A 57,671-nucleotide genomic window follows, 5' to 3' on the forward strand; every position below is an offset into this window, starting at 1 on the left:
GGTGCAAATCGAGTGTGCGATTACGAGCACGAGTCGTCATGACCAGCGTTCTCCCGGAGATTATGAAAACTTGAGCAGTGCGCTTTCAGCGCGCGGTGATAGGGGCGTAGACATTCTCCAGGGGCGATGCCCCTGGCTAGGGTTGCGTTGCGCCTTCGGCGCGCGGGACGAATTGTGCGTTGCCGCAACAGTCGTCATGGCCTTATCGGGGCACCCGGAAACCATGAAAATGCGATTTCAGATTTGAAATCTCATATTTCAAAGCAACACGAGCGTGATGCCTTACAGGTCTGCTTTCGGAACAGTCGTCATGCACTTTCGGGCACCCGGAAACGATGAAAATGCAATTTCAGATTTGAAATCTCAGAGTTCAAAGCAATACGAGCAGGATGCTTTACAGGTCTGCTCTCGGAACAGTCGTCATGCCCCCTTCGGGGCACCCAGGAACCATGAAAATGCAATTTCAGATTTGAAATCTCATATTTCAAAGCAACACGAGCGTGATGCCTTACAGGTCTGCTTTCGGAACAGTCGTCATGCCCCTTTCGGGCACCCGGAAACCATGAAAATGCAATTTCAGATTTGAAATCTCATATTCCAAAGCAACACGAGCGGGATGCCTTACAGGTCTGCTTTCGGAACAGTCGTCATGCGCTTTCGGGCACCCGTAAACGATGAAAATGCAATTTCAGATTTGAAGTGTCATGTTTCAAAGCAACACGAGCGGGATGTCTTAAAGGTCTATTCTCGGAGCAGCACGAGCACGAGGCACGAAAATGCGGCTGGGTAATATCTTAAACCGCTCTTGCGCGTGTTGCGCGCGCCGGTGTACGGAATCGTTATCGAGGGGTTATTGTAATTCCTGCCCGATTGTGCGAGTGTAAAGGGATCCCGAAGTTCGCAAGGCATCCGAATTCCACCTGAGGGTTGCACCATGCGGCTGTCGAGTCTTTGCCCTGCAGTTGCAGTATTGGTCCTCGCCGGCGCGTCAGTCTCGTCCTTCGCGCAAAGCGTCGTACTGAATGGCGTAGACATCAAGTCCAACGCCAACAGGCAATCGGCGGGTCCCATGAACAAGAACGCAGACGCCGATTCGTCGCAGTTGGTCGTCGTTCAATTCAAAGGGCCAACGCTCCCGGATTGGCTGCGACGGCTCGAATCCACGGGCGCGACCGTGCACCACTACATCGCGGACTACGCGTATTTCGTGACGATGAACGTCAACGCGCCGGACGCCGCGAAGCGAGCACCGGAGGTGGCGTGGATAGGAGCGATTCCCGCCTCCGCAAAAATCAATGGCGCACTTGCCGCAAAGATTTCCGCTGGTGCGGCCAAACAAGCATCCGGGTCGAATGTGGAAGTGATCGTTTTGAGCTACGGAGACGCGGCGGCAAGAGCACTCGAGGCGTCCGGCATTCCAATCGAGTCGTTTCGCGAAACTCCGATGGGCTGGCACGAGACTCGCGTCACCGTGCCACTGTCGAAGACCCTTGATATCGCACAGATAGAAAGCGTCTTCACGATAGAAGAAGTTTCGGCGGAAATACGCGGCGGCGAACGCGCCGCGCAGGCGGCAGCGGGACAATATGAAGAGGGAGCAACCGCGCCGTTCGGGCCGGGGTACACGGCGTGGCTTGGCGCTGAAGGATTGAGCGGCGGCGACAACATCATCGTGCACGTGGCGGATGGCGGTCTCGATCAAGGTATTGCTACGAACCTCCCGGGCACCGCCCACGCCGATATCCTTGGACGAATCGCCGGCATCTACAATGCAACCGCCGATCCCGATGGCGCGAGCAGAGAAGGCCACGGACAATTGGCTGCATCGGTCATTATGGGGAACGCCACCGTTGGCACGGTCGACAAGGGCGGGTTTTTGCTGGGGCAGGGCCTGGCGCCGTTCGCGTCGGTATACGCCACGAAGATATTTCGTGACGAGGGTGAAACCATCGAGATTGGGTCGCACACACACACCGACTTGGCGCAATTGGCCCAAGACGCCGGCGCGCTCTTCACAAATAATTCATGGGGCGCCGCGATTAATGGCGGGTACAATGCAGGCGCCGCCGAATTCGACGCCCTGGCTCGGGATTCCGATCCCGATGAGTCGGGCAATCAGCAGATGGTGTATTTCTTCTGCGCGGGTAACAACGGCCCCGATGCCGGCACGACGTGGTCGCCCGCCAACGCGAAGAATGTCATCTCTGTTGGCGCTCACGAAAACAGCGACGCCGACGGGGTGGACGGCAGCGGGTTTCTTGCGACACACGCGGACAACATTCGAGATCTGTCGCCGGGTACAAGTCGCGGCCCTACAGCGGACGGACGTCTCGGCGTAACTGTCGTTGCAACCGGAACGCATGTGCAGGGCGCGGCCTCGACAGCCGATGGATACACCGGCGCGCATGTCTCCGACAAGTTCTGGCCGACGAATCAAACGGACTATTGCCGATCTTCGGGCACGAGCTTCTCCTGTCCGACGGCGTGCGGCGCGGGCATCGTCGTGTACGAGATGTTTCGCGATCAGTTGGATGCATTCGGGCATACGGATTCGCCCAGCCCCGCACTGATACGCGCCGTCCTCACCAACACCGCGACCGATCTCGCCGGTGGCAGCGATGGGAATGGAGGCGTGCTCGCAAACATTCCCAATGTGCATCAAGGGTGGGGCGCGGTGAATCTGGAAACACTCGCGAGCATGAAGACGTCGCTTTACTCACTCGATCAGACCGAAGTGTTCACCGCGTCCGGCCAGGATTTCGAGGTGACGCTGTCGCCCATGATCGCGGGCTACCCATTGAAAGTTACGTTGGCGTGGACGGACGTCCCCGGCGTTCCCGGAGCGGCCACGGAACTGGTAAACGATCTCGATCTGCGCGTCATTCAGGACGGACAAACTTTCAAGGGAAACGTGTTCAGCGGCGGTTTCTCCGTTACCGGAGGGAACGTGGACCGGAAAAACACGCTCGAAGCGGTCTTCATCGAAAACCCGACGGGCGGTCCAGTGACCGTGCGCGTGACCGGATTCAACATTGCGGGAGACGGCGTGCCGAACTCGGGAGGCGCGCTCGATCAGGATTTTGCCTTGTTCGCGTGGAACGCGGGCATGCCCGATTCGACCGGTGACATTCGAATCTTTCCCCCGGACATCAATTGCGACACGACGGTTACGTTCAATCTCCGCGATCAGGACTTGGCCGGCGACGGGACTGCGACAATATCGGTATCGAGTTCGACCGGCGACACGGAATCCGTAACGCTCGATGAGACCAACGCGTCCACCGGATTGTTCACGGGATCGATTATGACGGCCTCCGGCGCGATCGCGGCCGATGGTGTGCTTCAAGTCGTTCACGATGGGTCGATCACGGCGACATACAACGATGCAAGCAATGCAAACAGTCAGCCGGCCGTGGATGAGGATACTGCGCTGGTTGACTGTGACCCGCCCATCGTTAGCAACGTTCAGGTGTCGAATATCACGAGCACGTCCGCGCTGATTTCCTATTCGACCAACGGGCCGTGCGATTCGAAAGTGCGATTCGGCATGACCTGCGGGGCGCTGACACAGTTCCGCGGCGGTGGCCTGCATTCCGTAGAGCACAAGGCCCATTTGACCGGGTTGACCGCGACGACGACGTATCGATTCAAGATCGAGGCTACCGACTCGGCCGGCAACACGACCACCGCCGATGACGCGGGATCGTGTTTCACGTTCATGACGACGGCCATTCCGGACTATTTTTCCGAGCTGTATTTCCCGGGGCTTAATGACAACGATCTATCGAACCAGACCTTGTTGTTCACCCCCAATGGGTCCTTGAGTTACTACGAAGCATGCAGGACAACGACGACGACATACCCGACCGATCCCGTCAAGCACACCAATTTGTCGTCGACCGTGGGATTGAAAGGCGACAGTTCCTACGAGGTCTCGCTGACGGACGGGAAAGAATTCTCGTTCTTCGGCATGAGCTACGCGGCATTCTTCATCAACGCCAACGGCAACATCACCTTTGGCGTTTCAGACGATTCGGCAATCGAGACACTTCAGCAGCACCAGGCGATACCGCGTGTCTCCGGCCTGTTTGACGATCTTGCGCCCACCAACCAGAAGCCGATTCGTTACATGCAATTGGACGATCGCGCGGTGGTAACGTGGGACGGCGTGCCGGAAAGCGGAATAGGCGGATCGAATTCGTTTCAGATAGAACTGTTTTTCGATGGGCGAGTTCAGCTAACGCACCTGAATATTGACGCGGAAGACGGAGTTGCCGGACTGTCGCGCGGTCTCGGCGTGCAGACCGACTTCGCGCGAAGCAACATGAATGCGTACGCGAGCTGCGGCGAGCAAACCGGTTCGGTGCGCGTGAAGATAAAGCCCAAGGGCGCGCGGCAAGACGGCGCACGCTGGCGCCTGGACGGCGGGGCGTGGAACAAGCACAACAAAGTCGTCACCGGCGTCGCGGTGGGGAATCATACGGTCGAGTTCAAATCGATCGACGGCTGGCAGGAACCCGGCGACAAGCAGGCGAACGTGACTGCCGGAAACGAAACGCTGCTGAACGGAAAGTACACGTCGGCGCGCTAGTGGTTCATGCCGATTGTTTTTTGATGGTGCATCCAGTGCCGCTGGAAGATGAATTTCGAATCTCAGATTTGAAATCTCAAATTGAAGAGAACAGCAGGAGTGAGGCGTCCGGAGTGTGGAATCGGGGAGGCAATCGTGCTAGATGAGGGGGATCGGGAGGAAAAGCACTGCTCCGCCTTGACGGGTGCAAGGTGCGTCGCTTCTCGTGACGCCGCTGTAAGTCGGCGGCGCGCCATTTCGAATGAAATAGACCACCAGGCCGATCCAGCCGGATTCCTGTGGTACAATTCGCTGCGGGAACCAAGGATTGTGCCAGCACCACAAGACCCAAAACTGCCGTTGCGGCTTGCTTATTCTCATCGGGAGAAGGCCGAAGCAGCGATCCGCCAGTGTGATCGTTCCCTGCGGGATGGGGGGGTGGACACCGAGCATCATGCGAAACTGCGGGCGGTCTACGAGCGCGAACTGCAATCGGCCCAACGCACGATTCAACGGCTGCTGGGTGTGGAACAGGCGCGGACGGAGTCCCTCGAGGCGCAGCGGCGCGCCGTTCTGGAAGAGCAACTCCACCTGCCCGAGCGCGTCACCGCCGGGAAGATTTCGGCACGAGACGCCAATGACACCAACCGGCGATTGACGCAGCGCCTTGCGGACCTCGACGCGCAGATCGCGGTCTGCCGATCGAGGCTCGAATCGCGCACGTCGGAGGAACTCGGCGGATTCATCGACCTTTCCTTTTCCGAATACGCGAACGAAGAGATACGGCCGATGGGCCCCTCGCTTCGCGGACTGCCGGCGGGTGGGCCTCGTTTGCGCGACTGGTACTATTCGTCCGGGTTGGCGCTCGTCGCGGCCGTTGCCGTGTTCCTGCCGTGGCTGAGCAAAGGCGGTGTGACAACGTCACTCGCAACGGCGAATGGCGGCCTTTCGCAATTGGCCGCGCAGGCCGGCCTTCACCCCGGTGCGGCGCGCTATGCGTGGATCGTCTTCGCCGTCGTTCCGTTCATTGGCGTGCTAATGACGGCGGGCCGAAACGTCCGCTTGTTTGGCTGGGGATTCCTGTTGCTGGGTCTCATTATGCTCGCGGGTGGCGCGCTGCCCGGACTCGTTTTGGGTGCGAGCGGATCGGGGCAGGCGGGCGTTGTCCAGATGTTGACGTCGTTCCGAGTTGGCGCGGTCCTATATTGTGCGAGCGCGATAGCGTTCATTGTGCTGGGAGCGTTTCGCGTCAGCCCGCCGGGCGACTCGCTGCGCCATGCGATCACGGTATCGCTCGCGCTGCTCGGGGCGGTTGGGGCGATTGGGCTGTTGGCCGCCTTTGCGCTGTTCGGGGTGCAGGGAATGTCTCGCGTCACGTTTCGCGCAGTGTTGGATACCGCGACAAACGATCGCATCGCATTCACAATCGTCAACGAAGGCCGGGAACCGATCGCCTGCTATTTTCAAATGCCCTCGACTTCGGACGGAACCGCTTCGCTCGCGCGCGATTCTCACACGTATGACGTGCGCGTAGCCGTGCGCGAACAAGGCCGGGACGCGTTCAGCACGATACCCGCTTCGTCGCGCGTGTGGAACCTTGTCCAGGGGCCCCTGCCGGAAGACCAGCAAATGTTGGTCAGCGCGGGATCGGAGCTCAAGGGCAGCCTCGATCTTCGTCAACTCAGCGCGCTGGGAGTCGAGCCGGCGTCCGTGCGAATCCAACTCGTTTCACTGGACGGATCGCTTGTATCCGAAGCGGAGGTGGAACTCGAAGACCGGTACCTCTCCGTGCCGGGCCCGATACGCGATCCGCTGATCATCGCCCCACCGCCGCCGCGCCCTACGGCGGCTGCTGCGGCAGCGCCCGCCGTGCCAGCGCCGAGCGGGCAGACACAGCCGGAACCCGGCGAGGCGTTGCGTGTCGAGTTTGTCGGCGCCATTGGCGGCAAGGCGATCGTTCACGTGTTTTCGCCGGATGGCGCGTCGTACGTAGAAGCTGTCGCGGGGCCGGGTGAACCGGTCACCTCAGATTGGGTCGTCGAGTCGTTGGTGCGCCAACCATCGTCCGTGAATATGAAGCATACCAAAACCGGGGCGAGCGCCCAGGTCATTCGCGGAAACGTAGTGGAAATCCGGTCCACGCCGTCGCAGTAGAAACTACGCCTGCGGCACGATCGCGGCGAATCAGGCGCGCCGCTTTCCGAAGAACGGGAAAAGTTTTGCCAACTCGGCGTCCGACGGCTGATGGCCGTACTCGCAAATCTCAAAGCCTTCCGCGAACGCGACGCGTTTCGCCTTTGCTGCGCCGTACCATTTTTTCAACGCGGGACGGGCGAGTTCCGTGAGCTTTCCAAAAAACGGCGCCCACGCCTTCTCGAGCCATACGCGCCGATCTTTCGCACCCGATGGTACGTTGTCGAGTTGTCCGTCAAGCCAGGGCAGCCATTCGTACACCTGAGATTCCATCGCATCCAGCATGTCGAATTTGGCGCCCATAACGTCCGATACGTCCACCGCGACATCGGGGCGGAACGGCGTCGGCTTCGTAAAATGATCGGACATATACATGAACACCGGATTGCGCGCGAGGCGCGGCGCCTCCGGACAGAAGTTTGGGACGGTCACCATGAATGCCGCGTCCTGCACGAGAATCGACGCGTACCGATGATCGGGGTGATAGTCGTTGGGGCGGTGGGTCAGCACGATGTCCGCTTCGTACCGGCGCAGAATGCGGACGACTTCGCGGCGCGCGTCGAGCGTTGCCTCGAGTTCGCCGTCGTGGTAACCCAGCACCAATTCCTGCACGCCGCCGCGTTCGGCGGAACGCCGTGCTTCGATCGCCCGTCGCGCTGCCAACGGTCCGCCGCCCATTGCGTAGTGCCCGGCGTCCCCGTTGGTCATCGAGACGAAAATGACGCGATGGCCAAGCCGCGCCCACTTTACGGCGGTTCCCCCCGCGAAGCATTCGCAATCGTCGGGGTGCGCGCCGACGCAGACGATGTTCATTGCGCGGGCGCTGGGACGGTCGCGTCCTCGGGGTCCGGCTGAGGCACACTCGCGGCGTCCGGCGCGGCGGGTTGCGTTGGTTCTTGCGCGCTCGTCTCCGTGGTGGTTGGGGCGCCGGACTTCACGCAATCGACACGGAACATCGTACCGTACAGCGCCTTCGAGTGAATGTTCGACGTGACCGTTTCGGCATTCACCTGAGTTTCGTCGGTACCCTCCGGAAGCAAGTAGAGGTCGCCGTCGGTTTTGACGAGGAACGAGTCCGGAAGGTTTCCCGCGAAGGGCTTCAGGAGATCGACTTTCACGAGGACGCCATTCTTCATCGCGTTGGATCCCAGGACCACCGAAAAGCTGCCTGCTACGGTGTCATTCACCATGATTTTCGCGCGGAGAACGCCAAATGTGCCGACGAAGTTTCGCGTGCATTTGACTTCAAACTGGGCCCACAAACTCTCGGGATAGGGTTGCGACAGCGTAATGTTGGTGCGAGCGACCCGCTTGAAACGGTCGAGCATGGTGTCGACCACAACGCTGGGGCTGCCCGTTTCGTCGACCAGCCGTCCCTCGACAAACACGCCTTGCTCGAGATCGCCCAAATCGGCGTTGGCCTGGTCCGCACCTGACAGCTTTGTAACGGGTTTCTCCTGCTTGGGGTCTTCAGTGCCGCTTTCCTTGTCGTAGGGTGACCACGGCTTCTGCGGTTTGCAGGACGCCGCCAGGACTATGGCGAGCGCCAAAAAAAAATACAGGGGCTTCATGCTGTGAACTTCCTTGCTTGCGGCGCACAAAAGCGTGCGTACTCCGGCGCGAATCATAGCAAGAACGCGAAACGCGCCGCATCTTGGCGTTAGCCCGGATTTTTCACGCGAACAGCAAAGACGTGCACTATCCGTTGCGTCACATGAAGTTCCATAGGTTCCCGTCTATACAGGCTGTTCGCGTGAAAAATCCTCTCGCCATGCGCTCACGGGCTTACTCGTGAGCATTTCTCACCGCACCGAAGGATTTTGCATCCACTGCGACGTCGTGGGGCGGTGAGAAATGCGGGTTAGCGGGACGGCGGGACCGTTGCCGATTCGATCGCCTCGTGAAAACCGTCCAAGTCCGTGTAGTTTTCGATGATGGCCGTTGCGCCGGCCGCGGTGAGCCGGTCGCGGGAGTACTCGCGGCAAACCCCGACAAAGCGCATCCCGAGTTCCGCGGAAGCCGCGGCGTCCCACGATCCATCGCCAACGTATACGACGTCGGTTGGATTCACGCCGGTTCTTCGCAACGCGGTCCGGGCAATGTCCGCTCGCGATATCGCGTCGTTGGCGAACGCGCCGGGAATTGCGGCGCCATCGACGCCGATTTGCCGCAGTTTGAAGAGTGCGGTACGGCGCATGCCTCCGGTTGCCAGCCCGAATCTTACATCGGTCTTACGGGCAAGCGATTCCAACAGAGCGCGCGCCCCGGGCACTTCGATGAATCCGCCGGGATGCCTGGCGAATGACTTGGCGAGTTCCTGCTCGTAGACTTCTTCAAAGCGCGCGATGGCCTCGGGTGTCGCGGGCGGACGCCCCGTGTCGGCCATGACTTCCTGGATGATGCCCATATCGGTGACGTGCGTGTAGCAATGCCAGTCCGTCGTCGGCAGCGGAAAGCCGAAGCACTTCTCGAAGGCAGTTTCGTAGCAACCGTTGTCCGCGTTGGTCGTTGCGGTCAGGGTCCCGTCGATATCGAAGAGTATTACGCGCATGAAACGTATTGGGGTGTACCGAGGAAACGGGGAGTATAGCGTCATGCGGACGCAAACGAAAACTTCGCGCTACGGGGTGTTGTTGTGCTTTCGCTTTTCGGCTTCTTCGGCCTGTGCCTCGCGGAGCGCCTTGCGAAACGACTCGTCGCCCAATGTGTCGCGGAACAGTTCCCGCTCTTCCATCGCCATGCGCACGCGGATGTAGCGCAGGTCGAGCAACGCACAGTAGATCGCCGCAATCAAGGCGACCAGAAAAACAAGCCAGTACACGAGGAAAGCCGCGCGCGACTCATGCAAAATGGGAAGACGCACGCCGAAGAACGCCATCCCTCCGCTGATAACGATCAAGATCGCGCCTGCAACGCGCCAGCGGAATTGGGTCAGCATGGACCCAATTCCGCCGCCAAATGAATACGGCTATCGAAGGTTAGTGCGCTACCCACACCCGTTCTTCATAGGTTTCGCCCGAGGGCGTGGTGCGTACTCGCGTTTCCCAGTGGCCGCTTGTCGAGGTCTGCCCCGGCGGCGGCGCCTGCGGCGGTGCGTAGACTTGGCTGCGCGAGCGCTTTTCGTCCACATGATCGCCGATGAGCGCTCCGGTCAATGCGCCGAGTCCTGCACCGATCAGGGCGCCTTCGCCCGACTTGCCGTCGACTTGATTTCCGACGATTGCGCCCGCGCCGGCGCCGATGAGGCCGCCGGTCAATGCGCCTTGCTGCGTCGGAGTCGTTTGGCATCCCGCGAGTACGGCGGCTGCAGAGAACGCGCAGATCGTCTTCAGATTCGTGTTGCCAAACATGGTATCGGCTTCCTTTCCCCGGCAAATGCCCGGGCCTTGCTCTCCAATTTTACCACACGGTCTCCTTCGCGGAGCGGGGCCGTGCATACTTATTTGACGATACAGCGAATACGTATATTCATCTTATCGGTAACGCCGAGGCACCGGTTCGGCGCAACGGCCTCCCCGCAACCCTCTCTATCTCGTTAGGCCGGTTTAGGTTCCCCGACATGAGCACAACGTGTAGATTTTGCGGTTGTCGGATTCTTCGCGGTTTCATTGCGCGCAATGACCGGCATGAGGACGCGGAATCGTGACGATGCCGGGCCCTTCAACGTGCTATTGATCGCGTCAGGAGGTTTCCGGTAGCGTGAAGTGGCCTCTCCGGTGGTGGTCTGGGGCCTGGGGGGTGAACTCCTTTCGCTGGTGTGGCCATGGCAGAACTCTCGGAAAGCCAACCGTTCAGCCTTCGGGATGAAGAGACAATCTGCTTTATCCCCGACGATCTGCGCCGCATCGTCCAGCGCCTTCTGCGTGAAGGCGAACCGGTCCAATACATCACGGCGTCACAGGAACTCTATGACCGCGCGGAACGAGACGACCCATACTTTGTCGCATCCGCCGTATACGATTTCCTATGGAAGCGGGTCCCCACCGAGGCGCGGCGTAAGCTTTATCCCGTCGTCGGCGATTTCTTTTTGACGGCGCTCGAGCGCAACCTTGGGACAATCGGCCCGAACAACATGAGCAGCCGCTTCCGCGAACTCATGGAGTGTTATTTCGGCGCGGGCGATCGGCAGCGGATGCTTGAAGGACCACTCTATTGCGCGGACCTGTTCCTGCTGAAGACGACGCAGTTGGTGCTCGCCGCGCGCGACGGGAAGGCGGTAGCCGCGCCGGCGCCCGATGAACCGGGCAACGCCGATTTCTTGCTGGACGAAACGCTGACTCTTGAACAGCAGGTCGATCATAGCTTGCAACTGGCCAGGGACGCGTTGCTCGATACCCAAAAGACGCTCTCGAAAATTGGGCGGCAGGAGAGCGGTCTGGAACCGCGTTACATCGCGTTTCTTCGCACGACGATGGACCGGTTGTCGTTGTCGTGGCAACACTGGAGCGAGATGCACGCTCGCAAAGACATCGGCGCGATGAAGCTTGACGAGTATTTCAAGGAGGGGATTGGCCGCGCGGAGAAGGTGAATTCGCTGGTGCTCGCGGCGCTCCTGCTCGAACAGGTCGGCGAGGAATATCAGGACAAGATGAACCGCGAATTTCTCCATCATCGGTTCAGCAATCGGCCGCCGGACCATCCGCAGCGGGGATGCACGTTCGACGCGGCGGAAATCTACCGCGATCAGGGAATCTCCGAGCGCGACCACGGCGCGTATGTGCTCGGCGAGCGGCGGTTCTCGCGCGCTATCGCGCTCTTCGGACAACTGAACGACCGCACCTCGATCGCGCAGACCTTGGTGGAGCGCGCGCGACTTTACTTGCTTCGCAAAACGGACGCGTGGAAAGCTCGCGCCGATCTGCATCTTGCCGTGCAGAACATTGCGGCCGTTCAGCGCCGCCTCCCGCCGCGCGCGCAGTTGCCGGCCGTTCCGGCCGATCACGTGCTCGGCTTTTACGAAAGCAAAGGCCTTACACGCGAAGCGGAAGCCTACCGTGAGCAGGACGCCATGCTGCGCGATGCGCAGTACTGAGACAACGGACATCCAACGTCTCCGTCCAGCGCCGTGATTTCGTGTTTCGCGCGGCGCAAGAAAATCTCCAACTGCGGGCAGAATGTCCACGTCCGTTGATCGCCCGCGGCACGCATTTGTGCTAAGGTATCCGCCGCAAGGCAACGTTGTCACAACTACGAAATGGGATTCTCCGTCATGGCTGTACTTCGCGTTCTTTCGTATTTTTGTTTGGGATCGATCGCACTTGCCGGCGCCGGCAGCGCGCAGGAAAACTGGCCGCAGTGGCGCGGCCCCGATGGAAACGGCGTAAGCACCGCCACCGGGCTGCCGGTCACGTGGAGCGAAACCGAAAACATTAACTGGAAGACGCCATTGCCGTCATGGAGCGGCAGTACGCCCATCGTGTGGGGCGACAAGGTGTTTGTCGTCTCCCCGTCCGAGACAACAAACAATGCGGAAGCGTCCGGGCGCGGACGCTTTTCGGACCCTGGCGGCGACACGTTGCTGCTGCTCTGCCTCGCGAAGGGCGATGGAAAGATTCTCTGGGAACGCGAACTGGATAAAGGAAACACGATCGGCCGGAAGGGAAACAGCACGTCACCCTCTCCGGTCACCGACGGCACGCACATCTGGGCGGTAACGGGGACCGGATCGGTCACCGCGCTTTCCATGGACGGGACGGTCGTCTGGTCGAAGAACATCCAGAAGGAGTTCGGGCCGTTCGGACTTAACTTCGGTTACGGGTCGTCGCCCGTGCTTCACGACGGAAAACTGTTCGCTCAAGTCCTGCATGGTTACAGGACCGACGATCCGTCGTATGCCGTCGCGTTTGACGCGCTCACCGGAAAACTGCTGTGGCGCGTCGAGCGGCCCACCGACGCGCTGAGCGAGACCCCCGATGCATACAACACGCCGGCGTTGTTGAAGGTCGGCGGAAACACGCAACTCGTTCTATGCGGTGGCGGTTTTGTTTCCGCGCACGATCCGATCGACGGAAAGGAAATCTGGCGGGCGAGCGGACTCGATCCCGACCGCAACGAATACTATCGGACGATTGCGTCCGCCGTCGCTGTCGATGGCATGGTGTATGCCCCGACGCGTCAACGGCCCTTGCTCGCCGTGCGCGGCGACGGTATAGGTGATGTTACGACTAGCCACCTCGCGTGGAAGTGGGACCAACCGTATGGCACCGACGTGCCCACGCCTGCCTGCGACGGAAAGTTCTTCTACATGGTGGATGACAAAGGCGTCGCGACCTGTATCGACGCGAAATCGGGGGCCATCATATGGGGCCCCGAACACACCGTGCGCGGGCCGTTCAGCGCGTCGCCGGTGCTGGCCGACGGCAAGCTGTACGCAACCAACGAAGCGGGCGTTACGGTGGTCTTGTCGGCGGGAAGGGAGTTCAAGATTCTCGCGACCAACACGCTGCCCGGCGAAGACCATACGCTGTCGTCGTTGGCGGTGTCGGGATCGCAGCTTTTCCTGCGTACGCCGTCATACCTCTACTGCATTGGAAAGAACTGACGATAGGGAAAGCCGGGTTTACGTGGCCTGCACGGCGTTCACGCCACGCGACAATCCAACGAGCGTTAGCGTGGCGATAACGTAGAGGCAGAGCGCGAGGTACAGGACGAAGCTGAAACCGTATGCCATCGACAGAATGGTCGTCAGCGTCGAGCCAATCACCGAGAAGAACCCGTTCACGGCCCAGCCCCATGCGATGTACTCATCCTTGTGATCGGTCAACGCGGCGACCGCGCGAAGTCCGAGCGGCATGAACGCGCCGAGCGCGAGCGCGAGCGGCGCCAGCATTGCCGTGCAGAGTCCGATGCGCACCGCCAATGGCCAACCGATCGCTGTGTCCGTTACGCGAGGCAGGCCGAATCGATAGAATGCAACGGACGCCGCAACCACAGTCAATAGCACCGCCGCGAACCGCACAACGCTCCCGTGGAATCGGCTCGAAACAAGGCTGCCGATGCCGGCGAATGTGAGCATCGACGTCAGGGTCACGGTGAGCGAATAGGTCGGGTAACCCAGCAGCAGCGTCAGCTTCTGTATCAGACTGATTTCGATGGCCATGAACCCAAGGCCGAGCATCGAAAAGTAAATCGCGGACATCCCCTTGCGCGGTAGCTTGCGCCACGCCGCCCGGACAAACACGAATGGCAGGAGCAGCGCCGCGAATGCGAACAGCGTGCACAGCGCCAACGTAAACAATAGGACGCGTTCGCCGGCGGCGTACTCGAAATCTTCTTCGACCGAGATTGAAAAATTGTGCCGCATTTGTTCGAGAACATCGCGGAACCGGGCGAAGTGCCAGAAGAAGGGCGCATCGTCGAATACCGGACCGACATCGTACTCGTGCGACGCGTACCACGACGCCAGTTGCTCGTACGGCATCGAAATGATCCGACTGACCGGCCCGTCGTTCGCCGCCCGGCCCCATGCAAACTCGAGCGTCGCGCCATCGAGTTTCGGTACGGCCTCGCCGAGCGTGTCCAGTTCATCCGGAGTATACGAAGACTTCTTGAGCAGTATCACGGAAATTGGCAGCAGGCCCGGGGCGCGCACAACGACGACATGCTTCTCGAAATCGTCAATGCCGATCCGGCGGAACGCCTCGCGCGCCGTAGACACATAACTTGCGGTGCGGTTCGGCCGGCGCGCGTAGTCCCATTCGCCTAGTTCCATGCAGATGATTCCGTCGTTTGCGAGATGCGCCATGCTTTCCACGAGCATTTCAACGGTGTACAGATAACTTTCGCTCAGCACAAACGCGCTCGACGTCGCGGCGTTCGTAGCCGAGTAACTGTCCGGGCTGACGAAGTTGATGATGTCGAACGTTTCGGTGCTGCGGGTGAGGTACGATCGGCCCTCGCCGTTCACGTATCGCACGCTTGGGTACGCGTACAGCCGGCCGGTGTAATCGGCGAACGTGTCCCGCACGAGCGAATACGTTACGGGGTTTATCTCGACGCCGGTTATCGAACCCGCGCCGTAGTACAGCGCGGCGAGAATTTCGTGTCCGCCCGCCGCACCGACGATGAGCTCTTTCGCGTGGGGCGGCGCCAATATAAATGGCAAGCGCCGTGCATCCGTCTCAAAGCGAGAGACGGTCGCAAAGTCGCCATCGAATCGCTGCAACGTCGAGCCGATCAGCGCGTCGTGAAGCAAGACCTTAAACGGAGCGCTCCGATCCGGATTATCGACAACGTCGATCCGGAAGAACGGGCCCCACTCGGAGAATACCGGGGGCGGCGCATCGGGATTGTCCGTGCGAAGATGCTTGGATCCATCGACGACGATCTCCGGGGCCACGCCGGGCAAGAAACCAATTGCCAACCCCAGGACGCACACCAAACCTGATGCGGCCGCGTGCATTCGTCCCTCGCGAAGGGAGGCGCGAAAGCCCGCTGCGGTCAATGCAGAACCGCTCAGCATAATGCTCGATATCGGCCCAAACGCCGCGATGAGGGGAATCGCAACGGCACAACCGAACGCCGCGCCGGTTAGATCGGCGAAGTACAGCGCGTTGACCGAACCGGCGTTGCGCCCCAGCAACGACGATACGACGACACCAACCGCGAAAAAGGCCGAGAACAGCGCGCCGCAGACGAGCGCCAACTTCAACGGTTCCGAGTATGTGTTCGGGAGGTCGAAGGTATTGATCGGAATACGCGCGACGACGGCGTATCCGGCGACGACGCAAAGCCCGCCGAAAAGGCTTGCGCGAGACAAGAGTCGGTCGAGCGAAATACGCCGCAGCGCCGGCAGCAGCGCGACCGCTACCCCCGCCGCGCCGAGACCCAGCAGGGCTATCCCAATCACGAGGTACGTGAAGAAGTAGAAGAACTTGAATGAAAAGACGCGCGTATAGCTGACTTCCAACAGCAGTCCGGCGAAACAAATCAGAAAAATCTCGGCGTAATAACGTCGGTGCTTCAGATCTTTCGTTGGGTCGGAGGACACAGAACGCCCCTGCCAGTTACCGTGACGACTTCATCCGCGTTGACACAGCCGCACAAAAAATCGCACCCACGGGCGTTTACCTGGCCCACAAGTGCGATGAATTGACAAGATGGCGGGAGCGACGAGACTCGAACTCGCGACCTCTGCCGTGACAGAGGTTTCCGAACCGAAAGAAGTTAGCACACAGCGGATTGCGGTGTCAAACGCGCGTCGGCTGATCATTCCGGCACGGACGGCAGACGGCGCGAATTGCGATCGGCTGAAGTGGTCCTACAGTGTAGGCAATGGATGGTCGTACGTCGAATGGCTGTGTTTCGCTTGTCCTATTTGACGACGAACCCGGCGAGTTTTCCGGGCACGAAGATTTCTTTGACGATAGACTTCCCATCGAGGTGCGCGGCGACCTTCGCATCTGCCTTTGCCGCGGCGAAAATATCGTCTTTGGCCGCGTTCGCCGGCACGACGACCACGCCGCGCAACTTGCCGTTCACCTGGACGGGAATCTCGATCGTGTCCTCGACGAGCAGCGATTCGTTATACGCGGGCCACGGTTCGTACGCAATCGACCCCGAGTGTCCGAGCCGCTCCCACAACTCTTCGCACAGGTGCGGCGCAAACGGGGCGAGAATGAGCACGTACTTCTCGATGTCCGCCTTGGATAGAGCGTCCGCCTTCGAGGCGACGTTCAGATACTCCATCATGCGGGAGATCGAAGTATTAAACTGTAGATTGTCGACGTCCTGGGAAACCGCCTTGATCGCGTGGTGCAGCGCCTTTTCCGCGGCGGCGTCACTCGCGCGATCGACGATACGTGGCTGTAACGAGCCGTCCTCCGAGACAATCAGCGCCCACACCCGGCGCAGGAACCGGTTGACGCCGTGAAGGCCCTCTTCCGTCCACGGCTTGTCGCGGTCAAGCGGCCCCATGAACATCTCGTACAGGCGCAGCGAATCCGCCCCTTGTTCGTCAACCACCTTATCGGGGTTCACCACGTTGTACCGCGACTTGCTCATCTTCTCGACTTGTGTCGCGACCGGCGTGTTCGTTTCCTTGACGAACCATTCGCTGCCGCGTTTTTCCACTTGCTCGGGGTAGTAATACTTGCCGTTCTCGTCGCGATACGAAAACGCCTGAATCTTTCCGGGATTGAACAGGCGCAGGAACGGTTCCTTCGTGGAAACGTACCCCGCGTCGTAGAGGACCTTGTGCCAGAAGCGCGAGTAGAGAAGGTGGAGCACGGCGTGTTCGGTGCCGCCGACGTAAAGGTCGACGGGCATCCAATATCGCTCCGCCTCTTTCGACCACGCCTCGGTGTCGTTCTGCGCATCGACGAAGCGCAGGTAGTACCAGCACGAGCCGGCCCATTGCGGCATGGTATTCGTCTCACGCACCGCGGGCTTGCCGGTGATGGGATCGGTCGTATTCACCCAATTCTTTGCGCGCGCAAGCGGCGGTTGGCCGTCGGCGGTGGGCTTGTATTCGTCCAATTCCGGCAATGCAACCGGAAGGTCTTTCATGGGCACCGCGCGCTGCGTGCCGTCTTCGAGGGTAATGATCGGAATCGGCTCACCCCAGTACCGCTGGCGCGAAAACAGCCAATCACGCAGGCGGTAATTCACGGTTGCCTTGCCGACGTTTCGTTTTTCCAGCCAAGCGGAGATTTTTCGCTTCGCATCGGGAACGGCAAGGCCGTTGATGATACCCGAATTCACGAGAACGCCATCGCCAACGTATGCCTCTTTCTTGATATCGCCGCCGCTGACGACTTCGACGATCGGCAGTCCAAACTTCGTCGCAAACTCGTAATCGCGCGTATCGTGCGCGGGCACCGCCATGATCGCGCCATACCCGTATTCGGCGAGCACATAGTCCGCCGTCCAAATAGGAACGCGTTCATTGTCCACCGGATTGATCGCATATGCTCCTGTGAACACGCCCGTCTTCTCGCGCTCCGCCGCCATGCGATCCTGCGCGCTGCGTTTCGATGCGGCGCTCACGTACGCTTCCACCGCCGCACGCTGTTCGGGCGTCGCAATTTCAAGCGTTAACGGATGCTCGGGCGCAAGAACGCAATACGTCGCGCCAAACAACGTGTCCGGGCGCGTCGTGAAGATCATGAACGTCCGGTTCGAGCCGGCCACCTGAAACACGACGTCCGCGCCTTCGCTCTTGCCGATCCATTCCCGCTGCATTGTTTTCACGCTCTCGGGCCAATCGACCTCGTCGAGGTCCGCGATGAGCTGCTCCGCATAGGCCGTGATCTTCAACATCCACTGGCGCATCATGCGTTTCTCGACCGGGTCGCCCGTCTCGACGTACTTGCCGTCCTTGACTTCCTCGTTGGCGAGCACCGTGCCGACCGCCGGGCACCAGTTCACCGGCGCTTCGGTCTGGTATGCGAGACCGCGCTCGAACAGTACTTCAAAAATCCATTGGGTCCACTTGTAGTACTTGGGGTCCGTCGTGTCGATTTCCCGGTCCCAATCGTAGGACAAGCCGAGCAGTTGCAGTTGGCGCCGGAACGTGTCGCAGTTCTTGCGCGTGATTGACGAGGGGTGCTCACCGGTACGCATCGCATGACGCTCGGCGGGAAGGCCGAATGCGTCCCAACCCATCGGGTGCAACACGTTGAAGCCCTTCATGCGCTTCACGCGCGCGATGATGTCCGTGGCCACGTAGCCCAGCGGATGCCCGACGTGGAGGCCGTCGCCGCTCGGATACGGGAACATGTCAAGGATGTAATACTTCGGCTTGGCACGGTCTATCTCGGAGCGGAACGTCTTGTGCTTCGCCCAATACGACTGCCACTTCTGCTCGATGGCCTTGTGGTCATACGAACCGCTCGACATCACGCAACTGCCTCCGAAAAACCAACGGGAAAACAAAAAAACTACTATACCATGCGAGGTGTGTGCCCGGCGACTTTGCCCCAGCGGGTTTTGGAACGATGTGGCTCTCTGCCGTCACGGTAAGAATCGGCGTTTCCGTCACCGCAGGTGATGGACAAACTCGTTGAAATCGTGCGCGGGCCGCTCGCGTAAGACGGCCTCATCACAGCACGCGCAAGAGTAAATGTTGAATCTTCTTGCGGATACTGCGCAAATTGGGCAAAATGGAAGCTCGGGAGTCTTGGGGGGTGCGTGAACGCCGCACCCATACGGTAGCGAGCGGCATGTGTCTGTACTAACGGCCCTAGAACCTGGCGCAGCACTTGGCAAATATGTAATCCTCCGCGAGCTTGGGCGCGGCGGTATGGGTGTGGTGTATCTATCGGAGGACACTACACTTTCGCGTGATGTTGCGCTGAAGGTCCTCTATCCGTCGCTGAGCACCGATACCGTGTTCATTGACCGCTTCAAGTCAGAGGCCCGTATTGTGGCCACCATCCTCCATCCCAACATTGTTCGCATCAACAGCCTTGAGACCATTGACCATAATCTCGCCATCGATATGGAGTTCGTCGCGGGGCCATCCCTCGGCCACACAATGGCTCACGAGGTATTTAGTCCGCTGCTCGCCGTACAGATAGCGCGCGATGTACTTGACGGACTTGCCGTTTGCCACGACCTTGGTGTGGTGCATCGGGATATCAAGCCAAACAACATCCTGCTGAGTCCGCAAGGCCGGGCCAAACTGGCGGACTTCGGGCTGGCGACGGCGTATGCCACCCATCTGGAAACCTCGATTTACCGTCTTACGTCCTCAGAGTTCTTCATGGGGACACCACGATTTGCGCCTCCGGAAGCGTGGGAAGGGGGCCATCCCCAACCGGATTGGGACCTGTATTCACTCGGGCTGGTGCTCTACGAAGGGCTCAGCGGGAAACCGGTGTATGACGGGACAACTCCGCTGGCCATCGTCAAACAGCTAATGTCGACTTCGGTCGCGCCGTTGCGAGACGTTGTGCCAAGCGTTTCCAAAGAACTTGGACAGTTCATCGATCGGCTCATTTCTCGCGATCAGTCGAAGCGATATAAAGACGCAGCCGCGGCGCTCGCGGACCTGCGCGCCGTGCCCGAGTTTTCCCAGACTGCGGGGGACGATGCGCCCACGATTCGTACGGCAGTTCGCAGTGTCCAGCGGAAGACCTCCTTTAAGCGTAGGGTGCGGGTAACGAAGAGGGCGATTGCCTGGACGGCTGGCGCCGTGGCGCTTGCGCTGGTATCGAGCATCGCAACGTGGACATTGCTGGAGCCGCCTGCCTCCCAGGACTCCATGACGGCGACGCCCGGGACTGTTGGGCCGGTCATCACGCAACAGGAAATCTGCCAGACCAGGTTGCCGACCGTCGAGGACATACTGTCGCATCCGAAATCGGCCGCGGGATCGGAATCCCGCGTTTTCAATGCGCGCTACTTTCAGGTTGCCGGCGAAGAGGTTGACGCTGTAGATCGAACGGAGCGTTGGCTCATCGGCGCTGCCGGCGAATCGGGATCGCGGCGAGTCATTGCCTTCTCCGATAAACTCGTGTTGTCGGGGGAACTCAGGGAGTCGGCGCCAGGCAACGTGGCATTTACGGGCAACTGGGCGTCATACCAGTATGATTCAGGAGCAGGGTTCCAAGAGGGGACCGCGGAAGGCCGAGGCGCGTGGATGGCCGCGGGCAATGCGCTGAATATGTCGTTGCGGCTGGATAACCGGCGCCGCCACATCGTCGAAGACTACACGGTTTCCGTAGCGCTTGCGGACGACTGGCGGACGGAATCCGAGTTTACGTACGGCATTGAGAATGCCTCGCTGCTCCAGCCGCTTCTGTTCACCGAACTTGCCCCCAGGCCGGAGTCGTGGGCGGAGACTGTCATCGATCTGCTGCCGAGCGTGTGGAACGCCCGCTGCATGGTGCCCATGCTGGGTAAGAACATGCCCGTCAATGTCGACGGAAAGCTCGACGAGGAAGTTTGGACGCGCTCGTATTTCGACGCCAAGGGCCGCATTGGATCGATACGCGGATTCCCGCTGTCCCTCCCTGCCGAATTTAGCGCGCGCGTCACGGCGGACCACGTGCTCATTGGGATGTCAATCGACCGCCCGGTTTCCCAGCGTTGGGGCGTCCACATCGCGGTGATGCCGGTCCTCCCCAGTCCGCTCGGCAAACAGGAATTTATGAAAGTATTTGCCGCATCGGACGGGAGCCGAAGCGCGAGTTTTTACAGGGAAGGCGTTGAGCGCCCCTGGGAGGGCGAGCCGTGGCAGGTGGAACTGTACTCCGGCGATCGCGGTGTATCGTGTGAGGTGGCGATCAACCTTGGTGGTCTGGCGCCGGGCGTCATACCGGACAAGAATGTCGTGTGGCGAATCAACGCGTGCATCACCGAGGGGGCCGATGACACGCAAGAAAACGTGGTCGCGGCATGGGGCTTTCCGGATATGGAGGCGGTCGAACATGGAGCGCTTCTGCGATTTGAGGAAAATGTCTTATAGCGGTCCACGTAGACGGCTGTTTCGGCCCAATCACCGGCGCGTCATTGGAGGCTGCGTTGCGGTTTCCGCGTTGCTCGCCTGTGCCGCGGCGGCGCAGGAGAACGCGACAATAGCCCCCTCGTCGATGCCCTCGTCGATGACCGTACTTGGCGATAAGATATTCTCTGCGGCCGATGACGGAATCCACGGCGCGGAACTCTGGATTACCGACGGTGAACCTGGAGGCGCGCGCCTGCTAAAGGACATCTGGCCGGGCGTGCGCGGAAGCGAGCCGTCGCAGTTCCATGTGTTTGGGAATCGCCTGCTGTTTGCCGCCAACTCCCCGGAAAACGAAGCGGCGATCAGTGAGAGCGGGTCCGAACTCTGGATTACGGATGGCACGTTGGAAGGAACGCGGCTCGTCAAGGACATCAATTCGGGGGGAGGCGCAAGCGATATCAAGTGGATGGTCAATGCCGGGGGCGTAGCGTACTTTCAAGCGGACGGTGGAGGGAGTGGGGCCGAGTTGTGGCGCACCGACGGGACCAGGGCCGGTACGGTTATGGTAAAGGATATCAACCCGGGGACCATTGGCTCGGATTGTGCAAAAGGGTCCGCAGAGACTCTGCCGAATGGTCAGATCATATTTGTCGCGTATTACGAAGGGATGATCGGACTGTTCGTTTCTGACGGCACCGGCGCCGGCACGCAATTGCTTATGACGGTCAATGACGGTACTCATATCGAGACGGCGCTGGGGGGTCGTGTCTTATTCGTCACTGCTCCGGAGGAATTCGGTTCCGAGTTATGGGAAACGGACGGTACACTCCCAGGGACACGCCTGGTGAAGGATATCTATCCCGGTCCCATCGGCTCCAACCCGGGTAGATTGACGCTGGTTGATGGGGTCTGCTGGTTTGCGGCGCGCGATCCGGATCACGGCGAGGAACTCTGGCGCACGGATGGAACATCCGAAGGAACTCAACTGGTCAATGACCTGGTCCCGGATCTCAGCGATTCGAAACCGTACTCGCTTACACCCGCCGACGGCTACGTGTTCTTCGTTGCGGTCGCGCCGCAATTGGGCAGAGAACTCTGGCGAACCGACGGGACCCCGGAGGGAACTATTCTGCTGAAGGACATCTATCCCGGTCCCGCCGAATCCGAACCATACGCGCTGTGCGCGGCGGGGGACCGTCTGTTTTTCACTGCGAAAGATCCCGAAAATGGCGAAGAACTTTGGCTCTCGGACGGTACGCCGGAGGGCACGCGCCTCGTCAAGGACATCAATCCGGAGTCGCATCAGGGGACCCCGCTCAGCAGTTTTCCCGATAAGACGGTTGCGATCGGCGACAAAGTCTTCTTCCGCGCGACGACGGAACGTGAAGGCTGCGAATTGTGGCGCAGCGACGGCACAGAGGCGGGAACAATCCTCCTCGATGACATCTGGTACAGTTTCGTTGCAAACCCGTCGTCGTCGCCCCATGAGCTCACCGCGATGAACAACGAGCTCTACTTTGTGGCGTCGGATATCGAGCACGGGAACGAACTGTTTCGCACGAAAGGCGCCGGCTCGAGCGCGGAACTGGTCCTGGATATTTTCCCGGGCATAGCCAGTTCGGACCCTCACGATCTTACGCCCGTCGGCAATGTCTTGTACTTTGGCGCGGACGATGGGACCAATGGAGACGAATTGTGGCGCAGCGACGGCACCCCGGGCGGCACTGCCCTTGTGCAGGACTTTGCGCTCGGACGGGCGCACGCACATCCACATGAGATCGTCGCGTTCGGCCGGGGCATTTGCTTCGTTGCCTGGTCGGAGCAGACAGGGTCGGAGTTGTGTTTCAGCGATGGCAAGGGAATTTCGGTGGTCCACGATATTGCCGCGGGCCCTGCCTCTTCGAATCCCAGGGAACTGGTTGTGATTGGATCGCACCTCTACTTTGCCGCAAACGACGGTGTTCACGGAGATGAACTCTGGGTGACCGACGGGACCTTCCCGAACACGCGTATGGTGTATGACCTGTTGCCCAAGGCAAGTTTCGGTTCGATACCATCGAACCTCGCGCCGGTCGAACAAGTACTGTTCTTTTCCGCAAATAACGGGGCAACCGGTACGGAGTTGTGGAGTGTGCAGCCGATCGGAGAAATTCCGCGCCTCGTTGCGGATGTCGCCCGGCCCAGGGCCCTGATACGATCAGTTGCGGGCGGCAAGTCGAAGGAGTATGACCGCAAGTGAGCGTGGACTACGTGCTGCAAATCGCCTCCGGAACAAACGTCGGCAAGACGTGGCGGCTCGACCGTGAGCCCGCGGTCATCGGCCGGAGTGCCGAGTGCACGATCCGAATCGTCGATTCGACCATTTCCCGGCGGCACTGCGAGGTTTGGGTAGACGACGACGGTCCGCACATAAAAGACCTTGGCAGCAGCAATGACACATTGGTGAACGGGGCGCCGGTGTCCGAAACCCTGTTGAGGGATGGCGATGAAATCCAGTTGGGCGCGTATTCCCTTAGGATGGTCGAAGTCAATCAAACGACACCGATGCCGGAAGGAAACGCGTCGGACGTTTCGACGCCCGCTACAGTCGCGCTTTCCGAGGGGTTCTTCATTCAGGACGCGCCGGAAAAGAACCACACGCAATCGGCCACCCCGCAACTTTCCCAGTTCCGGGGTTTGCTCCACAGCCATCGCGAATTCGCGCGGTGCACGAATGTCGCGGACCTGATTGCGTCACTCTCGCGAATTCTCGATCAGCGGTTTCAGCCGGAAGCATGGTGGCTCGTGCGCGTTCTGGGTCCGGATCGAAAACCCGTGCCCCATCCACTCTCGACCGCCACGTCGGCTGACACCTTGCCCGCCGGCGACATCCAGAAAGCCCTGGCCAGTAAGTGCGGCTTCCTCATGCCCCGGCGGCGCATGCTCGGCGGCAAACCGAGTATCGAAACCACGATCATCGCCCCCCTCATAGTGGCCGACGATCAAATCGGCGCGCTCGCGCTTCGCGCGGGCACGCCGCACCGCGTGTACGACGAATCCGACCTCGAGTACTTCCTCGGCCTCGCACACTCGTTTGCCCCGTACCTGTGCGCCGCGGAACAAATGGAACAGCTTCGCCGCGACATGGAGCGGCTGCGTCGTCAGGGAGCGGCGGACACGTCACTCATCGGCGACAGCGCGGCGATGAAGAAGGTGAGGGAACTCGTAGGCCGCGCAGGCAAAATGGACCTCCCCGTCCTTCTCCTGGGCGAGACCGGCACCGGTAAAGAGGCTGCCGCCCGTATGGTCCACGACCTGAGCGGCCGCGCCAATCGCCCGTACGTAATCGTGAACGCCGCCGCCATTCCGCGCGAGTTGTTCGAGAGCGAAATGTTCGGATACGAAAAGGGGGCGTTCACCGGCGCGACCCGCCAAAAGGTGGGCTATTTTGAAGAGGCGCACACCGGCACGCTCTTTCTCGACGAGATTGGCGATCTTGCCGTCGAGCACCAGGCGCGAATACTGCGCGTGATCGAATCCGGAAAGTTCAACCGCGTCGGTGGAACGCGGGAAATTGGCGTTGACGTTCGAATCGTGAGCGCGACCAACCGTGAACTGGCGGGCAAGGAGCACGCTCAAGAATTCCGGCAGGACTTGTACCACCGCTTGAGCGGATTCGTAATATCCATGCCACCGCTTCGCGATAGGAAATCGGACATTCCGGCACTCGTCGAGCACTTCCTGAGGCGTGCCCAACCGGCAGGGCCGGGCGGCAAACTGACCGTCGCACCAAGCGTTCTCGAAAAGCTCGCAACCTACAGTTGGCCGGGTAACGTCCGCGAACTCCGGTCCTGCGTCGAACGTGCAGTCGCCTTGGCGCAAACCGACGTCATCGAACCCGAGGACGTCATGTTGCCAACCGAGGGTAAACGCGACCCCGACTCGTCGTCCCACCTCCTCACGCTAGCCGATGCGGAAAAACACCATATCCAGCGCATTCTGAAGCGTCACAAAGGCAATATACGAAGCGCGGCCCAGGCGCTTAAGATATCGCGGGTGACACTGTATAAGAAGATCAACGACTACGGCATCGACGTCTGACGTCCGGCAGCCGTTCCCGCGAAGCGAGATGAACCCTCTCGCGATCATCGTGTTCAGGAACTTTACATAGACGTGTAAAGTTTCTGAACTTGGCTCTCCGAATTGCCCTGCTCCCGAATTGTTTTGGCGACTTCTATACATTCATAAGTCATTATATGAAAATGAATTACGCGCTGAACACCCATCTCCGCGCAGCTTGGCATATGAAATGCTTATTCTGCGAGTGAAGAGGGGAAGGGGGATGGGTCGATATGTTGAATAGCTTTTCTGAACAAGTGGTCAACTCTGGAGATCGTTTGTCGATGGGTTTGGACAGTTTCCGGCTCGAGTATGCCAGGCGCGTTCTCGCTCTGATGGAGCGGGACTACGAGCGCGCCGCGGTGGCATTGGATATGCCGGACGACGAACTCAAGGCGTTGGTCGGCAGCGGGAGTGCGGAATAGTGCTGTTGCACAGGCGGTCATTCTTTGAGAAGAAGCTGGGGTCGCCGGAGGCTGCAACAGGCCCGGAGGGGCCGGAGTTCGAAGAGACTTTGTTGATGCCTGCTATCGGACGTGCATTTGAGATTGGGACGGACGTTAGCGTTGTGCGAGTCCACGTGAGTGCGGGTGCAACCCCGGGAGGACGGTCATCGACCTCTGCCTTCCTGCGGTCCCGAAACTGAACTTGGGTGGCGTGAGCGGTGAAATGAGGTAAAGGGCCATGACGACTGTAGACAGGCCGTTTCTCGAGCCCGACACGGCGGGACGCTATGCAGGATTCAAGACGAAACCGATCAAGAAGTACCGTTACGTACCGTGGGGAACGATCGCGGTCTGGTGCGGCGCAATCGCCGCCGCCGCAGTGCTCGTTGCATGGATTCTGGTTCGATATTAGCGGTGTCTGCCCGGTCATCTGTCAATCGGCTCCTCAAGCCTGACAGTTACGGCGGCTCGTCAAGGGCTCGGCTTCGGGGAGTTGTCGGGTCCTTGGCGGAGCCGGATTCGGGGTACGCAACGAATTCGAGTTGAATGCAGCATCGCCGGTGAATGGGAACCTGGCCCAAGTGGATGCCGCAGCCGCGGCGCTGAGAGTTGCCAAGCCCGCTCCCCGGGGGGGAGGCCCATTTTGTGGGGTCTCCTCCCTGGGAGCTGACCTTAACGAGCCAAGCAATGGAATGTTTGCTGGAACCGCACGCCACACAGGAATCGTCGCCCACCTGTCGAATGATTCGATGGTTCCGGGCGCAGCATGACGCCGAACGCGAATTGGAGCGCCTGTTGGGCAATGGCTGGATGGGTTCGCTTCACGACTGCATTGGGATTTGGCAGGTCGACGTCGTACGTCCGCTCCGCGTGACCGGCTAACGGTATACCTCACGTAACAAAAGCAGGGGAAGGCAAGGGGCCTGTTACCGCTGGGGACGGTCACCGCTTCGGTGGCTGTCCCCGCCTCGGAAGCTGCCCCATAACGCCCGTCGCTTCTACTTCCCATTCCGCGTGCCTTTGTCGCATTGCCCCGCGTGACGGTATACTGCGTTCCAAGTCACACATTGTTGTTACTCACCTCGGCTGCAAATCCACATGAATAAAGTTTGGGCTCCGGCGTTTGTCCTGGTATTGGAGATTCTTGGTGTGAACGCGTTTGCGACGGAAGGCTATAAGACCGAGCGGGGAATTGTGTTTGCGGACTTGGGTAGCAAGAAACTGCGGATGACGATGTACTTGCCCGAGACGGAGAGCGCGACGCCGCGTCCCGGCATGGTCCTGATTCACGGCGGCGCGTGGATTCTCGGTACCCGGTACCAGCAATCGTGGTACTGCCGGGAGTTCGCGCGCAATGGTTACGTCGTCATGACGATCGACTACCGGCTCATGCCGACATACGCGTTTCCCGACTGTCTGCACGACTGCAAGGCGGCCGTGCGATGGTTGCGGCTCAACGCGAACACGTACAACGTCGACCCTGACCGCATCGTCACCTTCGGCGCGTCCGCAGGCGGGCATCTGGCGGCCCTACTGGCAGCGACGTCGCCGAAAGATCGCTTGGAAGGGGAGATAAACCCCGGCGCTTCGTCCGAAGTACGCGCGGCCATCAGCCTGTACGGGGCGGTCGATTTGACGCGCTACCGCGACCGCCCGCTGAAAGGGTTCCTGCACGGCCGCACGGAACATTTTTTCAAAGACTTCACATCGCGCAACATGTCGGACAAGACCGCTTCCACGTTGGAGGCTGCGTCGCCGCTGACGTACGCCGGCCCGGACACAAAACCAATCATCTTCGTCCACGGCACGTCAGACAAGTTGGTCCACTACGATCAGTCCGTCCGCTTCTTCAATCGGCTTAAGGAATGCGGTGTGCCCACCGAACTGGTGACCCTGAAAAATCGTGGGCACGGTTTCGACTACATCTTTTGGAAGCAGCGGCGCGAGGTTTTTCGCAAGATGCTGGCGTTTCTCAATCAACAAGGATGTGCGCCGGCACAAGTCGCGGAGAGGAATTCCCCGTAGCGGGTTCCTGCGGGCTACCGGATTTCCACCTCTGTGTGCGAAAACCTCGGCACGCTCCAGGTGACGTCAACGGTCTGGACACGTGCGAGGGGCGGGCCTTCTCGACACCACGCCAAGAACGCCTCCAACAGCGCACGAGCACCGTCCAATTCCGCCTCGACGCTCCCGTCCCCCAAATTGCGCACCCATCCGGCAAGCCCGAGCTCCTGAGCTTTCCGATATGCAGCGTAACGAAACCCAACGCCTTGCACGCGCCCACGCACGACAACGTGCAGCCGCTCCGTCACGCTGCGTCAGCTCCGTTGCACGCGAAGCCGCTGGCCGTAGTCGTTATTCGCCACGGCCACCGCGGTCTGGCACGCCGTTACGACCGTCGCCGGGTCGTTGCTCGTCAAAACGGGCAATATCATCGGCAGGAACGCGTTGATGTCGAGGTCCGCGATCAGTTTGAGCGCCGTAATCTGCACGTTTGCGGACCCCTCGCGAATGACATCCTGAAGCACGCCCGCATTGGTCCTGTCGCCGGCCTTGATGAGCGCATGGGTCGCCTGCGCGCGCTGAATGAGCAGAGACTCGGACGGGTCGCGCCGCTGGCCCAGCCAATCGCGCAGATACTGCATCGCTTTCACGTCGCCCTTCAGCGCGAGCACGCGCGCCGAGTCGAACTGGAGCGAAGGAACTTCCATCAGTTCGTCCCGAAGCACGGCGCCGCCTTGCGGGTCGCCCAAATCGTGGAGCACCCAGGCAACGCGAAAGCGCGCCAAGCCTTCGGTATCCTTCAGTTTCATTTTCAGTTGTTGCGCGACGCTCTCGTCCCCAAGTTTGATGAGTCCTACGCATCCCGCTTCCGCCTTGTCCGGATTGCGGTCAACGGCCATTGCGATGAGCGTGGGGATGATGTCCTTGTCGCCCAAAGTCGAGAGGGCGCGCGCGGCCGGCGCGGAAATGTTTGCCGCGCGGTCTTGAATCATCAACCGGAGCTCGGGCATTACGGACCTGTCTTCCGTCAGCCCGGCGAGTTTCGCCGCGCTCGATTTCACAAGGCGGTCGCCGCTCGCGAGTCCATCCTGAATAATCGTCGGCGACGGAATGGGTTGGCCGGCGATGCTCAAATGGAGCGCGGCGGTGATTCCCGTACGCAGGTCATTTCCGTTGACGAGGGCGGTCAGATAGTCGATTGCCTGTTGCTTGGGCAGAATGCTCCCGCCGAGCGCCTCGCCCGGCACGTCTCCGGCCACGCCGCCCACCGCGAGGATTTCCGCCGTGTACATGCGCAAGGACTGGTTGGCAACGCTCGCGTTGAACAGTTCGGTCGCGCGGACGAGCGCGCGCGATACGATTTCCTGTTGGTCGCTCGTCATGCCACGGTCCGCCATCAGATCGACGGCGCGGACCTTCATCACTTCACCTTGCACCTGGATTTCCTGAACGTCAGCGACCCGGTAGCTCGTGACTTGTCCGGTCTGCGTGCGCACGGTCAGAATGCCGCCTTCCACCGCCACAACCTTGAGGTTTGGGTCTTTGGCGCCGCTTCCCTTCAACACGACCGTTACCAGCGTGTCCGTCCCGGCGATTGCAGACAGACCGGCGCCTTTGCCGCCCACGACGGGTATCTGGGCGTGGCTGACGCTTACCAATAGAAATGGGACAAGCAGGGTCGTGACAATTCGCTTTATCTTCATGGGAGTCTCCAAATGGTCAGTAAGCGCCTAGTGTAGTTCAAAGTGCTCATCGTGGATCAAGCGGTCGAGGAACTTCTTCGCCGCGTCCAACGATGGCACAAGCGGATTGATCGTCAAGGCCTGGAGCGCGCATTCATATGACTTGTGCCGTACGGCCTCGATCGTCAGGCGGTCGCTCTCCTTCAGCGCGATGAACAGGCCGCGCAGAAAACGCGGGCAGCTCCCGACTTTGCGCGGTTTTTGCCCCTTCTTGCTGAGTTCTACGGGAATCTCGACGCTGCAATCGTCCGGCAAATCGCGAATAGCCCCATCGTTCCTCACGCACAGGATCGTCTCGTGTTCCTTCTTGTCCTCGAGCGTCTGAATCAGCGGCACAATCGTTTCCTCGTACCACACGGCGTTCCGCGCCCGGGTCAACTCCGGTATCTCGCAGAGTCCGTTCTGCTGGTACAGACGAAGAATCTGTTGCTCGGCTTCATGCAATACTTCGGCGCGAAAGCGCGCGCACGCCTGCTGGCGCTTGAGAATCTCGTCCTGATGGAAAAACAGGCTGACCGTGCGGACCGGAATCATCCGGAACAACTCGATGAGGCCGTAGTCGAACCCGTCGTTCGCGTCGTGTTCCAATCGCTCGAGCAGTCGCGTCATGTGGCTGCGGCCCTCGATCTTAACGTCTTGAATCCACCCGAAATGGTTCAGGCCGATGTAGTCCACTTGCAACTGCTGCGGGTCGAGACGCAACACGGACGCAACGGACTTGACCGTTGTGCCCGGCAGATCGCACACGCCAAGCACGTTCAATTTCGAGTGCTTCACGAGCGCCTCGACCAGCACGCCCATCGGGTTCGTAAGATTGATGAACACCGCATCGGGATTGGTTTCTTCGATCGTCGCGGCTATTTGCAGCACGACCGGAAGGGTCCGCATCGCATTGGCGAAGCCGCCCGCGCCAAGGCTCTCGTCGCCAATCATACCTTGCCGCGGCGGCAACTTTTCGTCGCGCACACGCGCCGGCATTCCCCCAACGCGGATGTGGTTCACGATGTAACGCGCACCGGAGACTGCCAGCTTCAGGTCCGTGGCAGGAACAACCTTCGTGGGGAACCCGCTCCGATCGATCAGCCGCTGGCAAAACTTCGCGACGACCGGCAGCTTGTTCCCCGGGCGCCCGTACAAGACGATCTCGCGGACGTTGACATTGTGCGATACAAGGGACAGCACGAACTCGGGCGTGTACACGCTGCTGCCGCCAAGGACTGTAATCCGATCAATCACGGGGTGGCGTCCTTGTCGCGTTTGCCGAGCAGGTACTCTTCGGTGAGTCCGGTAAGCGCGCCGGCGACCGCCCGCGCCGCGCGTACGATTTTGCGCGGCTGGGTCTCCACCTCGACCCGGCCCGCGCGTATCGCGTCGAGCACGCCCTCGATCGTCGGCTCCGCGGTAATCCACGAGAACGTCGAATCGTCGTACGGCAGCCAGTGCGTGTCCGACGTGCCAATCATCGGAAGACCGTGCGCCTTCGCGGCGGATTCCGCCCAACGGTTCGGATTCACGGCGCGAAAATACAGGCTGCAATACTCGACCGCGTCAAACAGGTCGATGTTCCGCGTGAAATCCGACAGCAAACTGTGCGGCGCGGGATAATACGGGTGCGGCGCAATAAACACGGCGCCGCGCCTGCCGAGCGCGCGAAACTCCTGAAACGTGTGCGCGGCCAGGTGCTCCGGCGCGGGATTCAGAATGATGACGTGCTTGCCTTCGATGAACTTCTCGATCCCGGGGACCAGCAAGACGCCCTGCCGGCGCGCCACGTCGGACAGGTATTCGCAGTACACGTTCAGTTCGTGACAGGTGATCGCAAGGACGCGAACGCCCGCGGCGGCGACCGCGTCGATGAGCATTTCCGCGGAATACTCCAGCCGATCGAACGGATCGTCGGCGGTGTGCGTGTGCAAGTCTGCTTTTAGCCGTTCCATGTGCGAACCCAGCTTCCGCATGCGTCCCGTGCGGAATCCCAAAAGCGGTTTCGTTCAGCCTCGTCCGTCGCGCCAACAACCCCGAATGCGCCGTGTCGATGATAGCAACGGCGATACATAGGTTCAACGCATTTTGAAGTATCATGGTCGGAGTCGATGAGGAGGTCAAAAAATGGTTGACGCGATTCTGCGTGCGGTAGGAACGGCCTGCATCGTTTCATGTTCCGTGTGGGCGGCGGCGGGGCCAACGGAAAAGTCCGGGCCCTGCGTTGTCCTCGCGTACGACGACACCGGCGACTTCGGTCCGGCAACTCCCGGAACGAAGACATCGGGTTGGCAAGAGGCCATCGACTATTGCGTCGCAAACGCCCGCGACCTCTACGTGAAAGGCGGATTCGGCGGGCGCACGCCCATCTATCACATCGATTCGACGATCACAATTCCCGCTGCGCAGGATTTTCGTATCGACGGCGGCATTTATGTCATCAACTTCAAAGGCCCGGACCCGTCCGTGGACGCGATGCGCATTGACTCGGCAATGAACTGCGAGTATCACCTGGGATTGATCGTGTACGGCGGCACCGGCGCCGGGCTGCGCATCAAGCCCGAGAAGCCGGTTCCTATCGACGGGTTCCCCGTAGTCATCGAAACGCAGATAAACAGTCAGGGTATTGCCGACCCGCATCCGTTCTCGCCCGGACCGCGCGAAGCGGGGACCGGGCTGATCGTTGACGCCAGCGTCGCGGGCGTGAACTACACGAAGATGTATTTCGCAAGCATTCTCAATTTCAAGCAATGCATCGCAATCGGCGGCGAAAAGGGCGTCTACACCAACGACTTCACGTGCGACCACCTGCATTCGAACGCGCACGGCAGCCTGCTCGCGTCAATCGACCGATCGGCGAACTGCAACACGTTTCGCTTTGGCATCGGGGTTGACCAGGGCGCCACGGACGTACGTGGGATCGAACTTCACGGGTACAGGAATGGAATCGAACTGGGCTCGCGCGGCGGCGGCTTCGCTGCGGGCAAGGAACTGATCCTCGGCCCCACGGCCGAAGGAAACCAAATCAACGTGCGCACGCATCAGGATGCGCTCGCCATCGTCTCGGACGAGGCGGAACGTCCCACGAACCAGCTCACCTGGGCCGGACCGCCAGCGCCCGTACGGAACGTGAAAGGCGAAGCGGGGAAGTGGACCTACACCCAGCGGCTCGTTCCGGCTACCGTCATGTTGACCAACGGCGCGACGGCCAAGGTGTCGCTGCTGCGGGGCAGCGACGCCGCTGCAATCGCGTCGCCGCACCAACGCGATATCACGATGAGTGTCGGGGACCAGTTGGTGATCGAGAGCGACGCCGCGCCGGAATTGCGCGTAATCCCGATCAAATCCCGGTAGCGTCATGATATGCAGCATCCCGAGAGTTCGTCGGTCAAGGCGAATCTAGTGTCATGCATCCGAAATTCGCTCGAAAAGTCGAACGCCCATAGAGGTTGTGCAGGAGTTCGAATGCTCGATTACGATTACGAGCACGATTACGAAGCACGAGCACGAAGCACGCCAAGTAGTGCAAATTTCAATCTCACGACACTAATGGTTCCCGTCAATCGATTTTGTCGATGTTTGTAGCGCCCGGTCTCCGTGCCGGGCGGTATTCCACGTAACTGGGACCGCCAAAATCAAATGACGCAGACCACCAGCATGTCCCCCAAAAAGGGGATTCATAAAGTCCCCCTTTGAAGGGGGATTTAGGGGGATGTATCACCGCCCCGCAACACTCCGATGAGCTTTTGACTCGGCAGCGGCACAGTGCTAGCCTGAACGTGCAAGGTGCAGCGCAATTCCTGTACGCCAACCGTCCGGCGCCTGCGCCTGTCTGGGAGAGTAGAGAATGTCAGTATCTTCGGATCGATTGCCGGTCTTCGCGACCGGCCAATCGGACGTGATTACGCGCTCGCCGTTTCCAAGGAGCCGCAAAATATACGTACTCGGGGTTGACGAGAGCGTGCGCGTTCCAATGCGGGAAGTCGTGCAGTCGCCTGCGAAGTCCCGTGCCGCGGCCACGCTACCCGAAGCCAACCCTGCGGTCACCTTGTACGACACCTCCGGGCCGTACACGGACCCGGACGTGGGGATCGATGTCCGGAAGGGATTGGCGCCGTTGCGCGCGGAATGGATTGCCGCGCGCCGTGACGTTGACACGCTTGCCGACGTGACCTCCGATTACGGGCGCCGCCGCGAGCACGACCCTGTGCTGGCGCCACTGCGATTCGAACGCACGCGATCGCCGCTGCGCGCGAAGGCCGGCCGCCGCGTTACGCAGATGCATTACGCCAAACGCGGCGAAATCACTCAGGAGATGGAGTTCGTCGCGATTCGGGAAAACATGCGCCTCGAACTGCAAATCGACGAACTGAAGAAGCAGCACCCGGGCATGAACTGGGGTGCGCAACTGCCAAAGGCAATCACGCCTGAGTTCGTTCGCCAGGAAGTGGCGCGCGGCCGGGCAATCATACCCGCGAATATCAACCATCCCGAGCTCGAACCGATGGCGATCGGCCGGAACCTTCTGGTGAAAATCAACGCCAACATCGGAAACAGTGCCGTCACAAGTTCGATCGAAGAAGAAGTCGAGAAGATGGTGTGGGCGATCCGGTGGGGCGCGGATACCGTGATGGACTTGTCCACCGGCCCGAACATTCACGAGACGCGCGAATGGATCATCCGCAATTCGCCCGTGCCGATCGGGACCGTCCCGATCTATCAGGCGCTCGAAAAAGTGGGGGGGAAACCCGAAGACCTCACTTGGGAACTCTTTCGCGATACGTTGATCGAACAGGCCGAACAAGGCGTCGATTACTTTACGATCCACGCGGGCGTCTTGTTGCGTTACATCCCGCTGACCGCAAACCGTGTCACCGGTATCGTCAGCCGCGGCGGCTCCATCATGGCGAAGTGGTGCCTCGCGCACCACAAGGAAAACTTCCTATATACGCGGTGGGACGAAATCTGCGAGATCATGGCGGCGTATGACGTGTCATTCTCGATCGGCGACGGCCTGCGCCCCGGATGCCTGGCGGACGCCAACGACGACGCGCAGTTCGCGGAACTGAAGACGCAGGGCGAGTTGACGCAGCGGGCATGGGCGTTCGACGTACAAGTCATGAACGAGGGTCCGGGCCACATTCCCATGCACATGATCAAGGAAAACGTCGAAAAACAACTTGACTGGTGCGGCGAAGCGCCGTTCTATACTCTCGGCCCGCTCACTACCGACGTCGCGCCCGGCTACGATCACATAACGTCGGCCATCGGCGCGGCCATGATCGGGTGGTACGGCACCGCGCTGCTGTGTTACGTCACGCCCAAGGAACACCTTGGTCTTCCGAATAAGAATGACGTGCGCGAAGGCGTCATCGCGTATAAGATTGCCGCGCACGCCGCCGATCTCGCGAAGGGCCATCCGGGCGCGCAGGTGTGGGACAACGCGCTGAGCAAGGCCCGTTTCGAGTTTCGCTGGGAAGACCAATTCGCGCTCGCGATGGACCCCGAGCGCGCGCGCGACTTCCACGACGAAACGCTGCCGGCGGAAGGCGCAAAACTCGCACACTTCTGCTCGATGTGCGGGCCAAAGTTCTGCTCGATGGAAATCACCCGGCAAATTCGCGACTACGCGGACGAACGCCACGTCAGCGAGGCCGAAGCGCTCAGCGAAGGCATGCGCGAAATGGCCGAAAAATTCCGCGTCGCGGGTTCGAAAATCTATCACGAGGCCGCAAAATGAGACCCTGTTCGCCCCAAGAACTAAAAGAGAAACTCGCGCGCGGGGACGACTTTATCCTGCTTGACGTGCGCAACGACGACGAGTTGGCGCACGCCAGCGTCAAAGGGTGTATGCACGTCCCGTTGGACAAGCTTGACGATCATCTGGAAGAACTGGAAGCGTTGAAGGGGAAAGAATTCATCTGCATGTGCCATCACGGAATGCGGTCGCAGATGGCGCAAGAATATCTCACGGTCCAGGGATTCAAGCGCGTGCGCAACCTCGACGGCGGAATCGATGCGTACGCGGTGCACGCCGATCCCAGTATCGGCCGATATTGACCCGGACGCCGCGCGCGGCATGGCGATGCGTTTTGGCCTTTCCTGGCCCGGTGCGAATTGTGGCGGCACGGAGCGGCACACTCCGGCTGTCTTGGAAGTGTCGTTGGCGAAGCAGTAACAATGGGCGAAGATGTCAGCTTCCGGCGATCCGGAATCCTCCCGCTTTGGACGAACGTGCGGACGCGTTGCGTCCTGCCTGAACTCATGGATCGTCAGGACCTCGACCCGCGCCAGCGAACCCAGGCGCTCGCGGGCCTGCGCCGAATCAATCGCCTCAGCCTCACCTCGCGACATATCTGGCATCCCGTTCGCGCGTTCGCGCGTGCCGTGAATCGGCCCGTGCGCCTGCTCGATCTCGCATCCGGCGGAGGCGACGTTGTATTGGACTTGGCCCGCTTCGCCAGACACGAAGGCATTTCGGTCGCGGTGAGTGGGTGCGACCTCAATCCTGAAGCCGTGGCGCACGCAAACGAACGCGCCCGCCGCGTAGACATTGACGCGTCCTTCTTCGTGCACGATGTCCTCGCCGATCCCCTGCCCGCCGGCTTTGACGTAATCACGAATTCGCTCTTCATGCACCATTTCGAGATCGATCGCGCCGTTCGGATTCTGAAATCCATTCGCGGTGCGGAACCAAAGCTCGTCGTGATAAGCGATCTCGAACGCGGCACCCCGGGGTTCCTGCTCGCGCATCTCGCATGCCAATTCCTGACGCGCAGTTACGTCGTGCATTACGATGGCCCGCGCTCGGTCGCGGCTGCATTTACCATCGAGGAATTCGGCGCCGCCGCAAACGCTGCCGGCTTTGACGGACACCGTATTCGTAGAACTTGGCCGTTTCGTTTTCTCTTCACGTGGGAGGCATGATGGAATCGATGGAATCGACAATATCGCTCGATCAGGCGTCGCAGTCCATGTGGGACGTCATCGCTATCGGCGCGGGGTGCTCCGGGACCATCGCCGCGCGCGAACTGGCGCGGACTGGCGCCCGCGTGCTACTCGTCGACAAATCCAACTTCCCCCGCTATAAAGTGTGTGGCTGTTGCATCAATCAGGCCGCGCAGCGCGCGCTGGCTTCCATCGGCCTGCACAGTGTTTTATCGCGCGAACGCGCAGTCGTCGCCAATACCTTCGATGTTCGTTTCGATGGGGTGCACGCGAGTTTTCCGCTCCCGTCGTACGCGATTCTGTCGCGGGAGCGATTTGACGCCGCGCTCGTCCGCGAAGCGATACGCGCGGGAGCGGAGTTTCTGTCCGGCGTTCAGGCCACGCTGCAATCGACCGAAGACACGTTGCGGACCGTGACCTTGCGCCACGGCAACAACGTAGCCACTGCCAGCGTGTCGATCGTAATTCTCGCCGACGGTTTGGGCAGTCGTCTGCTCCGCGCCACCGACGATTTCGATTCGCCGCCCGCGGCCACGTCCCGCATCGGCATGGGCGCGGTTTCGGTCGCCGCTCCGACGGATTACCGGCCCGGTACCGTCTACATGGCCTGCGCGCAGCACGGCTACCTGGGCGCGTGCCGGCGGGAAGACGGACGCTTGACGCTCGCCGCGGCGTGCGATGCCGGCTTTGTGCGCGAATGCGGCGGCCTATCCGGTGCGGCACGCGCTATCTTATCCGATGCGGGCTATCCCTCGATTCCCGACATCGACGAGATATCGTGGAAAGGCACGCCCGCGCTGACGCGAAACGCCTCGACCGCCGCCGCGCACCGCGCGTTCGTTGTCGGCGACGCGGCGGGATATGTCGAGCCGTTTACCGGCGAGGGAATGAAATGGGCCATCGAGTCGGCCATCGCGCTGGCGCCGATTGCGCGGCAGGCCTTGGAGCGTTACGAATCGCGCTACGAACACGATTGGATCGCCGCGCGGCAACGCATCGTTACAAATCGCGCCGCGGTTTGCCGGATCGTTGCCGCCTCCCTCCGATATCCGGCACTGGTCAAGACTGCGCTTCGAGTGTTGGAGGTGGCGCCCGTGGCCGCTGTCCCGTTCGTGCGCAGGCTCAACGCGCCGCAACCGGCGCAGAAAGAAGTTGTGCTGTGAGTCAGTTTGCCATCATGGGACAAGGCACGGCGTTGCCGGAGCATTCCATCGGGATCGACGAGTCGCTGGTCTACGCCGCAAAAGCGTTCGAGGCGACGGGCGAACAGGAACGCCAGTTGAAGCTCTTGTACAAGATGACCGGTGTTCAGCGCCGTCATACCTGCGTGCTGTGCGCGCCGGAAGGCCAACCCGACCGGCAACCGTTCTTTCCCGAACCGAACGGCGCCATGCGCCAAGGTCCATCCATCCGAGCGCGCATGGAGAAGTATGAAAACGATTCGTTGCCGTTGGCGGTCGAGGCATCGCGAAAGGCGCTCGATCAATCGGGCGTGGACCCGTTGGCCATCACGCATTTGGTCACCGTATCGTGCAGCGGGTTCGCCGCGCCCGGCGTCGATATCGGGCTCATCAAAACGCTTGGCCTGCCGACCACGTGCCAACGCACGCACGTGGGCTTCATGGGGTGTCACGGCGCGCTGAATGGACTGCGCGTCGCGCGCGGTTTCGTCGAGAGCGATCCCAGTGCGCGCGTGCTGCTGTGCGCGGTGGAACTGTGCAGTCTTCATTACCACTATGGCTGGAACCCGCAACAAATTGTGGCGAACGCGTTGTTTGCCGATGGCTCCGCCGCCGTCGTCGGCGGCGCCGCAAACGGCAACGACGATGCGTGGCGCATCGGCGGCACCGGTTCGTGTCTCGTGCCCGATTCCGAAGACGCGATGACCTGGCGGATCGGCAACAACGGTTTTATCATGTCGCTTTCCTCGCGCGTGCCCGAATTGATTGGCAGCCACCTGCGCCCGTGGATGGAATCGTGGCTGAAACAGCAACGGCTCGCGTTGAGCGATGTCAAGTCGTGGGCGGTCCATCCCGGCGGCCCGCGCATCCTCGGCTCGGTCGTGAAAGCGCTCGACCTCGCGAAAGACGCCGTCGACGTGTCGCGCGAAGTGCTTCGCGATCACGGCAACATGTCTTCGCCGACGATTCTTTTTATACTGAAACGGTTACGCGATGCCAATGCTCCACGACCGTGTGTAGCTCTTGGCTTTGGGCCCGGACTTGTAGCCGAAGCGTCACTCTTCGTTTAGTCGGGAGATTTGCTCTCGCGAATTAGCGACCCGATGTACATGGATGAGTTGTTTACTTGCGTCCCGAGGGTTTGAAGTCGCTTCACAAGTTGAACGCCGGCATCGTCCATGAACGATACTCCGGCGAGGTCCATCCGGAGCGGCTTTCCCTCGCGCAGGATTAACGCCGTCAGGCGATCGAGTTCGGCGACCGACTCGCCGACAAGCTTTCCCTCGACCACTAGGGGAATTCCGTCCCAATCGCTATCATCCAACGTAATGCGTAACATGGGTTATTCCGGTTGGTTATGTGTGCCGCGAAGAAATTCGAGTTACCTACGGCATGGCGGCTGATGGGAGTTCCGTGGAGCGCGCGCGCCTGCTTTGCCGACGTTCCGCGATGATGCCGCAACGCTTTGCGTAGTCAATTAAGTCCGTGCGTAGTTTGGCACGGCCACGGGATAGGTGCGTCATTACGGTTCCCACGGGCATGCGCAAGATGTCCCCGATCTCTTGATACGAAAGCCCGTCACTAGACCGCAGCAAGATGCAGGATCGCTCGGCCGGGGACAGCCGCTTGAACGCGAGGATCACCTCGTCTCCACAGTGTTCGAGAAACCCCGTCGGATCATCGAGCACGTCCGCATACTCAGGTCGCTCGCGCACGCAAAGAACATGGGGATCGACTTCGTCCAACGGCTTTGCGGCGCGTCCGGCTTCGCGATTTGCCACGTAACATTTGTTCACGAGAATTCGATACATCCACGCACGGAAGTTGGTGCCCGGGGTGAAATTGTGGTAGTTCTCGAAGCCGGATAGAACGGCCGATTGGAAGACATCATCGGTCATTTGGGGATTCCACAAGGTCCTCGCGGCAAACCGATAGAATTCGTGCCGGTACTTCTCGACATGCTCCAAGAATTCGTGCGCTCTCGAGCTGTCGGTTCGTTCATCGGTTGCTGTCGTGCTCCGCATTGGCGTCACTCCCCAACGTGATACTCACCCAACTTGGCTTTGATGGCTTTTACGTTCAATTTGCCGTTGAACGCATGCACAGAAAGCACGACGCGTGCCAACAGTTCGGAGGCTTTACAGTCCTTTGTTTACAATGACTTATGCGGGAAATGGCGCTGGCGCGCCGTGGAGGGGGCCCACGAACCACGACAATTCGTGGGTGCGGCCACGAATTGTCGTGGGTGAAAGTTAGAGCTACGTCGACACAGTGCGGCCGGTCTGACGCACGATGCCGAGTTTTTTCATGCGGCTTCGCAAAGTGTTTGGGTGCATGTTGAGCGCCGTCGCAGCGCCCTTCATTCCCTCGATGACCCAGCCCGTTTTGGCAAGTGTCCGCACGATGTGATCGCGTTCGATCTCATCGAGCGTGCCGCGCTGTTCGTGGGGCTCGATGGGGACTGTCGCAGGAAGCAGACTCTCGTCGACGGTCAGCACGGGTTCACACGAGAGGATCATCGCTCGCTCGACGAGGTGTTCGAGTTCACGGGCGTTTCCAGGCCATGCATAGTTCTTCAGCCGCTCCATGGTGCCCGCATCGATTTCGTGAAAGTGTTTTCCCATCCGGTTCATGTATTTGGTTACAAAGTATCGCGCAAGAATGGGAATGTCGTCACGGCGCTCGCGCAGCGGAGGCAACGGGATCGGCACGACGTTCAACCGAAAATAGAGGTCCTCGCGGAACTGACCTTCCTGTACCGCTTTCGCAAGGTTTCGGTTCGTAGCCGCAATGACTCGCACGTCTGTCGTGATGGTGTCCGTGCCGCCGACACGCTCGAACTCTCTTTCCTGAAGCACGCGCAAAAGCTTCGCCTGCACTTCGGGCGGAATGTCGCCAATCTCATCGAGAAAAATCGTTCCGCCGTTGGCAAGTTCGAAACGGCCGATCCGGCGCGATAACGCACCGGTAAACGCCCCTTTCTCGTGTCCGAACAATTCGCTTTCCACCAGGCCCACGGACAGCGCCGCGCAATTCACTTTGATTAGTGGTCTTTCTTTGCGCCGGCTTAAGCTGTGTACAGCTCGGGCGACGAGTTCCTTACCGGTGCCGGTCTCGCCAGTGATGAGTACCGCGGCATCCGTTGGAGCTACGCGCGCAATGTCCGATACCGCTCGCCGAAATGCCGCAGATTGGCCTACCATTTCCTCGAAATTGTATTCGGCCTTGATTTCATCCTGAAGATACCTGCTTTCCAACCGTAGCGAATGCATTTTCTCTTCGGCTTCGCGCCGTTCATTCAAATCCCGCAGGATGATCGTGTACAGCATTTCGCCATTCGCGCGCCCGAAGGACACTGTTCCCTCGATAGGGAACTCCGATCCATCCATTCGGCGTGCACAAAAATGTTCCTCCGCATGAATGTATTGTTGCCGCCGCTGCGACTTGTCCGTCAGGGCCGGGAGCGTCTTGTCGATGAACTCGCGGAACGGCCCGGTCAGAAAGCGGGCGAGGGGGCTCCCCACCGCTTCGGCAGCACGGCATCCCAGTGCCGACTCCGCTGCCGCATTCAGCAGTCGAATGTGGCCGGCCGCGTCGACAGTAATGATAGCGTCCAACGCCGATGCCAGGATCGTGGCGAGCCGTTGTTCGCTTTCTACGAGCGCGCGTTCGGCACGTTTTCGTTCGAGTTCGGCGCGCGCACGGCTCGCGAACACTTTGAAGATCGCCAGGCAGCGCGGCTCCGGCGGCATCGCTTTCCGGTCGCACACGGCCAAATGCCCGAGCACGTCGTTATTGTTGTCCAACAACGGGACCCCGAGATAACTTCGAATCCCTTTTTCCGCAAGCGGTTTGTCGGCCGGAAACGATTCCGCGACGTGATCGCTGTAGAGGCACAGTCCGCCCGCCACGACCTTTTCGCAGGGGGTCCCTGTCAGGTCGAATTCGACATTGGGCACGATCGAGCCTTCGCTGGCGAACGCAAGGGTCCGCACTCGAGTTTTGGTTTCGGCGAACTCGGCAACAAACGCCATTGTCACGTCCAGCGCAACCGCAAGTTGCAGCGCCAACGCCCGGAAGAATTCGTCGCCAGTGACCGTTGCGGTCCCTTCAACTAGCGCTCGCAAGAGCGTGTCCTCGGTCGGCAGATTGTGCTCGGGGGCGGAAAGATCAACTGCGGAGGTAGCGATGGCGCGCATAACGACGTCCGCAGTGTCCGTCCCCGGTTCGATCCGCGCCATACCGGCAGTCTCCGTGCAATCGCGACTGGGCCAACCTGAAGCGAAAGAATACTATCGTATCGAACAGCAAAACAGAAGCCGAACTGCTTTCATTCCAACCACTTTGCGTGCCGGTCCTGGGGCGCGTGACCATGCCGGATGCCGGCAAGCCCCGCAATCGTGTAGACTTCCTGTGCGGACCGTCGACAGGACGCTTCGCCGCGATGAATGACGAACTGCCGGGGCAATCCCGGCGCTACGTAAAGATGCAGATCGGCCACATTCAACTGTTAAAACCCCTCGCGCTCGCGCCCATGGAGGACGTGACGGACATCCCGTTTCGCCTCGTGTGCAAGCGGCTCGGCGCGGACCTGCTGTACACCGAATTCACCAGCAGCGAGGCGCTGATCCGCGACGCGCGCAAGGCCCTCGCGAAGATACGCGTCGTCGACGAAGAGCGCCCCGTCGCGGTGCAGATTTTCGGCGGCGTCGAAACGTCCATGGAAGGCGCCGCGCAGATCGCCGAACGCGCCAACCCCGACTTCATCGACATCAACTGCGGCTGCTGGGTGAAGAAGGTCGCCCTGCGCGAGGCGGGCGCGGGACTGCTGCGCGACCTCGGCAAATTCGAGGCGATCGTGAAATCGGTCATCGCGGGCACGAAGCTGCCCGTGACCGTGAAAACGCGGCTCGGCTGGGACGAGAAAAGCATTGTCATCCTCGATGTCGCGCGCATGGTCGAGCAGACCGGCGCGCAGGCGCTCGCCGTACACTGCCGCACGCGCGACCAGGGCCATCGCGGCAACGCGGATTGGTCGTGGCTGGAAAAGATTAAGGGCGTCGTGTCGATTCCCATCATCGGCAACGGCGACGTGGAAACCCCGGAGGACGTAAAACGCATGTTCGAGACCGGCTGCGACGGCGTCATGATTGGCCGCGGCGCAATCCAGAACCCGTGGATTTTCCAGCAGGCCAAATATTTCATGCAGACCGGCGACACCATGCCCGAACCTTCCATCGGCGAACGCATCGAAACCTGCCTTGGCCACCTGCGCCTCGTCGTTCAGGAGCGCGGCGAACACCGCGGCGTCGTCGAATTCCGAAAACACTACGCCGGCTACCTCAAAGGCCAGCGCAACGCCGCCAAGGTGCGGGCGGAACTGATGCACTTCCACGAATACGCACCGGTCGAGGCGCGCCTGCTCGCCTTCGCCGACGCGTGCACGAGCGAGGCCGCCGCATGAGCATCGCCGATCTCAAAAAGTCTGTCTGCGACGCAAACCTTGACCTCGTGTTTCACGGCCTCGTCAAGCTCACCTTCGGCAACGCCAGCGCCATCGACCGCGAAGCCGGGCGCGTCGTCATCAAGCCGAGCGGCCTCGCGTACGAAAAAATGAAGCCGCGCGACATGGTCGTCGTGAACCTTGCCGGCGAGGTCGTCGAAGGCGGCCTCAAGCCCTCCGTCGATCTACCCACGCACCTCGCGCTCTACGAAGCCTTTCCATCCATCGGCGGCATCGCGCACTCGCACTCGCACTACGCAACCTGCTGGGCGCAGGCGTGCCGGCCCATTCCCTGCCTCGGCACCACGCACGCGGATTACTTCTACGGCGAAATCCCCGTAACGGAACCGCTATCGAAGGACGACGTGGGGGAGGACTACGAGCGCGCGATTGGCGCGTCCATCGTGCGCGCCTTCGCGGACCGCGACGCCCTCGAATGCCCCGGCGTGCTCGTCGCCAACCACGCGCCCTTCGCCTGGGGCGAAACCGTCGGCAAGGCAGTCGAGAATGCGCGCGTCCTCGAAGAAATCGCGCACCTCGCGCTGCACACGCTCGCGCTCAACCCGTCCCAAACGGACATCGCCGCGCATCTCCTCGACAAACACTTCTTCCGCAAACACGGCGACACCGCCTACTACGGGCAAGAAAGCTATTGATTGACTAACGGTATTGGCGGCGTGAATATCAACGGACTCTTACTTTCTCAACCACCGCCAACACATCCTCCTTGAAGCTTTCCGGCGCTTCGACGCAACCCCATCCCAACGTAGTCTGAAAAAGACCGTCGTATGCCGAGTCGTGGTATGAGCGAATGATGTGGGGAAGGCCCCGCGATTCGAGGAGTTGGCCAACGATTTGGGCCTGAAACTCATTTTCAAGTTCGGCAATGTGGATTGTGCGATCCATGTCCGCTCCTTCTGTGCCCCAAAGGGCGTGCGTCGAATCCGAATCCGCCACGGACCATAATACACCCGCTTCAGTACGCGCTCGCGATCCATCGAGGCACTCCAAGACACTTCGCGCAAATACAAGACGTCGATTGCCCGCGCGGAGCGCTTTGAAGTGCGCCCCGATAGCGGCGCCTTTCTTCGCCCAGGGTCCAAATGTCGCCACTTCAAGTGCAGCTGACCTGGGCGCAAGACACCCTTTACCCGCACTATTTGCCAACCGCTTGCGCCTAGTCCCGCAGACCCGAATTGCGCCGGCACTGCAACGCGCCGCACAGTGAAGTGAGTGGGGCGACAGGTGGATATTGGTTGTATTTTCGCGTATAGCGTTCGACGAGGCAAAGCGGAGCTTTTCAAGAGCGCGTTACGAAGTGGAAACTTCGGAACGAGTCGAACGGGTGAATCGACTCCCGATTACGAGTGACGACCATGAGCACGAGCACGAACGGACAGCTAGCGATTGAGACTGGCCTATTTGGGCACGAGCAGCATGGCGTCGGCGCGGAGGAAGCGGTGGAGTCCGACGACGGTGAATTCGGCGTTGAGGTAGTCGACGAAGGCGTCTTCGGGATTGGCGTTGGTGCAGAGGTACCAGAGGGCGGCGGGTTTGCGGTCACGGACGAAGGCGCGCATCGCGTCGATGTGTTCGGCTTTGCCGGCGACGCGTTCGGGGCGGAGCGTTGACCCGAAGCGTTGGAGGTAGTAGTCGAACACGAAGGGCAGGTGCGAGTACACAACGAGCGCCGCGTCGGGATAGTTCGTTTCGTTCGCCTTTACGACGGCGACGGCCTCGCGGAGCTGGTCTTTGTGCGGCGCGGTGTAGTAGCCGGACGCGAGGGTCCGCGCGCAACACGCGAGGAGAATGACGGCGCACATACCGGCAACGACGGGCCGCGGAAACGGGGACCGCGCGAGTCCGCGCGCGACGAGCATGTAGACAATCGGCAGGGAGATGATGAGGTTGCGGTGCGTGAACACGGACGCAGAGACGGCGGATTTCACATACGCGATCAGGAAGGGGAGCAGCAGCCACGCGAGCAGCACGGCGGCGCGGGGGCGTTGCGCGCGCGGCGTATCGCCGTCCTTGTTTCCTTTCGGCGTGACGAGGTCGTGCATGAGCGCGAGGACCATCAGTAGAAACGCGACGGCGGTCACCAGCGGCGCGAATGGCTGGCCGGTTTGTCCGTGGTTAAACAGCGATTCAACGTACTGCCACAACGAGACGGCGATGTTTGCATCGGGCGGCGGGTTCTGCGGCCCTTCGCTTTGGTGCGTGAGGTGCCACGCCATGTACGGCAGCCACGGTGCGAACGCGAGCGCCGTCGCCGCGTAGAACCCGGTCGCGCGGACGAGGCCGAAGCGGTTGCGCGCGAGGAGCGCGAATGTCGTCATGCCGTGGAGCGCCACGAACAGGAGCCCGAAGTAGTGCAAGTACGCGGCGCAGACCGATGCGGCGAAATAGACCGTCAATGCGGCGCGTGGCGCTCGCCGGCCCTCGCGCCACGCGGGATAGACGTAGGTCCACGCGAGGACAGCGGCGAGGACGCTGCACAGCAGCAGCGCATACGGCCGCGCTTCCTGCGCGAAGTAGAGCGGAAACATGAGGAACGCGGCGAAACCCGACGACAACAGTCCTTCGATGTCGCCATACACGCGCGCGGCGGCGAGATAGATGAGCGGAATCGCCGCGATCCCCGCCAGCGCGGACGGAAGGCGCAACGCCCACTCGGCTGTGCCGAAGAGGACGGCGGCGGCGCGCAGTACGAATCCGTACAGCGGCGGGTACATGTTCCACGCGATGTCGCCGCTCCAAACGCCCGCGAGGGTCGGCTGCGTGGCGGTGTGCCAACTGCACACCTCGTCGAACCAGAGCGACTGGTTCGACAGGCCGTACAGGCGCATCGCCGCGCCGGTCAGCGTAATGGCGGCCAGGCAGACCAGGACGACTGGACCCGGCCGTTGTGCGGTGAAAGAGCGAAACATCGCCGAAAACATAGCACACGGGCGGGTTTCCGGTCGGGGCAGCCCGCTTTGGCGTCGCGGCGCCGAGCTGAGTAGAATGGCGCGCCGTCGTTGGAGTCAAAGCCGGTGACCATGCACCCATCCGCACAGAGCAATCATTTGCTGCTTCGCGCCGCCCGCGGCGAGCGCACGGAGCGAACGCCGATTTGGCTGATGCGCCAGGCGGGACGCACCGACCCGGAGTACAACAAGGTCAAAGAAGAATCGGGCCTGCCGTTGCACGATCTGTTCCGTCACCCGGAACTGGCCGCGCGGATTTCGTTGCTGCCCCAGCGGTTCGGCGTGGACGCGATCATCTACTTCCAGGACATCCTCACGCCGCTCACGCCGATGGGCGCGGAGTTCGTGTTCGCACCGGGGCCGATGTTGGTCCAGGGAATTCGCGACTCGGTCGATTTGGACCGGCTGCACACGTTTGACGTGGCGGACGAGTTGCCGTTCATCGCGGAAACGTTTCGCCTTGTGCGCGCGTCGTTGGACGGCACATTGCCGGTGCTCGGCTTCGCGGGCGCGCCGTTGACGTTGCTCGTATTCATCATCGAGGAAGGAAGCTTTGGGTCGCGCGCGGACAAATCCATCGTGTTCCTGCGCGATTACCCCGACGTTGCGCGGCGGTTGCTCGACAAGCTGACCGAGATGACGATCGATTATTTGAAGCTGCAGATAGGCGCCGGGGCGGACGCAGTGCAGGTGTTCGAGTCCGCGGCAAACATGCTGACGCCCGCGCAGTACGAAGCCTGGGCGTTGCCGTATCAGCAGCGCATATTCGACGCGTTAAAGGGTGCCGCGCCGACCATCGTGTTCGCGCGCGATTGGGCGGACGCGGGCCAATTGGCGCGTTCGGGCGCGGACATCCTGAGTCTCAGCGAAAAACTGCGCATCGCCGACGTGCGCGCGACGTTAGGCGCTGAGCAGGTCGTGCAGGGAAACCTGGACAATCGCATTCTTGTGAACGGCACAGAGGATCAAATTGCCGAAGCCGCGCGCGCATGCGTCGCCGAAGGCGGGCACCGAGGTCACATTTTTAATCTGAGTCATGGGCTATTGCGGGAAACGCCGTTCGAGAACGTGATGCATCTCATAGAAGTTGTTAAGGCGTGCCGCGCGGATTCGTAGGCGTTGTGCGGTCACTTTCGTTGGCGCGCGAGAATCCATTCGAGTATGCGCCGTACACGCGGCGTGATGCGCGTGCGATTGTACTGGTCCGCGGCGCGTTTCACGATCTCCGCGCGCGTCGGGTACGGATGAATGACGTTGGCCAGTTTGCCGAGGCCGATATTGTTGGTCATGGCGACGGTCAATTCGGAGATGATGTCGCCCGCGCCGCGCGCGACCAATGTAGCGCCGGCGATCCGATCGCTGCCGCGAGCGAGATGTACCTTTAGCAAGCCGGCGGTTTCGTCGTCGGTGATTGCGCGATCAATCTGCTTCATCTCGACGCGAATCGTATCGATGTCGATGTTCCGTCGCTGGGCATCGCGTTCATTGAGACCTACGTGCGCGACTTCGGGATCGGTGTACGTACACCATGGAATCGTGAGCGCGCTGGCGCGCTTCTTCGGCAGAAAGCCGAAGAGCGCGTTCTGGATGACGATTCGCGCGGCCGCGTCCGCCGCGTGCGTGAACTTGTGCTGCATGCACACGTCGCCCGCGGCGAAGATACGCGGGTTCGTCGTGCGCAAGTGATCGTTCACAACGACGCCGCTTCGCGGATCGAACTCGACGCCGGCGGCGTCCAGGCCGAGTTCCTCGACGTTTGGAACTCGTCCGGTGCATACCAGGACCGCGTCCGACTCGACAGCGCGTTGCGCCGCCGCGCCGGTGACCTGCGCGATCGAACCTGCGTCACCCTTCTCGATGCGCTCGACCGTTGCTTCATACACAATGCGCACGCCATCGCGCCGCAGGGCATCCTCGACGATCGTCGCGGCGTCTGCGTCTTCGCGCGGAAGGATTTGCGGCCCGGCTTCCACCAGCGTAACCGCGCTCCCCAACCGTTGGAATGCCTGGGCGAGTTCGCAGCCTATGGGACCTCCGCCGATGACGAGCATGCGCGGCGGAAGGTGTGTCAGGTTGAACACGGTTTCATTGGTCAGGTAACCGCACTCCGCGAGTCCGGGAATGCGCGGGACGGAGGCGCGCGCGCCACTTGCGATCACGGCCCGGTGGAACTGAAGCTTCGTGCCTTCAACGTCCAATGTATTCGCGGAGTCGAACTTCGCGTGGCCAAGGAAAACGTCCACCCCGAGTTTGCGGAACCGTTCCGCCGAATCGTGCTGGCTGATGGCGCCGCGAACCGCGCGCACGCGTGTCATGACCTCGGTGAAATCGACGTTCACGTCGCCGGTAAACGCGACCTCTGTGCCGCGCGCTTTCCGCAGGTCCGCTGCAACGCGCGCCGCGTGCAACAAGGTTTTCGACGGTACGCAACCCGTGACCAGGCAGTCGCCGCCCATCAGGTGCCGCTCGATGAGGGCGACTTTCGCGCCGAGCCCCGCCGCCCCGGCGGCGCAGACCAATCCGGCCGTGCCCGCTCCGATGACGACGAGGTTGTATCGTCCGGACGGGGTTGGGTTTGTCCAGTCCGGCGGATGCACGTTCTGTACGAGACGCGCATTGTGCGCGTCCATCGGCGGAATTTCGACGGGCCGTCGACTCATTCGTCGTCGTCGTCGGGCGAAGCGATGGCGCTCTTCAGCGCCCGTCGCGCAACGCGCGCGATGTAAACCGAAACCGCTATGGTGGCCACGAGTCCTAGCGCGTAAAGGACCCACTCTGCCGTGCCGCGCTCCCGTTGAGCGCCACCCAACGCGGCGTCGCCCAACAACGCGCCGATGAACACGTAGAGGACCGTGGCGGGCAACATCCCCACGGCGGACGCGAACACGTAGTCGCGCAACGAGACGTGCGTGAGGCCAAACGCATAGTTGATTAGGTTGTATGGAAAGACAGGCGAAAGACGGACCAATCCGACGATTTTCCATCCGTCCTGTGCAACAGCCTTGTCTATAGAATTGAAGGCCGGGTACCGCGCGATGTGCGCCGCGACGGTTTCGCGAGCGACGTAACGGCCTATGAGGAAAGCGGCGGTGGCCCCGAGTGTGGACGAAATGGAGACAGTGATACTGCCGATGACAACGCCGAACAGCGCGCCCGCGCCCAGCGTCAGGATGAACCCCGGCACAAACAACACCGTGGCCACGATATACGCCGCGCCGAGTGCGATGGGGCCCCAGATGCCGATGCCGCGCACCCAGAGCAGGAAGCGGTTCATCCAGTCCGTAACGGGAAGGAAGCGGCTCGCTACGGCCAGCGCAACGACGAGCAGGACGAAGACCAAAGGTCTGATCCAGTCGCGCTTCCGACCGCGTGCGGCGCGGGTGGATGTGGCGCTGTGCCGGGCGTTCATGGTTTACGATTATGTCAGTTTGTGTCGTGGCGCTTCACCCCGGCGCCGTCGATCGTGCACTTGACGCTACCGCCGGCCGTCCCTACACTATGTTTCTTTCCACCCAATAGATAGGAGGTTTGGTCATGTTGCGCCATTGGATTTCGGTGTTGGTGTTGGCCGCGTTGACGTTCGTAGCCGCGCAAGGCTGCAATACGGTACGGGGCGTCGGCAAAGACGTCGAGGCCGGCGGCAAGGCGATCCAACGCAGCACGGACAAGTAGTGCCGCACCGGTTTTGGTAGTAGGTAATGCCGCGTTCCACGGATGTGGCGCGCGGGGGAGTGACTGCATGTCGAAGGTCGGATTCGGGATCATTGGTTGCGGCGTGATTGCGCCGATACACGCGGACGCGATCAGCCGCATACCGGACGCCAAGTTGATTGCCGTTTCGGACGTCGTCGAGAAGAACGTGAAGACGATGTCCGAACAGTACAACGCGGCGCCCTATTCCGACTACAAGGAAATGATCAAGCGGGACGACGTGCACGCGGTCAGTCTGTGCGTGCCGAGCGGCATGCGGCTCGAAATAGCCGAGGCGTGCGCGGCGGCCGGAAAGCACATCCTCGCGGAGAAGCCGCTCGAGGTGAACAGCGACCGGATACGGAAATTGATCGCGGCGGTGGACGCCGCGGGCGTGAAGCTGTCGTGCATCTTTCAGTACCGATACGCCGATGGGCCCATGCACATTCGCAGGGCGCTCGACGAAGGGCGTTTCGGAAAGCTGGTCCTCGGCGACGCGTACATCAAGTGGTACCGGTCCCAGGAATATTACGACAGCGGCAAGTGGCGCGGCACGCGCAATCTTGACGGCGGCGGCTGCCTGATGAACCAGGGCATTCACCAAATCGACATGCTGCTGTGGTTCATGGGCAACGCGAAGTCCGTGACGGCGCAGACGGCGCTGGTCGGCCACACCGGGATCGAAGTCGAAGACCTCGCGTGCGCAATGATTCAATTTGAGAACGGCGCGATGGGCGTTATCGAGGGCAGTACCGCGATCTGGCCCGGGCACCCGGCGCGGGTCGAGGTGCATGGCACGGAAGGCAGCGCCGTGATCGAGGACGGCGAACTGGCGATGTGGAAGTTTCGCGAGGAACGTCCGGAAGACGCGACGATTCTTGCCGGTATCGACAAGGGAGCGACACTCGGGTCCGGCGCAAGCGATCCGATCAAGAGCCTGAAGAGCGAGGGCCACCGGCGGCAAATCGCCGATTTCGTCGAATCGCTGGTCTCCGGGCGGCCCCCGAAAATCGACGGGCGCGAAGGGCGCAAGGCCGTCGAGCTAATTGAGGCGGTCTATCGCAGCGCGGAGACCGGAAAGCCCGTCGCCATGTAATGAAGTATACGCACGTTTTCCGCTTTTGATACGCTTTCCGGCACACAACCAATCGGCTGGCCGCATCCGGCCGGCCCGGCTAATCGACATGGAGTACGAAGATGTTCATCCGTAACGCCGCTGCGGCGTGGGTCCTTGTTTTTATGACGCTCACGGGCGCTGCAATCGCCGTTGCCGCCGAGGAGGAAGCCGACGCGAACGGCGGAGCGCAGGCGCCGGTCGCCAAGATTGGCGATAAAGAAGTCATCACGAGAGAAGACTTCGACCGGGCGATCGCCCTGTTCGAACAGGGGCGGATGGCGATGATGCGGCAGCAGGGTCAGCCGGGTCTCAACGCCAATGACGTGCGGTTGAAACACGACGACAAACTGAAGCTGCTCGATACGCTCGTGGACAATCGCATCGCCGTGATGCTGGCGCGCGAAGCCGGGGCGAAGGTTTCCGACGACGCCGTGAAAGCGGAAGTCGAGAAGAAGAAGACAAGCCTGCCGAGCGGCACCGACTACGAAAAGTTTCTGGAGGACCGCGGTCTGACAGAAGAGAAGATTTTCGAGCGCACGAAAGACATGCTCGAGATGCGGGCCTTCGAGGAAGAGAAGACGAAACACGTATCGGTTACGGATGAGGAATTGAAGGCCCAGTTCGAGAAACTGAAAGAACGCGGCATTATGGACGATTTCGACGTCCAACACGTTTTGATCAAGGCGCCCCGCGGCAATCAGGCTGCCGTGGACGAGGCGAAGAAGAAGATTGACGCCGTCTACGAACGATTAAAGAAGGGCGAGGATTTCACCGCCGTCGCCAAGGAAGTGTCGGAGGACGAAGGTTCGAAAGCGAACGGCGGCGAGTACAAGGGCGTCCGTCGCGGTCAGATGGTGCCGGAATTCGACCAGCGCATGGCGAAGGCAACCGTGGGCGAAGTGAGCGAGCCGTTTACATCGCAGTACGGCTGGCATGTATTGAAAGTGAACCGGCACGGCGCGGGAGAATTGACGCCGGAGATCAGCGAGCGAATGAAAGAGCAGATGCTCATGGCGAAGCGCAAACTCGAAATGCGCAAGCTCATTCAGGAAAAGCGCAGCACACTCGACATTACCATCAGCCTTCCCGCCGAGGCGCCCGATAACGCGCCCGCTGCGCCGGACGCGGGAAAGCCCTTGGAATCGCTGATTGATGCCGCAAGCTAGCCGCGCGACAACATCGAAGGAATCGATCGGCCGTACTCTGAAAGTCGGCCTCGTCGGCGCGGGGATGTTCGGCGGGGACGTCCACATGCGGACGTTTTCGCAATTGCAGCAGAACGGTTTGTTGCCATGGCTCGGACGGCTGGGGCTGGACAACATGGCCCGCGCGATCGGGGACGTGGATGTCCAATTTGTCGGACTTGCCACGCGCACGGAGCAGTCGGGCAAAGCCAAGCTGGCGGAATACGGCAAGCTTGGCATGGATTTCAGGACGTACCACGGCGACGAACCGTGGGCGCCGCTGCTCAACGATTTTCCCGACCTTGATGTGCTTGCCGTCGCGACGCCGGACCATCTGCACGCTGCGCCGATTCTTGCCGCGCTCGAGCGCGGCGTTCACGTCATCTCCGAGAAGCCGCTCACTCTCGACGCAAACGAGGCTGACGCAATCATCGAAGCGTCACGCAAATCGGGCTGCCTGGTTGGCGTCGATATGCATAAACGATACGACCCGGACCATCTGCGAATTCGCGACGACCTCTCGAAGCGGATCGGCACGCCGTTGTATGGGCGCGCCGTGCTCGAAGAGCCGCTCGATATCTCGACGAAGGTCTTCCGCAAGTGGGCCGAACAAAGCGACCCGTTCAGCTATGTTGGGTGCCACTGGACCGATCTGTATATCGCGTATTTCAAGGTGAAGCCGGTGAGCCTCTACGCCGTCGGCCAGAAGGTGAAACTCCGCAACGAGTACGGCATGGACGCGTACGACGCGGTGCAGGTGAAGGTGCTGTTCAGCAACTGTATGAGCATCGATTTCGTGAATTCGTGGATCATCCCGAACGAATTCGAGGGGCCGGTCAATCAGGAGAACCAACTCTTCGGAACGCACGGGGCAATCGAATCCGATTCACAGTATCGCGGGCTGCGGTATACCGAGGGCGGCGTGGGCATGCAGACGCGCAACACACATTTCACGCGCGACGTGAAACGCGAAGACGGTTCGCTCGCGTACGTGGGTTACGGTGTAGACAGCCTGGTTGTGTGCCTGGAAAAAGTCGCGGAGATGAAGTACCTCGGGAAATCGCTCGCGGACATCAAAGGCACCTATCCCGACGCGGATGAGGGGCGGCTGTCCGTCCTCATCGTGCATGCCGCGCGCGAAGTGTGCCGCCGTAACTACGAGTACACGCAGCAAGGCAAAGGCGCGCCGGTAACGGCATGCTTCGGCGAGGATGGTATTACCGTCTATGATCCGTTCAAAGGCCCAGCGAAAATCTATAGCCTCGCTGTTTGAATTTATATCGGCACACATTCTCCCGTTGTGTTCTGTGGATTTGCGTTTCCCAATCCATCTTTGCACTTCCGTGTTATTATAGCGAGTGTGATTAACCCGTACGCTGAAGAACTCGGTAGGTCGCACACGGCGCGTGTTGCACACCATACATCGCGGAATTGGGAGCCGGCCAACAATGGCCACACATTCAGATGACGTACCGAACTGTTCCCGCCCCGTTCGAACTCTACGCGCCCTAGATACGGGGTTCGGTTTCAAGGTGGTGACTTTTTGCGCCTATTTAATCGCGGCCTTGATGAGTTGGGGCTGGGGAATCAATGCGGTTTACTACTATGCAAGCCCACCAGTTGCGATACCAGAGTTGGATGCCGTCCTTAATAATCGCTCCGCAAAATATGTCGTCTTCAGTAGTGCGATTCTAATGATCGTCGTGCTTGTGCGTGTTGCGATGCGAATCACCCGGTCGGTGAAAGTAATGGTGATTGTTCTGTCCATTATAATCGCGCTTGGCGTGTCATTCTCGTGCTTCATTTTTTTCAAGCAGTATACGTGGGGCGAGAGACGAACTATGGACAATGCCGCACCCATAATCGTGGCGTTAGCGCAGTATCGTTCGGAGCATGGCCGCTATCCCGAGTTTTTATGGGTACTCGTGCCTCAATACATCGATGCCATCCTACGGGACGGGTTCCTTTGTTTCACCATGGGTTTCTGGTATGAACCCACTGGCAATCCATCGGGTCAAGAGTACTATCTCTCCGCAAGCCACGGCCTATTGCAGGATATGGAATACTATTCAGACCCCGGAATTCGCGCTGAACTTGTTTCGATCGGAGGGCATTACAGTCCTCTTGCAGATGGTTGGATTCTAAATACAGATTCTGACTGACTGCTGCACCGGTTATGTATCCCGGTGCCGGTGCCAGAGTGCAATTTGAAATTCGGACGCAATCGATCGAGATACGGGCTGGAAAGAATAGACCCCGCTTCGACACGTATCGAAGCGGGGCTGATGCAATTACTGATTCGACGAGAGGCGCGCTTTTGCGGGCGCGGTCTCGACGTGATCAGCGAGGTATTCGAGCGGACCGTCCTCCGAGAGGATTGTGTCGTCCTGGATCTCGAGGTCGAACTCGTCACCGGCTACGCGCAGATGGAGGCCGTTACCGGTGTGTTGCCATGTGCCCTTGAAAGTGCGGCCCACGCGCAGCACGCCGTTCTCCTGGAAGTTCAGTTTCCAGCGGCCGATCCTCCAGAACGTGCCGACCAGGTTCTCCGCCGTGACGGGCTTGCCGAAGTGGATGTTCGACGCCACGGTCTGAACGGGCGCGGCTTCGGCATCCACGTAGGCGTAGCCGATATATCCGACAAACATCTCGTCCCAGCTTTGTTCGCCGAAGTAGACGGCGCGATTTGGATCGGGATTGCGCGGGTTGCGGGCGGAATTGTCGAACGCGCCCGCCACGCGCAATTGGCTGCCCGCCGGCAAGTGCAGCGGTTTATCTAGCCGGTACATGGTTTGCCAGTTGAAATCGTAGTTGGGTACGTTCAACAGCATTTCCCGGTTTCCGTCGGGGTACCGCACTTCGTACGAGACTTCCTTGCCGCGGTAGTGCATGTGCGGTCCCATCTCGTAGAGCACAACGTCGCGGTCGAACCGGTAGGTCGCATCGGTCGGGCTCTTGGGGTCGTTCGGCTTGATCTCGAAATCGGTGTTCGTCGCCGCGCGCGTGAAGAACTCGCGCGCAGGCTTTTTCTTTGCGAGATAGAGGCCAAGCTGGCTTCTGTCGCTGGCGGCGCGGCCGGTCGTCGTGTAGTGCATCTGGAACACGAATTCCGAGCCCTTGGGCACCCACTTGCCCGTGCCTTTCGGATACGGTTCGTTGAGCATTCCGGGCACGTATCCCGCAAAGAAGCCGTTTAGCCCGCCTTCCATATCCGGCTCGATGTTTTTGAGTTCGTTGGGATAGTTCAGAAACACCAGCGCGTGGTGCACGACCGAACGATCGCCCGGGAGCACGTCAGCAGCCGTGATCCAGAGGTCTTCGTCGCCGGTGTACGGGACGCGCATGTATACGTAGTCGAGCACGCCGTCGGCGGGCACATCGACGGACTTGGGCATGGGTATGATTACATCCGGCGTGCCTAACGGCCAGACGGGTTCGGCATCATCAACCGCGAAGCGCAGCAATGGGTCCTTCTTCGCATCGTTCCCGGCGTCGGAGTCCAGCCAGGCGACCATCGTGCGCAGTTCTTTTTCGGTTAGAGAATTGTCGTTTTTGAATTCGCCGTGGTATGGGTCGGCGTGCCAGGGCGGCATGCGTTTTGTTACGAGCACTTCGCGAATCATGCGCTTGCGGCCGGCGACGTTTTCGTAGCTGTCCATCGCGAAAGGCCCGATGTGGCCCTCGACGTGGCACGAAACGCACTTCTCTTCCAGGATCGGCGCGATGTGCCGGGCATACGAGACTTTCGTCGGTACCTCCTTCAGATCGATGAGGCAACCCTTGGTTTCGGACGTCTTTACTTCGGGTTCCCTGCCTTCGAGCACGGCGTTAAGCGCGTCGCGGAGCCAGTCATGGTCAGGTTTTGGGCGTTCAAATCCGTATTCCTGCCGGTCGCTGATTGCTCCGCGGTAGACGATTTTCCAGCCGTCGGGAACGATGACGATGGCCTCTGCCGTGCGCTTCGTGCCAAGATCGAGCGTGACGATTTGCGCGGTGTCCATCAAGATTGGGATGTCAATGGCGAACTCTTTCGCTTCCTCGACGATGCTGTCTTTATCGTCAAGCGGGTTCGCGTTGATCATGAAGAACCCGACGCCCTTTGGATTGAATTCGTCGCGAATTGCCTTTATCTCGGGTATGGACTTGCGAACGATCGGGCAACCGTTGCCATGGAAATACAGCACGATCGCCTTGCCGTCCTTCATGCGGTACAGTTCGTGCGACCCGCCCAAGTGGTCTTCGAGGCGGAAATTCTTCGCTATGGCCGGGAGGGGTTTGGCCTCCGCCGGGTTCTCACGCGTCGCGGCCAATGACGTCGCCGTGCACAGCGCGAGGACCGCCCACCCGCCAGCAATACGGCACCTGATCGACTTCACACTAAGCATTACTCCACCACTCCAAAATTCGATTAGCCTGGGCCTTCGTCCGATGCGCCCAAGGATACTGAAAGGTAGCTCCGGGAGCAAGGATTCTATCTACCGGTCGTAAGGTTTTTGTGAGCGGCACACGCCCACCCCCTGGCTTCCAGTGTGGTATTAGACAACTCCGAGGGTCTAATGGTTTAGGCCCGCATTCCTCACCGCCCCACGGCGCGGTAGTGGAAGTAAAGACCTTCGGTGCGGTGAGAAATGCTCACGAGCAAGCCTTTGAGCGCATGGCGAGAGGATTTTTCACGCGAACAGCCTGTTTAGACGGGAGACTAAGGAACTTCATGTGACGCAACGGATAGCACACGTTTTGGCTGTCCTTTGACCCCCGACCGGCATGGGCGGTAGACTTCCGCGCCATGCCTGAACCCGCCGTCAAGCCGCATCCCTTGGTCGCCCTGCGCCTTAACCACAAGGATGCGTACGACGCTGTCGCGATGTTTGCCTACCTTTTGTTGGTGTACGGCTGGGGGTTATGGATTTACCCGCTCGGCAGGGACTACGCGCATTTGGCACGTTTTGGGGAGGAATTGCCCACTCTGGCGCGGGAACTGTTCGCCATGGAAGTCCGGGTATTCGGAGAGAACACTGCTGGTTATCACCTAGTCAATATGGCGCTGATGTACGCGTGCATGCTGTTGATCTACCGGTTCGTCAACATTTCCGTCAAGGGGGCATGGTGGTTTGGAAGCCTCGCCGCGTGCCTTTTCATGGCGAACCCGGTGCACAGCGAAGCGATGCACAATCTCTCCGGCGTCGCCGACCTGATGTCCTGCCTGGCCGGTCTTGCTGCGTTGACCGCGTACGCGTGGAACGCGTCGGCGCCGAGCATGGGGAGGCACATGCTCGCGTACCTGCTCGCGGGCTTCGCAGCGGGCGCGTACGCGGAGAATGCCGCGCTCGGGCCCGTGCTTCTGGCGTATGAGCTTCTCGTGGTCCCGAAGGAATCGAGAGCGGTGGGGCGGGGCCTGCGCATCGGGATTCTGGCGTTGACGGTTTCCATAATCGCGGGCAATTTCCGCTTGTTCGGGCAGTTCGATTTGGGGCAGATGTTCGGGCCGCTGTATCTCATCTTTTATCCGATTGGTTTCCTGCCGGAGACGGTGGAAGCGTTTCACGAGCGGCCGTGGACTGCCTGGCTTGCGGCGGGTGCGGTCATTCTCATTCTCGCGCTGATTCATCGCAAGGCGCAGCGGCCGATTCTGTTATTTGCGATCGTTGGAATGGC

Annotated in this window: 44 protein-coding genes (1 of these 44 running past the window's edge); 25 read left to right on the top strand and 19 right to left on the bottom strand. The window is 60.5% G+C overall.

The window, feature by feature from the left end; genetic code table 11:
* The first annotated feature begins 1,069 nt into the window (after window positions 1–1,069).
* Both HUU46_05365 and HUU46_05370 read left to right on the top strand, forming a co-directional pair.
* Complete coding sequence (locus tag HUU46_05365; protein NUM53053.1) at window positions 1,070–4,591, top strand: S8 family serine peptidase; 3,522 nt, start codon at window positions 1,070–1,072, stop codon at window positions 4,589–4,591.
* A 417-nt stretch (window positions 4,592–5,008) separates the two neighbouring features.
* Entirely contained in the window at window positions 5,009–6,724 is a 1,716-nt protein-coding gene (locus HUU46_05370; protein NUM53054.1) for a hypothetical protein, read from the top strand.
* Window positions 6,725–6,754: 30 nt separating this feature from the next.
* On the opposite strand, the gene HUU46_05375 is transcribed toward HUU46_05370, so the two are convergent.
* From HUU46_05375 to HUU46_05395, 5 genes are all read right to left on the bottom strand, one after another.
* Window positions 6,755–7,576: a PIG-L family deacetylase gene (locus HUU46_05375; GenBank protein ID NUM53055.1), complete on the bottom strand. Its 822-nt coding sequence runs from the start codon at window positions 7,574–7,576 to the stop codon at window positions 6,755–6,757.
* On the bottom strand, window positions 7,573–8,334 hold the full coding sequence (locus tag HUU46_05380; protein ID NUM53056.1) for a hypothetical protein: 762 nt from the start codon (window positions 8,332–8,334) through the stop codon (window positions 7,573–7,575). The genes HUU46_05375 and HUU46_05380 overlap by 4 nt, the downstream gene beginning before the upstream one ends.
* 290 nt (window positions 8,335–8,624) lie before the next feature.
* Entirely contained in the window at window positions 8,625–9,314 is a 690-nt protein-coding gene (locus HUU46_05385) for an HAD family hydrolase (protein ID NUM53057.1), read from the bottom strand.
* 69 nt (window positions 9,315–9,383) lie between these two features.
* Entirely contained in the window at window positions 9,384–9,701 is a 318-nt protein-coding gene (locus tag HUU46_05390; GenBank protein NUM53058.1) for a hypothetical protein, read from the bottom strand.
* A gap of 40 nt (window positions 9,702–9,741) precedes the next feature.
* A complete protein-coding gene (locus tag HUU46_05395; protein ID NUM53059.1) occupies window positions 9,742–10,113 on the bottom strand; it encodes a glycine zipper 2TM domain-containing protein in 372 nt (123 codons plus the stop codon).
* Window positions 10,114–10,526: 413 nt separating this feature from the next.
* Here HUU46_05395 and HUU46_05400 point away from each other — a divergent pair, with 413 nt between their 5' ends.
* Complete coding sequence (locus HUU46_05400; GenBank protein ID NUM53060.1) at window positions 10,527–11,795, top strand: hypothetical protein; 1,269 nt, start codon at window positions 10,527–10,529, stop codon at window positions 11,793–11,795.
* Window positions 11,796–11,972: 177 nt separating this feature from the next.
* The gene (locus HUU46_05405; GenBank protein NUM53061.1) at window positions 11,973–13,304 is read left to right on the top strand and encodes a PQQ-like beta-propeller repeat protein; all 1,332 of its coding nucleotides are present in this window, start codon (window positions 11,973–11,975) and stop codon (window positions 13,302–13,304) included.
* An 18-nt stretch (window positions 13,305–13,322) separates the two neighbouring features.
* On the opposite strand, the gene HUU46_05410 is transcribed toward HUU46_05405, so the two are convergent.
* Entirely contained in the window at window positions 13,323–15,752 is a 2,430-nt protein-coding gene (locus HUU46_05410) for a hypothetical protein (protein ID NUM53062.1), read from the bottom strand.
* 323 nt (window positions 15,753–16,075) lie between these two features.
* Window positions 16,076–18,601 carry a leucine--tRNA ligase gene (locus tag HUU46_05415; protein ID NUM53063.1) on the bottom strand — a complete coding sequence of 842 codons (2,526 nt, stop codon included), beginning with the start codon at window positions 18,599–18,601 and terminating at the stop codon, window positions 16,076–16,078.
* A gap of 409 nt (window positions 18,602–19,010) precedes the next feature.
* On the opposite strand from HUU46_05415, the gene HUU46_05420 reads away from it, so the two are divergent.
* The 7 genes from HUU46_05420 to HUU46_05450 all read left to right on the top strand — a co-directional run bounded on the left by HUU46_05420 (window position 19,011) and on the right by HUU46_05450 (window position 27,721).
* Window positions 19,011–21,173, top strand: a complete 2,163-nt coding sequence (locus HUU46_05420) for a serine/threonine protein kinase (GenBank protein NUM53064.1) — start codon at window positions 19,011–19,013, stop codon at window positions 21,171–21,173.
* Between the two features lie 136 nt (window positions 21,174–21,309).
* Window positions 21,310–23,391, top strand: coding sequence for a hypothetical protein (locus HUU46_05425; GenBank protein NUM53065.1), 2,082 nt, complete (start codon window positions 21,310–21,312; stop codon window positions 23,389–23,391).
* On the top strand, window positions 23,388–25,232 hold the full coding sequence (locus tag HUU46_05430; GenBank protein ID NUM53066.1) for a sigma 54-interacting transcriptional regulator: 1,845 nt from the start codon (window positions 23,388–23,390) through the stop codon (window positions 25,230–25,232). The genes HUU46_05425 and HUU46_05430 overlap by 4 nt, the downstream gene beginning before the upstream one ends.
* Before the next feature lie 302 nt (window positions 25,233–25,534).
* Entirely contained in the window at window positions 25,535–25,675 is a 141-nt protein-coding gene (locus HUU46_05435) for a hypothetical protein (GenBank protein ID NUM53067.1), read from the top strand.
* Window positions 25,676–25,934: 259 nt separating this feature from the next.
* Window positions 25,935–26,108 carry a hypothetical protein gene (locus HUU46_05440; GenBank protein ID NUM53068.1) on the top strand — a complete coding sequence of 58 codons (174 nt, stop codon included), beginning with the start codon at window positions 25,935–25,937 and terminating at the stop codon, window positions 26,106–26,108.
* A gap of 275 nt (window positions 26,109–26,383) precedes the next feature.
* Entirely contained in the window at window positions 26,384–26,578 is a 195-nt protein-coding gene (locus HUU46_05445; protein ID NUM53069.1) for a hypothetical protein, read from the top strand.
* Between the two features lie 216 nt (window positions 26,579–26,794).
* Window positions 26,795–27,721, top strand: coding sequence for an alpha/beta hydrolase (locus HUU46_05450; GenBank protein NUM53070.1), 927 nt, complete (start codon window positions 26,795–26,797; stop codon window positions 27,719–27,721).
* 14 nt (window positions 27,722–27,735) lie between these two features.
* Here HUU46_05450 and HUU46_05455 read toward each other — a convergent pair whose 3' ends face one another.
* Genes HUU46_05455 through HUU46_05470 form a run of 4 tightly spaced genes read right to left on the bottom strand, consistent with a single transcriptional unit; the run spans window position 27,736 to window position 31,379 of the window.
* A complete protein-coding gene (locus HUU46_05455) occupies window positions 27,736–28,008 on the bottom strand; it encodes an acylphosphatase (GenBank protein NUM53071.1) in 273 nt (90 codons plus the stop codon).
* A 6-nt stretch (window positions 28,009–28,014) separates the two neighbouring features.
* A complete protein-coding gene (locus tag HUU46_05460) occupies window positions 28,015–29,403 on the bottom strand; it encodes a hypothetical protein (protein NUM53072.1) in 1,389 nt (462 codons plus the stop codon).
* A gap of 27 nt (window positions 29,404–29,430) precedes the next feature.
* Window positions 29,431–30,678 carry a hypothetical protein gene (locus HUU46_05465; GenBank protein ID NUM53073.1) on the bottom strand — a complete coding sequence of 416 codons (1,248 nt, stop codon included), beginning with the start codon at window positions 30,676–30,678 and terminating at the stop codon, window positions 29,431–29,433.
* Window positions 30,675–31,379, bottom strand: a complete 705-nt coding sequence (locus HUU46_05470; protein NUM53074.1) for a hypothetical protein — start codon at window positions 31,377–31,379, stop codon at window positions 30,675–30,677. Before HUU46_05470 ends, HUU46_05465 begins: the two co-directional genes overlap by 4 nt.
* A gap of 172 nt (window positions 31,380–31,551) precedes the next feature.
* Between HUU46_05470 and HUU46_05475 the strand changes: the two genes are divergently transcribed.
* The 5 genes from HUU46_05475 (at window position 31,552) to HUU46_05495 (ending at window position 38,623) form a co-directional block, all read left to right on the top strand.
* Entirely contained in the window at window positions 31,552–32,778 is a 1,227-nt protein-coding gene (locus tag HUU46_05475; protein ID NUM53075.1) for a hypothetical protein, read from the top strand.
* 493 nt (window positions 32,779–33,271) lie between these two features.
* A complete protein-coding gene (thiC, locus tag HUU46_05480; protein NUM53076.1) occupies window positions 33,272–35,164 on the top strand; it encodes a phosphomethylpyrimidine synthase ThiC in 1,893 nt (630 codons plus the stop codon).
* On the top strand, window positions 35,161–35,484 hold the full coding sequence (locus tag HUU46_05485) for a rhodanese (protein NUM53077.1): 324 nt from the start codon (window positions 35,161–35,163) through the stop codon (window positions 35,482–35,484). Before thiC ends, HUU46_05485 begins: the two co-directional genes overlap by 4 nt.
* Before the next feature lie 120 nt (window positions 35,485–35,604).
* Entirely contained in the window at window positions 35,605–36,351 is a 747-nt protein-coding gene (locus HUU46_05490) for a methyltransferase domain-containing protein (GenBank protein ID NUM53078.1), read from the top strand.
* Between the two features lie 913 nt (window positions 36,352–37,264).
* Window positions 37,265–38,623 (top strand): type III polyketide synthase, encoded by a 1,359-nt coding sequence (locus HUU46_05495; protein ID NUM53079.1) that lies wholly within the window; start codon window positions 37,265–37,267, stop codon window positions 38,621–38,623.
* On the opposite strand, the gene HUU46_05500 is transcribed toward HUU46_05495, so the two are convergent.
* The 3 genes from HUU46_05500 to HUU46_05510 all read right to left on the bottom strand — a co-directional run bounded on the left by HUU46_05500 (window position 38,620) and on the right by HUU46_05510 (window position 41,752).
* A complete protein-coding gene (locus tag HUU46_05500; protein ID NUM53080.1) occupies window positions 38,620–38,892 on the bottom strand; it encodes a hypothetical protein in 273 nt (90 codons plus the stop codon). The two genes, HUU46_05495 and HUU46_05500, sit on opposite strands and share 4 nt — an antisense overlap.
* Before the next feature lie 46 nt (window positions 38,893–38,938).
* On the bottom strand, window positions 38,939–39,577 hold the full coding sequence (locus HUU46_05505; protein NUM53081.1) for an RNA polymerase sigma factor: 639 nt from the start codon (window positions 39,575–39,577) through the stop codon (window positions 38,939–38,941).
* Between the two features lie 234 nt (window positions 39,578–39,811).
* Window positions 39,812–41,752: a sigma 54-interacting transcriptional regulator gene (locus tag HUU46_05510; GenBank protein ID NUM53082.1), complete on the bottom strand. Its 1,941-nt coding sequence runs from the start codon at window positions 41,750–41,752 to the stop codon at window positions 39,812–39,814.
* Between the two features lie 287 nt (window positions 41,753–42,039).
* Here HUU46_05510 and dusB point away from each other — a divergent pair, with 287 nt between their 5' ends.
* Together dusB and araD are read left to right on the top strand one after the other, a co-directional pair.
* Window positions 42,040–43,017: a tRNA dihydrouridine synthase DusB gene (gene dusB / locus HUU46_05515; GenBank protein NUM53083.1), complete on the top strand. Its 978-nt coding sequence runs from the start codon at window positions 42,040–42,042 to the stop codon at window positions 43,015–43,017.
* A 2-nt stretch (window positions 43,018–43,019) separates the two neighbouring features.
* Window positions 43,020–43,712, top strand: coding sequence for an L-ribulose-5-phosphate 4-epimerase AraD (araD, locus tag HUU46_05520; GenBank protein ID NUM53084.1), 693 nt, complete (start codon window positions 43,020–43,022; stop codon window positions 43,710–43,712).
* A gap of 28 nt (window positions 43,713–43,740) precedes the next feature.
* On the opposite strand, the gene HUU46_05525 is transcribed toward araD, so the two are convergent.
* Both HUU46_05525 and HUU46_05530 read right to left on the bottom strand, forming a co-directional pair.
* Window positions 43,741–43,962 carry a hypothetical protein gene (locus HUU46_05525; protein NUM53085.1) on the bottom strand — a complete coding sequence of 74 codons (222 nt, stop codon included), beginning with the start codon at window positions 43,960–43,962 and terminating at the stop codon, window positions 43,741–43,743.
* Between the two features lie 512 nt (window positions 43,963–44,474).
* Window positions 44,475–45,998 carry a glycosyltransferase family 39 protein gene (locus HUU46_05530; GenBank protein ID NUM53086.1) on the bottom strand — a complete coding sequence of 508 codons (1,524 nt, stop codon included), beginning with the start codon at window positions 45,996–45,998 and terminating at the stop codon, window positions 44,475–44,477.
* A gap of 93 nt (window positions 45,999–46,091) precedes the next feature.
* Here HUU46_05530 and HUU46_05535 point away from each other — a divergent pair, with 93 nt between their 5' ends.
* Window positions 46,092–47,141, top strand: a complete 1,050-nt coding sequence (locus tag HUU46_05535) for a uroporphyrinogen decarboxylase (protein NUM53087.1) — start codon at window positions 46,092–46,094, stop codon at window positions 47,139–47,141.
* A gap of 11 nt (window positions 47,142–47,152) precedes the next feature.
* Here HUU46_05535 and HUU46_05540 read toward each other — a convergent pair whose 3' ends face one another.
* Together HUU46_05540 and HUU46_05545 are read right to left on the bottom strand one after the other, a co-directional pair.
* Window positions 47,153–48,685: a mercuric reductase gene (locus HUU46_05540; GenBank protein NUM53088.1), complete on the bottom strand. Its 1,533-nt coding sequence runs from the start codon at window positions 48,683–48,685 to the stop codon at window positions 47,153–47,155.
* The gene (locus tag HUU46_05545) at window positions 48,682–49,434 is read right to left on the bottom strand and encodes a TVP38/TMEM64 family protein (GenBank protein ID NUM53089.1); all 753 of its coding nucleotides are present in this window, start codon (window positions 49,432–49,434) and stop codon (window positions 48,682–48,684) included. The genes HUU46_05540 and HUU46_05545 overlap by 4 nt, the downstream gene beginning before the upstream one ends.
* A gap of 125 nt (window positions 49,435–49,559) precedes the next feature.
* Between HUU46_05545 and HUU46_05550 the strand changes: the two genes are divergently transcribed.
* The 5 genes from HUU46_05550 (at window position 49,560) to HUU46_05570 (ending at window position 54,178) form a co-directional block, all read left to right on the top strand.
* Entirely contained in the window at window positions 49,560–49,697 is a 138-nt protein-coding gene (locus tag HUU46_05550) for an entericidin A/B family lipoprotein (protein NUM53090.1), read from the top strand.
* Between the two features lie 67 nt (window positions 49,698–49,764).
* A complete protein-coding gene (locus HUU46_05555) occupies window positions 49,765–50,811 on the top strand; it encodes a Gfo/Idh/MocA family oxidoreductase (GenBank protein NUM53091.1) in 1,047 nt (348 codons plus the stop codon).
* A 101-nt stretch (window positions 50,812–50,912) separates the two neighbouring features.
* Window positions 50,913–51,998 (top strand): peptidylprolyl isomerase, encoded by a 1,086-nt coding sequence (locus HUU46_05560; GenBank protein NUM53092.1) that lies wholly within the window; start codon window positions 50,913–50,915, stop codon window positions 51,996–51,998.
* A complete protein-coding gene (locus HUU46_05565; protein ID NUM53093.1) occupies window positions 51,985–53,289 on the top strand; it encodes a Gfo/Idh/MocA family oxidoreductase in 1,305 nt (434 codons plus the stop codon). The genes HUU46_05560 and HUU46_05565 overlap by 14 nt, the downstream gene beginning before the upstream one ends.
* A 175-nt stretch (window positions 53,290–53,464) precedes the next feature.
* Entirely contained in the window at window positions 53,465–54,178 is a 714-nt protein-coding gene (locus HUU46_05570; GenBank protein NUM53094.1) for a hypothetical protein, read from the top strand.
* A 129-nt stretch (window positions 54,179–54,307) separates the two neighbouring features.
* On the opposite strand, the gene HUU46_05575 is transcribed toward HUU46_05570, so the two are convergent.
* The gene (locus tag HUU46_05575; protein ID NUM53095.1) at window positions 54,308–56,392 is read right to left on the bottom strand and encodes a redoxin domain-containing protein; all 2,085 of its coding nucleotides are present in this window, start codon (window positions 56,390–56,392) and stop codon (window positions 54,308–54,310) included.
* Between the two features lie 410 nt (window positions 56,393–56,802).
* On the opposite strand from HUU46_05575, the gene HUU46_05580 reads away from it, so the two are divergent.
* Window positions 56,803–57,671, top strand: partial view of a hypothetical protein gene (locus tag HUU46_05580; protein NUM53096.1) — the 5' portion only. It continues 703 nt past the right edge of the window; the window shows 869 of its 1,572 coding nt (coding positions 1–869); it begins with the start codon at window positions 56,803–56,805; the stop codon falls past the right edge of the window.

Source organism: Candidatus Hydrogenedentota bacterium (assembly GCA_013359265.1).
Classification (GTDB): domain Bacteria; phylum Hydrogenedentota; class Hydrogenedentia; order Hydrogenedentales; family SLHB01; genus JABWCD01.

What these genes read in the sequence shown, in the direction of transcription:
- HUU46_05385 (NUM53057.1), bottom strand. Translation starts at nt 9,314, where the DNA reads ATGCGCGTAATACTCTTCGATATCGACGGGACCCTGACCGCAACGACC.
- HUU46_05530 (NUM53086.1), bottom strand. Translation starts at nt 45,998, where the DNA reads ATGTTTTCGGCGATGTTTCGCTCTTTCACCGCACAACGGCCGGGTCCA.
- dusB (NUM53083.1), top strand. Translation starts at nt 42,040, where the DNA reads ATGCAGATCGGCCACATTCAACTGTTAAAACCCCTCGCGCTCGCGCCC.
- HUU46_05460 (NUM53072.1), bottom strand. Translation starts at nt 29,403, where the DNA reads ATGAAGATAAAGCGAATTGTCACGACCCTGCTTGTCCCATTTCTATTG.
- HUU46_05550 (NUM53090.1), top strand. Translation starts at nt 49,560, where the DNA reads ATGTTGCGCCATTGGATTTCGGTGTTGGTGTTGGCCGCGTTGACGTTC.
- HUU46_05445 (NUM53069.1), top strand. Translation starts at nt 26,384, where the DNA reads ATGGAATGTTTGCTGGAACCGCACGCCACACAGGAATCGTCGCCCACC.
- HUU46_05510 (NUM53082.1), bottom strand. Translation starts at nt 41,752, where the DNA reads ATGCGCGCCATCGCTACCTCCGCAGTTGATCTTTCCGCCCCCGAGCAC.
- HUU46_05475 (NUM53075.1), top strand. Translation starts at nt 31,552, where the DNA reads ATGGTTGACGCGATTCTGCGTGCGGTAGGAACGGCCTGCATCGTTTCA.
- HUU46_05540 (NUM53088.1), bottom strand. Translation starts at nt 48,685, where the DNA reads ATGAGTCGACGGCCCGTCGAAATTCCGCCGATGGACGCGCACAATGCG.
- HUU46_05395 (NUM53059.1), bottom strand. Translation starts at nt 10,113, where the DNA reads ATGTTTGGCAACACGAATCTGAAGACGATCTGCGCGTTCTCTGCAGCC.
- HUU46_05485 (NUM53077.1), top strand. Translation starts at nt 35,161, where the DNA reads ATGAGACCCTGTTCGCCCCAAGAACTAAAAGAGAAACTCGCGCGCGGG.
- HUU46_05560 (NUM53092.1), top strand. Translation starts at nt 50,913, where the DNA reads ATGTTCATCCGTAACGCCGCTGCGGCGTGGGTCCTTGTTTTTATGACG.
- thiC (NUM53076.1), top strand. Translation starts at nt 33,272, where the DNA reads ATGTCAGTATCTTCGGATCGATTGCCGGTCTTCGCGACCGGCCAATCG.
- HUU46_05425 (NUM53065.1), top strand. Translation starts at nt 21,310, where the DNA reads ATGACCGTACTTGGCGATAAGATATTCTCTGCGGCCGATGACGGAATC.
- HUU46_05495 (NUM53079.1), top strand. Translation starts at nt 37,265, where the DNA reads ATGGGCCATCGAGTCGGCCATCGCGCTGGCGCCGATTGCGCGGCAGGC.
- HUU46_05545 (NUM53089.1), bottom strand. Translation starts at nt 49,434, where the DNA reads ATGAACGCCCGGCACAGCGCCACATCCACCCGCGCCGCACGCGGTCGG.
- HUU46_05500 (NUM53080.1), bottom strand. Translation starts at nt 38,892, where the DNA reads ATGTTACGCATTACGTTGGATGATAGCGATTGGGACGGAATTCCCCTA.
- HUU46_05415 (NUM53063.1), bottom strand. Translation starts at nt 18,601, where the DNA reads ATGTCGAGCGGTTCGTATGACCACAAGGCCATCGAGCAGAAGTGGCAG.
- HUU46_05570 (NUM53094.1), top strand. Translation starts at nt 53,465, where the DNA reads ATGGCCACACATTCAGATGACGTACCGAACTGTTCCCGCCCCGTTCGA.
- HUU46_05380 (NUM53056.1), bottom strand. Translation starts at nt 8,334, where the DNA reads ATGAAGCCCCTGTATTTTTTTTTGGCGCTCGCCATAGTCCTGGCGGCG.
- HUU46_05435 (NUM53067.1), top strand. Translation starts at nt 25,535, where the DNA reads ATGGGTTTGGACAGTTTCCGGCTCGAGTATGCCAGGCGCGTTCTCGCT.
- HUU46_05440 (NUM53068.1), top strand. Translation starts at nt 25,935, where the DNA reads ATGACGACTGTAGACAGGCCGTTTCTCGAGCCCGACACGGCGGGACGC.
- HUU46_05450 (NUM53070.1), top strand. Translation starts at nt 26,795, where the DNA reads ATGAATAAAGTTTGGGCTCCGGCGTTTGTCCTGGTATTGGAGATTCTT.
- HUU46_05400 (NUM53060.1), top strand. Translation starts at nt 10,527, where the DNA reads ATGGCAGAACTCTCGGAAAGCCAACCGTTCAGCCTTCGGGATGAAGAG.
- HUU46_05470 (NUM53074.1), bottom strand. Translation starts at nt 31,379, where the DNA reads ATGGAACGGCTAAAAGCAGACTTGCACACGCACACCGCCGACGATCCG.
- HUU46_05525 (NUM53085.1), bottom strand. Translation starts at nt 43,962, where the DNA reads ATGGATCGCACAATCCACATTGCCGAACTTGAAAATGAGTTTCAGGCC.
- HUU46_05490 (NUM53078.1), top strand. Translation starts at nt 35,605, where the DNA reads ATGGGCGAAGATGTCAGCTTCCGGCGATCCGGAATCCTCCCGCTTTGG.
- HUU46_05555 (NUM53091.1), top strand. Translation starts at nt 49,765, where the DNA reads ATGTCGAAGGTCGGATTCGGGATCATTGGTTGCGGCGTGATTGCGCCG.
- HUU46_05365 (NUM53053.1), top strand. Translation starts at nt 1,070, where the DNA reads ATGAACAAGAACGCAGACGCCGATTCGTCGCAGTTGGTCGTCGTTCAA.
- HUU46_05505 (NUM53081.1), bottom strand. Translation starts at nt 39,577, where the DNA reads ATGCGGAGCACGACAGCAACCGATGAACGAACCGACAGCTCGAGAGCG.
- HUU46_05405 (NUM53061.1), top strand. Translation starts at nt 11,973, where the DNA reads ATGGCTGTACTTCGCGTTCTTTCGTATTTTTGTTTGGGATCGATCGCA.
- HUU46_05375 (NUM53055.1), bottom strand. Translation starts at nt 7,576, where the DNA reads ATGAACATCGTCTGCGTCGGCGCGCACCCCGACGATTGCGAATGCTTC.
- HUU46_05390 (NUM53058.1), bottom strand. Translation starts at nt 9,701, where the DNA reads ATGCTGACCCAATTCCGCTGGCGCGTTGCAGGCGCGATCTTGATCGTT.
- HUU46_05565 (NUM53093.1), top strand. Translation starts at nt 51,985, where the DNA reads ATGCCGCAAGCTAGCCGCGCGACAACATCGAAGGAATCGATCGGCCGT.